Consider the following 56,288-nt stretch of genomic DNA (forward strand, 5'->3'; position numbering starts at 1 on the left):
TTGTAGGCCAGCTTGTGGTCGGGGAAGTCGGCGTGGATGGCGTCGGCGATCTGCGGGGGGTCGTCGGCGGCGGCGGTGGACCCGGGGGCGGCGGGGGTTGCGTCGGCAACCTGTGCGGCGGCTACTGACCGTCCCCTCGCGGCGCAGACTTGCTCCGATAGCCGGTGGGGCCATGAACATCTGGCCCCACCGGCTGAGCACTCTCGAGGGTCCGCCCTTTCGACCTGACCCGGGGCGCGGTTGAGTTATGGTTCTCCGCAACTCGACTGCAAGGGGAGTCCCATGGCCAACCTCAGGTTCGGATATTTCATCGCCCCGTTCCACCGGGCCGGCACCAACCCCACCCTGGCCCTGCAGCGTGACCTCGAGTTCGTCGAACACCTCGACGCCCTCGGCTTCGACGAAGCCTGGATCGGGGAGCATCACTCCGCGGGCAGCGAGATCATCAGCTCCCCGGAGGTGTTCATCGCCGCGGCCGCCGAGCGCGCCAAGCGGATTCGCTTCGGCACCGGGGTCATTTCGCTCGCCTACCACAACCCGCTTTGGGTCGCCGACCGGTTGATGCTGCTCGATCACCTGACCCACGGGCGCGTGATCGGTGGGATGGGACCGGGTTCGCTGCCGACCGATTCGGCGATGATCGGGCTGAACCCGACCGACACCCGCGAGCTGCTGGAAACCAACCTCGACATCGTCGTCCGGTTGCTGGCGGGGGAGACGGTGAGCGCGAAGACCGCCACGCACCAGCTGTTCGACGCCAAGCTGCAACTCGCGCCGTACAGCGAGGGCGGGATACCGCTGGCGGTCGCGGCGGTCGCCTCGCCGACGGGTGCCCGGCTGGCCGGCAAGCACGGCATCGGCCTGCTGTCCATCGGCGCGACGCTGGTCGTCGAAGGCTTCGACGCGTTGTCCTACCACTGGGGCATCGTCGAGGAGCGCGCCGCGGCGTTCGGCACGCGGGTCGACCGCAAGAACTGGAGCCTGGTCGGCCCCATGCATATCGCCGAGACCGACGAACAGGCCCGCGCCGACGTGAAATTCGGCATCGAGTCGTGGTTCAACTACTTCCAGAAGGTCGCGGCCTTCCCCCAGATGACCATGCCGGGCGAGCGGCTCGACGAGATGATCGACATCATCAACGACAACGGCGCCGGGGTGATCGGCACGCCGGAGCGGGCGCGGGCCCAGGTGCAGCGGCTCTGGGATCAGTCCGGCGGCTTCGGCTGCTTCCTGCAGATGGGCCACGAGTGGGCGAATCCCGCAGCCACCCGGCGGTCGGCCGAGCTGTTCGCCGCCGAGGTGATGCCGCACTTCCAGGGCCAGGCGCAGCCGACGCTGGACGCCGCAGCGCGGGCCGGGCAGGTGCGTGACGATCTGGCACAGTCTCAGCTGCAGGCCGTCGAGCACATGGCCAAGAAGTACCAGGACGAGGTCGGCTCGAAGTAGCGGCCGTGTTTTGCCCTTCGACCCGTCCAGACACCGGTCGCATGGTGGCCTAACCAGCAAACCCGCAAGTCCGGGCCCTCGAGTCGAACTGTTTGCACACCCGGCCGAAATTTTATCCGAAGCGCTCGATCGAACAATGCCATTCGTGAGCCCGGACGGGGTCACATTGCCTCAACCACCAGGCCCTGACCTTCGTCATCAATACCTGCGGAAACTGCCCGGTAATCCGTTTCGGCAAACCCCTGACCGGCCTAGAATCTTTAACTGTTCTGACGACGGAGGATCGCCGGGCTAGTGACAACCAGGGGCTAGCGAGAAGGTGGACCGACATGTCGTATGTCCTCGCTGCGCCGGAGCTGATCGCCTCTGCGGCAACGGATCTGTCCAACATCGGCTCGGCGCTGGGCGCCGCCACAGCGGCGGCGGCCCCGACAACGCGGATTCTGCCGGCGGCGCAGGATGCGGTGTCGGCGGCTATTGCGGCGGTGTTCTCCGCCCGCGGTCGGGGTTTTCAGGCGCTCGGTGCGCAGGCGGCGGCGTTTCATGACGAGTTCGCGCGGGCGCTGACCGCGGGTGCGGGGTCCTATGCCAGTGCGGAGGCCTCGACGCAGCAGCTGCTCGAAGGCGCCCAAGCGATCTCGTTGTACCCGTTGATCGGCAACGGCGCCGACGGGGGCACGGTTAACGGGGTGGGCCAGCCCGGCCAGCCCGGTGGGATCTTGTGGGGCAACGGCGGTCGCGGTGGCAATAGCACCGCCAGCTTGGTGCCCGGCGGTCCCGGCGGGTCCGCCGGCCTGATAGGGAACGGCGGACCCGGCGGCACCGGCGGACCCGGCGCGGCCGGCGGTGCCGGCGGCAGGGGCGGCCTACTGTGGGGGACAAACGGGGCCACCGGCGCCGCCGGCGCCACTATTCCCGGCCCCTTCCCTCAGCCCACAGGGGTGCCGGGGAATTGGACCATGACGTTCGACGACGAGTTCAACGGCACCACCTTGGACACGACCAAGTGGAACACCTCATGGTTGTACAACGGCGGCACCATGAACGGCGTCAACACCGTTCCCAGCGACGTGACAGTAGGTAACGGCTATCTGACACTGACACTGTCGGACGCCACGCACGGCGGACTGATCAGCACGGACGTGACCCAAGGCGCCCACCCGGGCTTCCAGTTCACCACCGGGGTCGTGGAAGCGCGCATCTTTTTCCCGGGTAACGGCAGCCAGGTCTACAACTGGGGCGCGTGGTGGACTGTCGGCCACAATTGGCCGACGAATGGCGAGAACGACATCGCGGAAACGTTGCACGGTCTGGTGCAAGCCCACCACATCGACGCGACCGGCAATCCGTCCGGTGGCAACGCGGGGTATATGGGTGGTTCTTGGCATGTCTTTACCATGCAACGGTTTACGGATCACGTCGTCTACTATTACGACGGCGTGCAAGTCGGTTCGGTGATCACCCATGAGAACGTGGCCAGTTCACCACAGTTCCTTGTCTTGAATGTCGGCCAGGGACAAGGGAGTCCGACGATGACCGGAGCGCCGGGGGCGATGCTCGTCGACTACGTCCGCGCGTGGTCGTCCCCATAGCCACACACCTGCGCGGGTGGCCGGTTCAAACCGGCGCCCACACGCCGAACCAGCGCGCGAGAGTCATTCGCAACTCAGCCAATTCGTCGGCATCGGGTGCGACCGCCGACGACGCCCACGCCACGTAGCCGTCCGGGCGCACCAGCACGGCGGTGGCGGGCACCGCGCCGACGGGGCGCCCTGTGGCCACGGTGATCTGGCCGCCTGTTTCGACAGCGGCGGCCGCGACCACGCCGCATTCGGTCAGGTCGACCAGAAGCGGCCGCCCGTCGCGGGCAAGCTCAGCGATACGTCTTGTGCCGTCACGGTTTTCGACAGCGAAGTCGGGCACCCAGCGGCCGGTCAGCGGATGCGTGTCATCACCCATGACATAACGGTTCTCCGCTCCCGAGATCAGATCGGTGAGGCGACGCACGATCGCCGGATCGGTGACCAATTCGGAGAACAGCCGGCGCAACGCGGTGACCTCGGGCCCGGGCCGGACGAGGGCCAGCTGGGCCCGGCTGTGCATGATGACCCGCTCGGCGGCCGGCCGGCGCTCGGCCTCGTAGGTGTCGAGCAGGGCCGGCCCGGCGCGTCCGTTGAGCACGGTGGCCAGCTTCCAGCCGAGGTTCACCGCGTCCTGTAGGCCCAGGTTGAGGCCCGGTCCGCCCATCGGCGAGTGCACGTGCGCGGCGTCGCCGACCAGGATCACCCGTCCCACTTGGTATTTGGCGGCGATCCGGGAGTTGATGCCGGAGAACCGACGTAGATCCAGCGGCGCGCCGGGCGATGCGGGCCGCAGCGGGATGTCTGCGCCGAGCACACGCTTCGCACTGGCCTCCAGCTCGGCCAGACTCATCGGCGGGCCGTCGGCGGCGTCGCCGTCGTCGCGGGGTTCCTCGCGAGCCGTCCTGTCGAGTTCGAAGACGATCACCGCGGCCCGGCCGCCGAGCGCGCCGAATGCGAAGACGCCCTGGTCGGCCCGATGGAACTGCAGCGGCGGAACGCGACCGGAACCCGGTATGTCGAGGCCGCCGTCGGCGTCGACCCATTCGTCCGGCGGTAGCACGTCGAAACCCATCCGGGCGACCAGGTCGTAGGACGACATGCCGGGAAAATCGATGCCGGCCAGTTTGCGGGTCATGCTGGTGCCCCCGTCGGCGCCGACCAGGTAGCGGGACCTGAGCCGGTACGGCCCGTCGGGACCGGAGACGTGGACGGTGACGCTGTCGTCGTGCTGATCGAAGCCGGTCATTCGGTGGCCCCAGCGAATATCCGCGCCGAGCCCGGCGGCGCGCTCCGCGAAGACCCGGACCAGCCTGGGCTGCTGGACCGGCAGCAGGAACAACTGCGCGTCCGGCGCCAGCCCGAGGTCCAGCGGGAACGCCGCGAACATCGCGCGCGGGTTGAGCCGGGGCGGCTCGTCGGTCCCGGCCAGCGTGCCGTGCAGGCCGCGATGGTCCAGAATCCGAACCCCTTGGCCGATAATGCCGTTGGCGCGCGGTTGCGGATTGGGCCCGGGCATCGGGTCGAGCACGACGGGCCGGATCCCGGCCAATCCCAGTTCGCCGGCCAGCATCAGCCCGTTCGGGCCGGCGCCGGCGATGACGGCATCAATCACTTAGCCCAGCTTAGGAGTCGGCCGTGGGTCCGACAACCGCTCGGCCCGGTGACATCGTGCCACCTCATATGGCGCCGACAGCCGCGTCCCAGCGTGCGGCTAATGACGGGTGCGAACCTGAGCCATGACCATTCGCGCTGACCGCCGCCGGCCGATGCGGCCGATCGTTGCCGGCATCGCGGCCCTCGCGCTTTGCGGTGCCGCGGGACCGGCGCACCCGACCGATGCGACGCTGTCCGCCCCGTTCGGCGGCTTCGCCGCCGACGACGGCGATGACCAGGCGCAACAGCAGGCGCAGTTGCAGCAACAGCTGGCCCAGCAGCAGCTGCAGCAGTCGATGCAACAGGCCGAGGAGCAAAACGAACAGGCCCAGCAGCAATTCCAGCAAGACATGCAGCAGGCCCAGATCGCCGAGCAACAGGCCAACGATCCGTAGCCGGTGCGGGCCGTCGAAATCCGTTGGGCCGCAGGGCGATCCGCTACCGCGCGCCGGCCGCCTCACGCTCGGCCGCCTGAACCAGCCGGCCCGAGAAGAACCGGACCGCCCCACCCAGCGCGGCCCGCATCACCGGACCGGTCCCGCGGGCCCCTTCGACGAACTCGCCGGTCCAGCGGATGTCCGTCCCGCCCGCCGGATTCGGGGTGAAGATCACCTCGCCGAAGTAGTCCTTGGCGGGACTGGGCGGACCGACCAGCTTGTAGGCGTGCCGGCGATCCTGCTCGTAGGCGACGGTTTCCTCCTGCACCAGCAGCGGCCACACGCCGACCTTGCGGATGGCCCCGACGCCGCCCGGCGCCGGATCCCCCTGACGCGCCCAGCTCGACTGCAGGACGATGGGCTTGGCCCACGTGGACCAGTTGGCGCCGTCGGCCACCAGCCGGAACAACGTCGCCGCAGGCGCGCTGCTGGTCCGGTTGATTTCGAACGAGAACTTGCGACCCGACATGCCGCGTACCCTACCGCCAAAGGCGGCTGTCGCGGACCGGCGGTTCGAAGTAGCTAGGACTTGCGTTCGGCGAGCGCGGTCACCGTGCGGCCGTCCTCGAGTTCGACTGTGGTCAGCGCCACGGGCGCGGGAAGGTCGGCCAGCAGGCGGCCCAGGCCGGCTTCCGAGATCCGGAACAGCTCCCCACCCGCGCCGACCTGGCCGGCGTGGCGGGCGCCGAGCCGCTCGAGCCGCCGGCGCGCGGCAGCCAAGCCGAATAACGCGATCTCGCAGTCGGTTTCGACAAGGGTCGGGGATGCCACCCCGCTGAGGCGTGCGGCGATGTCGACGGCGATCTGGTCATGAAACGCCGGTACGACGACCATCACGCCGAATGAACCGCCGGCCGCCGTCGGCTCCCCGGGAACCGCGACGGCGGCCATGTCGAGTGGATTGCAGAAATTGGTGTACGTGCCCATGCGGCGGTTGATCGAATAGGGATCGGCCTGGACCTGGGCCAGGGTGGGGTGTTCGGTGGTGGTCGGCAGCAGGATCGCGTCGAACCCGGTCAGCAGGTCCGCGGCGTCGGCCCGCGCCCGTGCCAACGCGTCCAGGTCGGCGGCGAAGGCGGGGCCGGTAACCGCGCGCGCCGCCGTGATGATCGATGCCACGACGGGGTCCGCGCCGGCCGGTGCGCCGTCGAGGAATTCGCCGACGGCGGCGTAGCGTTCGGCGACCAGGGCGCCGTCGTAGAGCAGCCGGGCCGCGTCCAGCAGCACCGAGACGTCGACCGGTTCGACGGCCAATCCCGCCTCGGTGGCGCGGGAGACGGTCCGCTCGAAGGCCCCCCGGAAGGCATCGCTGAGAGAGGATAGGTTCGCGGCCTCCGGGATCGCCAGCCGCGGCTCGCGCGGTGCGGCGAGGCGAACGTCGGCGGGCCAGCGGCGGCTGCGGGGATCGCGGGAGTCGGGGCCGGCCATGACCGCCGCCGCGGCGGTGGCGAGGCCGAGGTCGGCCGCGAGCACGGAGACGGCGTCGAAGCTGGCGCTCGCCGGGACCACCCCGTGGGTGGGGATGATCCCGAGCGTGGGTTTGATCCCGACGATGCCGTTGAGGGCGGCGGGCACCCGGACGGATCCCGCCGTGTCGGTGCCGATGCCGATGTCGGCGATGCCCAGCGCCACGGCCACGGCGGAGCCGGAGCTGGAGCCGCCGGCCACCAGCTCCGGGTCGCGCGAATTGCGAACGGCGCCATAGGGACTGCGGGTGCCGACCAGGCCGGTGCCGAATTGGTCGAGGTTGGTCTTGCCGAGGACGATCGCCCCGGCGGCGCGAAGCCGTTCCACCGCGGCGGCGGTGGTCGCCGGCACGCGGGCGAATTCGGGGCAGCCCGCGGTGGTGGGCAGGCCCGCGACGTCCACGTTGTCCTTGACCGCCAGCACCAGGCCCGCCAGCGGCAGGCCCTCGCCCGAGGCGAGCCGCCGCTCGACGGCAGCGGCCTCGGCCAGCACGTCGGCCCGATCGCGCAGCGTGATCCAGACCTCGGGCCGGTCGACTTCGGTGATCCGCCGGTACGCGGCGGTCACCCGCTCGACGGGGGAGCGGCGCACCTCAGATGACATAGGGCGCGACGAGGACCATGGCGCTGGCCACCGCGAAACCGATCAGGAACGCGATGACCGTAAAGCCCATCACCTGGCGGACATTGAGCTTCGCGATGGCGAGCACCGGCAGCAGCCAGAACGGCTGAATCATGTTGGCAACCCCCTCGCCGACCGCGACCGACATCGACGTCAGCCCGAGGTAGGCCGGCGAGTGCTGGCCGATGGCGAGCGCCGAGTCGACCGCGATCGGCCCCTGCACCGCCCAGTGCCCACCGCCGGACGGCACGAACAACGAGATGAGCACCGAGCCGACGAACGTCAGGAAGGGCAGCGTGTACTGGTCGGCGCCCCGGACCAGCGCCTCGGCGAGCACCGTCTGCAGGGCCTTGCCCGACCCCGTCGGCAGATATCCCAACAGGCCGACGATCCCGCCGTACAGCGGATACTGCAGCAGCAGCGGGCCGGACACCTTGGCCGCGCCCGAGAAGGCGCGGATGAACCGGATCGGCGTACCGTGCAGCAGCGCGCTGGTGATGGTGAACAGCATGATCATCGACGAGATGTTCAGCGCGAAGCCGCTCAGCGCGAAGTACGCGATGCCCGCGGCGAAGACGATGACGTTGAGGATCCACAGGTTCTCCAACCACTCGGCGAACGTCCGCTTGCCGGTGGGCGCGACCGGTTCGGGCTCCTCGTCGAAGACGGCCGGATCCGGCTCGAGACCCTGCCGGGGCGCCATCCGCCAGATCGCGATCGCGAGCAGGGCGACCACGGCGATCACCGCGATCCAGTTGTAGGGCTGAAAAATCGTCAGGCTCAACGGCACCGTCATGCCGGTGATCTTGTGAATCACGTTGATGGGGCTGGTGGGGTCGGTGTTGGCCAGCGCGATCGACGACGACAGGCCCTGGGTCCAGACGAGGTAGCCCATGAACCCGGTGGCGATCAGGTAGCCGAAGTGCGCGCCGGACACGCGTTTCGCCACCTGCCGCGCGACCAGCGCACCGGCCACCAGGCCGAGACCCCAGTTCAGCAGCGAAAAGACCGTGCTGACGCCGAAGCACAGCAGCGCCCCCTGCACCTGGTTGGCCGGCTTACCGGCCAGCCGCACGATGGCGCGCTTGAGGATCGGCGCCTCGGCCAGCGTGTAGCCCGTCACGAGCACGAGCACCATCTGGAACGCGAAGGTGAAGATGTTCTGCGCCCCCCACACCCCGCCATACCACGCCTTGAGGACGCCCGTCGGCGTGGCGCCACGGACCAGCAGCGCAACGAGCGCGACCACGAGGAGGGTGAGGATGACCGCGAACAGATAGGGATCGGGCATGAGGCGTTCGACGTAACGGACGCACAGCTCGGTGAACCGCTGAATCAGGCCGCGTCGTGCGACCGGTCGAGCCTGTGTTGTGGTCATTGACTTTCCTCTACTCGTCCGTTGTCGAAACCCGGGGCCAAGGCAACCCCAATTTTGTTGCGAGCAGGTGAATTGTGGGGGACCCGGAGACGATGACAACCGAGGTTGCCAGTGGGTGCGGGAAATCGAGGCCCGGCACCGCGATGAGTTTCGGTGCCGACGATTGTCTATATCCGTAGTTCGATCGGACTCGGTCGACACATCATCGAAGCCCCCGCACACCGGTGCGGGGGCTTTTTGAGTTCAGAGAGGCTTGTCATGGACCCAATCGCGGGCAAATCAGTTCTGGTCACCGGGGCCAATCGCGGCATCGGCCGGGCGTTCGTGGAGGAGGCGCTGCGCAGGGGGGCGGGGCGGGTATACGCCGGCACTCGCGACCGTTCGCCGTCTTCCGACGAGCGGGTGGTCCCGGTGCCGCTCGATGTCACCGATCCGGCACAGGTCGGGGCGGCCGCCGCGACGGCCGGATCGCTGGACGTGCTGATCAACAACGCGGGCATCGCGCTCTACGACGATCTCAGCGATCCCGGGGTGCTCCAACGGCACCTCGCTGTCAACCTCTTCGGCACCTTCGCGGTGACGCGGGCCTTCCTGCCCGCGCTGATCCGTGCCCGGGGCGCCGTGATCAACAACCTGTCGGTCAACGCGGTGGCGCCCCTGCCGCTCATTCCGGCGTACTCCGTCTCCAAGGCGGCCGCGTTCAGCCTCACCCAGTCGCTGCGGGCGTTTCTGGCTCCGCAGGGCGTGCGGGTGCACGCGATGTTCACCGGACCGGTCGACACCGACATGACCCGGGCGCTCGACATCCCCAAGGCGACCCCGCGGTCCGTGGCCGCCGGGGTCTTCGACGCGCTGCAACGCGGCGAAGAGGACATCTTCCCCGACCCCGTGTCGCAATCCATCGCCCAAGCCTGGCAGGGCGGCCCGGCCAAGGAACTGGAACGCCAGTACGCCCAACTGCTCGCGACGGCGCCGCCCGTCACGGCGCACGCGTGAAACCCTAAGGAGCACAAGATGAACGACCTATCCGGCACGACCGCCCTCGTCGTCGGCGCAAGCCGCGGCCTGGGCCGGGGCATCGCGCTGGCCACCGCCGATGCCGGCGCCTCCGTGATCGCCGTGTCCCGCAGCGCAACGACGTTTCCCCGGCCGAGCGGCGCCGGCAGCATCGAGGCGGTCGTCGCCGATGCGGCCGACCCCTCGGTGCCCGGCGGCCTCCTGGACCGACACGACCCGCACCTTCTGGTGCTGGTCGCCGGGGCGACGCCGCTGATACGCCCGCTCCAGCACCACACCTGGGAGACGTTCTCGGCCAACTGGAACACCGACGTGCGGATGGCCTTTCATTGGCTGCGCGAGGCCCTGCTCAAACCGCTGCGACCCGGCAGCACGGTGGTGGTGGTCAGCAGCGGTGCGGCGCTGGCCGGCTCGCCGCTCAGCGGCGGGTACGCCGGCGCCAAAGCCACCCAACGCTTCATCGCCGGGTACGCGCAAGAGGAGGCGGACCGCGCCGGCCTGGGCATCCGGTTCACCGCGCTGCTGCCCCGGATAACCCCGCTGACCGAACTCGGCCGCCCCGCCGTGCGGGCGTACGCGGCCCGCGGGGGCCAATCCGAGGAGGAATATGTCAGGCAGCTCGGCGAACTGCTCAGCCCGGAGTCGGCCGGGGCGGCCGTCGTGGAGCTGGCACAGGCGGACACCGCCGGCGTTGCGCCCAGCTACCTGCTGACCGGCGCCGGGCTGCAGAAGCTCGCGTGAAAAGTACTGCACCACAGCAGAAAGGGCTAGAGATGACCATGCAAACACCGCCCATCGTGTCGGCCCCGGAGTGGGAGGCCGCGCGCGGGCGCCTGCTCGTCAAGGAGAAAGAGCTCTTCCGCGCGCGGGACGCGCTGGCGGCTCAGCGCCGGCGCATGCCGTGGCTGCCGGTGGACAAGCCCTACCAGTTCGACGGCCCCGACGGGCGGGTCAGCCTGCTGGACCTCTTCGGTGGACGGCGCCAGCTGATCGTCTACCGGGCATTCCTGGAACCCGGGGTGGACGGCTGGCCCGACCACGCCTGCCGCGGCTGCTCGATGATCGCCGATCACGTCGGCAACCTGGCGCATCTGAATGCCCGCAACACCACGCTGGTGTTCGCTTCCCGCGCCGGCCAGCCCGACATCGCGCGCGTGAAGGCCCGGATGGGGTGGCACATGCCGTGGTACACGATCACCGACGACTTCGACCGCGACTTCGGCGTCGACGAGTGGCACGGCACCAACGCGTTCATCCGCGACGGCGAGCGGGTGTTCCGCACGTACTTCATCAACAACCGCGGCGACGAGGCGCTCGGCACCACGTGGAGTTACCTGGACATGACCGCCCTTGGGCGACAAGAGGATTGGGAGGACTCACCGGACGGCTACCCGCAGGGCCCCGCGTACGCGTGGTGGAACTGGCACGACGCCTACGGCGACCAGCAGCCGCAGTGGTGGGACGAGCCCGACCCGGGCGAGCGCAACCCCAACGATCCCCGGCCGGCGCGCCGCGACTCGTGAAAGGCTGAGTGCATGCGGGACGCCAGCGTCGACGACTTCGCGCAAGTCGCCGAGCGGTACCGGCCCGAGTTGCGGGCCTACTGCTACCGCATGCTCGGATCCGTCGACGAATGCGAAGATCTGGTGCAGGACACCTACCTGCGGGCGTGGCAGGCCTACGACAGGTTCGAGGGCCGATCCTCGGTCCGGTTGTGGCTCTACAAGATTGCGACGAACACGTACCTGAACGTGCTGCAGACGCGCAAACGGCGCCCGCTTCCCTCCGGTCTCGGCGCCCCGGCCGACAGCCCGGCCGTCGCGCTGGCCCCGGCCCAATCCGACATTCCCTGGCTGCAGCCCGCGCCGGACAGCCTGTTGTACGGCGCCACCGACGATCCCGCCGTGGTGGTGTCCCTGCGCAGCAGCGTCCGCTTGGCGTTCGTCGCCGCCCTGCAGCATTTGTCACCACTGCAGCGGGCGGTGCTGGTGCTGCGCGACGTATTGGGTTGGCCGGCAGGCGAAGTCGCGGAGATGCTGGAAACGTCCACCCCGGCCGTCAACAGCGCCCTGCAACGCGCCCGCGCGCGATTGGCCGAGGCCGGTCCGGCGCTCGACGAGCTCGGCGAACCCACCGAGCCCGAGCTGCGCGACGTGCTCGACCGCTACATGTCGGCCTTCGAGCACGCCGACGTCGACGCATTGGCTCAACTGCTGCGTGCCGACGTCGAGCTCGAAATGCCGCCCATTCCCACGTGGTTCACCGGTCGCGATGCGGTGTGCGCATTCCTGGCGCGGGTCGTGCTGCACACACCGGGGCAATGGCGGCTGGCGCCCACCCGGGCCAACGGCGCCCCGGCTTTCGCCATGTACCGGCGAGCTCCGGACGGGTCTTTCCGAGCCCACGGCCTGGACGTGCTGTCGCTGACCGCCGGTCGCATTTCACGCATCGTCGCCTTCAACGAGGCAACACTGGTCGCCAGGTTCGGGCTGCCCGAGGCGTTCACCGCACCGCCGGGGTGAGGGGGCGGACCGTGTCCGATCCCGACGAACTGCCCGTGCTGGCCGAGGCGACGCGGTACCTCTTCGGCAGCCTCCTCCTGGTTCGCGGGGCCGACCTGTCGGCGCCGACGCCCTGTCCCGACTGGGACTTGCGCCGCCTGCTGTTCCATGTCCGGACGTCGTTGGCGGATGCCGCCGCGGTGCTGGCGGCGCGCGCCCCCGACCCGGCCCCCGTCCCCTCCGATCCCGTCGCCGCGGCGCGGTCCGGGATCGTCGACTTTCTGATCGCGTCGACCGCGCTACCGACGACGGGCCGGTGGTGCGAGATTCGGGGCCGAACCCTGCCCGCCAAAACCGTTGTCCTCGTGGGGGCCATCGAGATGACCCTGCACGCGTGGGATATCGGCCAGGCGTGCCGAAACGATCGGCCCATCCCCCCGGAGATCGCCTCGACCCTGTTGTGGCTTTCGCCACCGCTGGCCCGGGCCGGCCTGGCCGGGCAGGTGTTCGCCGAGCCGCTGCCGGTACCTGCGACGGCCACACCGAGCGACCGGCTGCTCGCCCTCTTCGGCCGGCGACGCCCTCCGGGATAGCCGCGGACGCGCGGTCCCGAGCGCCGTACGGCGGCACCGACCGGCGGCGCCGGGCACCTAGACTGCGCTCATGAATTGCGGTTCCCGAGACAGCACCGCGGCTCCAAAGGGCCTGCTACTGATAGAGGACTGCCTGGACGCCGACGGCGAGGTGGCGTTGCCGCCGGGCACCACCCTGATCTCCCTCATCGAGCGCAACGTCGCCAATGTCGGTGACGCCGTGGCCTATCGCTACCTGGACTACGCCCGCTCGGAAGGGCACACCCTCGAAGTGACCTGGGCCCGGTTCGGGATCCGACTGCGGGCCATTGGCGCGCGGGTGCAGCAGTTCGCCGACGACGGCGACCGGGTGGCGATCCTGGCACCGCAGGGCATCGACTACGTCGCCGGCTTCTATGCCGCGATCAAGGCGGGCACCATCGCCGTGCCGTTGTTCGCGCCCGAACTGCCCGGTCACGCCGAGCGTCTGCAGACGGCGCTGCGCGACTCCCGACCCGCGGCGGTCCTCACGACGGCGGCCGCCGCGAACGCGGTGGAAAACTTCCTGGACAGCCTCCCGGACCTGAGGAAGCCGCGCCTGATCGTCATCGACGAGGTACCCGACTCGGCGGGGGAGTTGTTCGTCCCCGTCGAACTGGACATCGACCGCGTCTCGCACCTGCAGTACACCTCGGGCGCGACGCGGCCACCGGTCGGCGTGGAGATCACCCACCGTGCCGTGGGCACCAACCTCGTGCAGATGATCCTCTCGATCGACTTGCTGGACCGGAACACCCACGGCGTCAGCTGGTTACCGCTCTACCACGACATGGGTCTGTCGATGATCGGCTTTCCCGCGGTGTACGGCGGACACTCCACCCTGATGTCGCCCACCGCTTTCGTCCGCAGGCCGCTGCGCTGGATTCAGGCCTTGTCCGCCGGGTCGAGGCAGGGCCGGGTGGTGACCGCGGCGCCGAACTTCGCCTACGAGTGGACCGCGCAGCGCGGCCTGCCCGCCCCGGGCGACGACATCGACCTGAGCAACGTGGTGCTGATCATCGGCTCCGAACCGGTCAGCATCGACGCGATCCGGACCTTCAACAAGGCCTTCGCGCCATACGGGTTGCCGCGCACCGCGTTCAAGCCGTCGTACGGCATCGCGGAGGCGACCCTGATGATCGCGACCATCGAGCCGTCGGCCGAGGCATCGGTCACCTGTCTCGACCGCGAGCAATTGAGCGCCGGTCACGCGGTGCGCATCGAGGCGGACGCCCCGAATGCCGTGCCCCAGGTGTCGTGTGGCCGGGTTGCACGCAGCCTGCGGGCGATCATCGTGGACCCCGAAACCGGATCCGAACTGCCCGACGGGGATATCGGCGAGGTCTGGCTGCAGGGCGACAACGTGGGCCGCGGGTACTGGGGGCTGCCCGACGAGACACGGCGGGCGTTCGGCGCCACGCTGCGGTCGCGGCTGGCGGAGGGCGGCCACGCCGACGGCGCGAATGTCGGCGGTGCCTGGCTGCGGACCGGCGACCTGGGCGTGTACCTCGACGGCGAGCTGTACATCACGGGCCGAATCGCGGACCTGGTCACCATCGCGGGCCGCAACCACTACCCGCAAGACATCGAGGCCACCGTCGCCGAGGCGTCGCCGATGGTGCGCCGTGGCTACGTGACCGCGTTCGCCGTGCCGGCCGACGATGACGGCCGGCGGCTGGTGATCATCGCCGAGCGCGCCGCCGGCACCAGTCGCGCGGATCCCCGACCGGCGATCGAGGCGATCGGCAACGCGGTGGCGCGCCGGCACGGTGTGCCGGTGTCCGACGTGCGTTTCCTGCCGGCCGGCGCCATCCCGCGCACCACCAGCGGCAAGCTGGCCCGACGGGCCTGCCGCGCCCAATACCTCAGCGGCACACTGGGAGTGCACTAGGGAGCGGGAGTCGCCCTTGCCGGAGGGCGCCGGGGTGGCATCCTGGCGGTGTGGGTCTGCTCATCCGATTGGCGGAGCTCCTGATCGTGATCCTGCCGCTGACAGGCATGGTGATCGCCGCGGTGCGCGCGTTCACCGCCAACAAGCGGCGCGCCGAAGAGCCGAACGATGTGGGTCGAACGCGTCCCACCGAAGCGGTGAGCGCCTCGGCCGGCAATTCCAATAGCCAAGCGGCGCAATGGCGTTCGCTCCGTCGCGTCATCGACGAGCACGGCCGCACCGACGCGCGGTGGCTCTCCTACGAGCTCGACGTCGCCAAGCTTCTCGACTTCCCGCTGATGACCGACATGCGCGATCCGCTCACGATCGGTTTCCACAAAGCCAAGCTGCGAGCGGACTTCCTGCGCCCGGTGAAGGCCGAAGACCTCCTGGACGATCGGGAGACCGCGGCTCGCTATCAGGCCGCGGTCGAGGACTACGTCACCGCCTTCAACGTCGCCGAGGCCGAGGCGATGCGCAGGCGCCGCAGCGACTTCTCACCGGACGGCCGGCAGCGGATCGCGCGGGCCCAGAGCCTGTTGCGGGTCGCTGCGGACCCCGCCGCCGCGCCACAGGAGCGCCAGCAGGCCTTCGACCTGGCCCGCAAGGAACTCGACGGCCTCGTCGTGTTGCCGTCCACGACGCGGGCCAGCATCGAGCGCGGAATCTCCGGTCAGCTGGAGGGATGACTTTCGCCTCTTATCGGCGCCCGCGCCTCAGAAGAATCATGAGGGCATCAACCGATCGCCTAGGAGCACGCCGTGATCGACTACGACCTGGACAGCGCGCACAACATCCTGCTGGTGCGCCCGGAGTCCGCACTCGACAAGAACGACTTCACCGAACTCGCCAAGGCCGTCGACCCGCAAATCGAGGCCAACGGCGACCTCGCCGGCCTCATCATCAGCGCGCCGACGTTTCCCGGCTGGGACAGTTTCGGCGCGCTGGTCACCCACCTCCGCTTCGTTCGGGACCACCACAAGCACATCAAAAAGGTCGCGGTCGTCACCGACTCGCACCTCGGGGATGTGGCCGAGCATCTCGGCTCGCACTTTGTGTCGGCCACGATCCAGCACTTTCCCGCCGGGCAGGTCGAGCAAGCGCGCGAGTGGATTGTCGACGGCTCGTAGGCCGAGGGTAGCGTTCTACGGCCCCCACAACGGGGTGATCAGGGGCAGCAGTATCCGCCGTCGATGACGATGTCGGAGCCGGTCATGTAGCTGGACGCCGCACCGGCCAGGTACACGTACAGGGCGCTGAGTTCTTCGGGCCGGCCCAGGCGGCCCATCGGTATCTTCGGCTCCCACAGGGCGTGGTTCTCCGCCAACGGCTCGACGAGCTCGGTGAGGATGTAGCCGGGGCTGACGCTGTTGACCCGGATGTGGTGCGGCGCAAACTCGACGGCCATGGCCTTGGTCAGGTGGATCACCGCCGCCTTGGAGGCGCAGTAGTGGCCGACCTGCTGCGGGACGTTGATGATGTGGCCCGACATCGAGGCGGTGGTGATGATGGACCCGCCGCGCCCTTGCCGGACCATCGCCCGCGCCGCGGCCTGAGCGGTGAGAAAGACGCCCGTCACGTTGGTGTCCTGGATGCGCTGAAATTCTTCCGGCGGCATGTCCAGCATCGGTGTGACGGTGATGATCCCGGCGTTGCACACCGCGACGTCGATGCCGCCCAGCTCCGCGATCACCCGGTCGACCATTGCGTCGACCTGGTCGGGCCGCGTCACGTCGCAGGCGACCGGCACGGCCCGGCCACCCGCCGCGGTGAGCTCGCCGGCAACCCGCTCCAAGCGCTCGGAATGTCGCGCCGCGATTGCCACCTCCGCGCCGGCTTGGACGTAGGCCAGCGCGACCTCCTTGCCGATGCCGCTGGACGCCCCGGTCACCAGAGCCCGCTTGCCGTGCAAGTCGAACAAGTTCAGCACGCTCATCGAAATATCCCCATTCAGACCAGTCACCTATCACCGAAACACGTTCTAGTGTGTCCGCCATGGGCAAATTCAGCAGGGCCGAAATCGAGCAAGCCGTCGCGAACTACACGGCCGTCGTCGAGGAGTGCAGCTCCTCGGGCGACTGGCGACCCTTTGCCGATCTCTTCACCGAGGACGTCGTCTACACCGAGCACCACTACGGCGTCTTCCACGGCCGGGAGGCGGTGCGGGACTGGATCGTCGCGGTGATGGCGCCGTTCCCGCACATGCGTTTCCCCAGCGACTGGATCGCCTACGACGACGAGAACGACGCCGTCGTCGTCATGATCAGGAATCTGCTCGACCACCCGACCGACCCGAACGGCGAGCCGTTCTGGTTCCCCAACTGGACCCGGCTGGTCTACGCCGGCGACGGCCTGTTCTCCAGCGAGGAGGACATCTACAACCCCAACCGCGACGCGCCGCGTGTCGTCACCGCCTGGCTGCAGGCAGGCGGCCAGTTCGCCTCCGACAAGTTCTTGCAACCCCAGGCGTAGCAGGCTCCCTGGGCGGCCGCCGGGCGTGCAACCTGCGACGATTCAGCGGCGTGTCGCGTCGTGAAATTCACTGTCGGCGCTGACGCGCCTCCGCGACCGGACGGCCCTGAGCGCCTGGTCCCAGGCCAGCAGCGCGGTGGCCTTCAGGTGGGCCGGCTTGACGCTGTCCCTGGACAGCAGCGCCGTGGCGGCGGCTTTGGTGGTCGCCGACGCTTTCGACATGTGGCCGGAGTCGAACGGCGGCTGCGGGTCGTATTCGATCGCCAGCTGGATCGCCTTGGCGCGGCCCTCGCCGCCGATCTGCCCGGCCAGCCACAGCGCCAGGTCGAGCCCGGCGGACACGCCCGCACAGGTGACGATGTCGCCCTCGCGCACGATCCGCTCGTCGGCGACCGGGGTGGTGCCGAACGCCTTCAGCGCGGCAAGCGCGAGCCAGTGCGACGTGGCGCGGCGGTCCTTGAGCAGACCGGCGGCCGCCAGGATCACCGAACCCGTGCACACCGACGTCGTCCAGCTCGCGGTTCGGTGCGCGCGACGCAGCCACTCGAGCAGCGCGTCGTCCCGCGCGTGCACCGGGGTCGACGGGCCTCCGGGCACCAGAATCACGTCGGGGGAAGGGGTTTCGGCCAGCGAGTGGGTGGCGCCGATGACCAGCACGCCGGAGTCGGCGGTGATCGGCCCGGGTTCGTGCCACACGAATCGCACGTCGGCGCCGGGCAGGTTGCGCAGCACCTCGTACGGGCCGATCATGTCCAGCGCGGTGAAGTCCGGGTAGGTCACGATTGCGATCTGCGTCATGGTTGGTGTCCTTTCTCGATCAGGCGAAGGCCTTGCGGTATTGATCCGGCGAAATGCCGACGCGACGAATGAAGTTGCGCCGCATCGTTTCCGCGGTGCCGAAGCCGCACCGGGCGGCGATGGCGACGACGGTGTCGTCGGTCTCCTCCAACTGCCGGCGCGCGGCTTCGGTCCGGATGCGTTCGACGTAGTGGCCCGGCGCCTCACCCACCTCGTCTGTGAAGACACGCGTGAAATGGCGCGGGCTCATCGCCGCGCGGCGGGCCAGGTCCCCGATGCTGTGCTGCCCGCCCGGTTCGGCCTCGATGGCCTCCTGCACCTCGCGGATGGAGCTGCGTTTGGCGCGCGGCATCCACACCGGCGCCGCGAACTGGGTCTGCCCACCGGGGCGGCGCAGGTACAGCACCAGCCAGCGGGCCACCGTCTGCGCGACCTCGGTGCCGTGGTCGTCCTCGACCAGGGACAGCGCCAGATCGATTCCGGCGGTGACGCCCGCGGCCGTCCACACGGTGTCCGAGCTGCGGACGAAGATCGGGTCCGGATCGACCTCGACCGCCGGAAACTCGCGGGCCAACCGGCCGGCGAACGCCCAGTGCGTGGTGACCCGCCGGCCGTCCAGCAGCCCCGCCTCGGCGGCCAGGAACGCGCCCGTGCAGACGCTGACGACGCGGCGGGCGTTCCCGGTGACCCGTTTGATCCAGCCCAGCAGCTCGGGATCGGACCGCGCCGCGTCGACGCCGCCGCCGCCGGGCAGCACGACGGTGTCGAGGGCGTCGCTCGGGTCGGGCAGCGGCTCGGTCAAAAAGGCCAGGCCGGTGGCGGTGGTCACCGGCCGGCCGTCGACCGACGCCAGGACGACCTCGTACCCGCCGCCGGTCAGCAGCGACGCACCGGAGAACACCTCGTGGGGTCCGACCACGTCGAGCGCCTGAACGCCGGGGAAGCCGGCGATCACAACCCTGCGAGCCATGCACTCAGTCTCGGCCAGACACCGTTATGGCGTCTACGCCCGGTACCCCACGAATTAGGACATGGCGACCTGGCCCCGGGCCGCCCCACCGGGCTTGGCAGACTGTGCCCCATGGCACAGATAACCTTGCGTGGAAACCCGATCAACACCGTCGGCGAGCTTCCTGCCGTCGGATCCCCGGCCCCGGCCTTCACCTTGGTCGGCACGGACCTGGGCGCGGTCAGCAACGACCAGTTCAGCGGTAAGCCCGTGGTGCTGAACATCTTTCCGTCCATCGACACACCGGTGTGCGCGACGAGCGTGCGGACCTTCAACCAGCGTGCGGCCGCCAGCGGCGCGACGGTTTTGTGCGTGTCGAACGACCTGCCGTTCGCGCAGGCGCGGTTCTGCGGCGCCGAGGGCATCGAGAACGTCAAGACCGGCTCGGCGTTCCGGGACAGCTTCGGCCAGGACTACGGGGTCAGCATCGTCGACGGCCCGATGGCCGGGCTGCTGGCGCGCGCGGTGGTCGTAGTCGGCGCCGACGGCAACGTGGCGTACACCGAGCTGGTGCCCGAGATCGCCCAGGAGCCCGACTACGACGCGGCGCTGGCGGCGGTCGGCTGACGCCAGCCATTCGCACCGTCGGCGGTCATCGGCCGCGCGGGTCGATCAGGTCGCGGAAGCCCGCCGCGGGATAGACGGAGGCGCCCAGCGTCGCGACCCGATCGGTCAGGCCTTTGTCCGATGTCACCACCCGGATGTCGTGCGGGCGCGCGTCGGCCCGCACCAGCCGGACGATCTGGTCGTCGGCCGAGTCCGCGGCCGGCCTGGGCGCGTAGGCGACCTCGATCACCGACGATTCGATGGCGGTCGCCGGCGGGCGCTCGAACACCACGGTCACGCGCTCTCCTTGCCTCGCCGCCCACTGGTCGAGTTTGTCGACCAGCGCCACCATGGCGCGGCCGCGGTCCTTCCACCACCCGTCGGGGCGGCTGCCGATCACGTTCATGCCGTCGACGATCCAGCGCACAGACACACGGTAGGCCACACCGCTTGCGGGGCAATCATTTCCACACCAACTGCGCGAGGCTGAACAGGACGAGAACCGTGAGCGTCAGCAACTGGGGCCACGGTCGCCACGGCGCATCCTGGATGGCGTAGGACATCTCCTTCAGCGGTGACGTCGGCGGCGGGGCGGCGCGCTCGGGGCCCACCGGCCGGTGGAACCGGTGGAAGTACAGCTGGATCAGCGTCGCGCCGACCCACAGCCCACCCAGAAAGCTCACGGACTCGACACCGCGCCACAGCAACAGGGCGGCGATCCCCAGGGTGAAGGCCATCAGCACCACGTCGGACGTGTCGGTGGCCGAGGCCTTGCCACCGTACTGTTTGTCCAGCAAGGCGCGCCGTCTGCGGTAGGGCAGCGCGAAGAAAGCGAACTTAGTGATGATGTGCAGGCCAAGCACTATGGCGACGACGGTCGCGATGGTATTAAGAACGGTCACGGGTATCAGTTTTCTCCACGATAGGAACCGACAATGACGTCGATTGCGGACACGGACGATCGGGTGGTCGCACTGGCCCGCGGCATGCGCGACCTGGTGCGGGCCGAAGCCGTCGAGTCCGAGCGGGCGCGCACGCTCACCCCGGCGATCGTCGACGAGATGTGGGCCAGCGGGCTGATGTCCTCCTTCAATCCCGTCGCGGCCGGCGGCGTGGAGCCGTCGTTCACCGAGATGATCGAGACCTGGATCGAAATGGCTTGGCAGGACGGATCGTTCGGGTGGATCGGCATCGCCAATCTGCCGTCCTCGTTCGCCGCCGCGGCATACCTGCCCGACGAGGGGTTCGCGGAGGTGTTCACCGCGCACGACAACCGCGTCACGCTGGGCGGGCAGTTCTTTCCCAACGGCCAGGGCAACGCGGTCGACGGCGGCTACCGGGTGACCGGGGCGTGGAACTTCGGCTCCGGCATCGGCCACTCCGAATACGTCGCGGCCGGGTTCCTACCGATGGACGACGGCGAAATGCGGTGGATCAGCGAGGGCTTTCCCGAGATGCGCGTCGCGGTGATCCCGCGGGAGCAGATCAGCTTCGACGACGGCTGGCACGTGCAGGGCCTCAAGGGAACCGGCTCCTACGACTACAGCGCCCAGGACGTGTTCGTGCCGTCCAGCCGCACCTTCGAGCTGTTCGTCCGCAAGCCCTACCGCGGCGCGTCGCCGGCCACCCGGATGGGGCTGATGCCGGTGACCGCCGCCGGTCATGCGTCATGGGCGCTCGGTGTCGCCAAGAGCATGCTCGACGACGTCCAGGAACTTGCCGCGACGAAGTTCCGGATGAGCGACATGGCCTCGCTGGCCAGCCGCCCCACCTTCCAGAAAGGGCTGGCGCACCACCGCGCGGCCTGGCGCGCCGCACGCCTGCTGGTGCTCGACGCGTTCACCACCGCCGAGGCCGCCGTGGCGGCCGGCGACGACCTGACCCCGGCCCTGCGCGCCGACATGCGGGTGGCCGCCGTCTATGCGACCGACACGGCCCGGGCCTGCGCCGAGTGGGCGCACCTGGTGGCGGGCACCAGCTCGATCCGCGAGGGCAGCCGCCTGGAGCGCGCCTTCCGAGACATGTACACGGGAACCCAGCACGCCTTCATCAGCGAGAAGGTGGCCATCGACGCGGCCCAGATCTGGCTGGGCATCATCGACGATCAGCCGGGGCTATAGCAGGCGCTCGCCGGATTCCGGCTCGCCCGGATTCTCGCCCTCGGTGCCGTCGCGCTCCTCGTCGACTTTCGACGCGAGCCCCGGCGCGATCTGAGCACAATGCGCAAAACCGGGTAATCGTCGCTTAATTCGACTATCGCCCACAAGCGAGACACCCATGGTGCCGCGCCGTAACTTCGGTTCCAGCAGATAACCGAATTGACCGCACGATCGCCGCGCGAAGCCCGAAATGCAGTTCCTGCGAACAACTTTCGTCCAGTTGCTGGCGCGCCACGGCACGACATTGCGGCATGACACAGAACGGGGTCGGGGAAGATGGTCGCACTGGGAAGCATCAACGGGTGGCAGCCGGGCGAGGGGCCGGTCGTCACGTGGCGGGCCTCGGCCGCGGCGCGCGCGGCGGCACTCAACGCGCCGCGCAGCGACCTGGCGCCGAGTTACCAGCGGGCCCGCCACCTTCGGGCCGCCCACGACGCCGCGGGGCGGGGCGCGCAGCTGCCCCGGCTGATGGTCGTGGCGTGGGACATTCCGGGCGAATGTGACATCCCGGCGATGACGGCGACGATCAACGCGCACGTGCGCCGTCACGACGCCTACCACGACTGGTTCCAGCTCGAGGACGGCGTCATCGTCCGCCGCACGATCGCGGACCCCATGGCCATCGACCTGGTGCCCACCGAGTACGGCTACCTGGACGCCGAACAGATTCGCACGCACGCCCTGACGACAACGCCGGGGACGCTCGAGTGGGGCTGCTTCACGTTCGGCATCGTTCAGCACGCCGAGTACTTCACCTTCTACGCCAGCGTCGACCATCTGCACATCGACGGGATGTCGGCCGGCCTCATCTTCTTCGACGTCCACATGACCTACCAGCACCTGTCACAGACCGGGGCCGAGGCCGTCGCGCTCCCGCAGGTCGCGAGCTACCGCAGCTACGCCACGCGCCAGCGCGACGGACTCGCGGACCTGACGCTGTCCTCGCCGGAGGTCAAGGCCTGGATCGACTTCGCGCGCGACACCGGAGGCGAGTGGCCGACCTTCCCGCTCCCGGTCGGTGACGGGGCCGGCAACAAGGGCACCTTCGTGACGGTCGACCTGCTGGACGCCGCGGACACCGAGTCGTTCGAGATCGCCTGCCACGCGGCCGGCGCCCGGTTCAGCGGGGGAGTGCTGGCCTGCGCTGCCTTCGCGGAGCACGAGTTCACCGGCGCCGCAACGTATCACGGGTTCACGCCGTACGACACGCGCACGCCGGGCGTCGACTCGATGACCGTGGGGTGGTTCGCCAACCTCGTCCCGGTCAGCGTGCCGATCTGCACCGCCACCTTCGCCGAGGCCGCCCGGGCGGCGCAGGACTCGTTCAACGCCGCCAAGGCCCTCGCCGACGTGCCCGTCGAGCGCGCGCTCGAGCTGGCAGCTCCGCTCGAATTGGGCATCGAACCACCCGACCACCGCGCAATGATGGTGTCCTTCATGGACTTTCGGAAGATCCCCGCCTTCAGCCTCTTCGAGGAGACCAACTGGGGCACCTACGCCGACAACCTGTCCCACGGCGGAATCAACCTGTGGATCAACCGTCAGACCGACAAAACCACCGCCACGATCTCGTTCCCGGACAACGCGGAGGCCCGCAAGTCGGTGCACCGCTACCTGGCGGCGCTGACCCAGGCGTTCTCCTACGCCGTCAACTCCACCTCGGAGTGGACGGATGTCGTTGCGCACCACGCCAACACGGGCCAAGGCGTGCCCGTCATCAGCCTCTGACAAACCCCTGAAAGGACCAAGAAAATGACCAACGTACTCGACCTGTTCGACCAGACCCTCTTCCGCTTCGAGGAGGCGACCGGTGTCACCAGCGTGGGCCAGTGCGTCTGGGTGTACAACCGCGCCGTCGACCTCGACGGCCTGCGCCGGTTCCACCGGCACCTGCAGCGGGGCCGGCTGGCGCGCCGCATCGAACGCTCGCCCCTGCCGTTCGGCCGCCACCGCTGGGTCGCACCCGCCGACGAGCCCGAGCTCGAGATCGTCGCGACGCCGCGGCCGCGCGAAGAATTCGACGCCTGGCTGCGCGAGCAGGCGGCGACCCCGCTGGATGCCGAGCGCGGACCGGGGTTCCACCTCGCGGTGCTCCCGTTCACCGACGGCGGCGCGGGCGTGAGCCTGGTCGCCCTGCACAGCCTGGCCGACGGCATGGCCGGCTGCCTGGCGGTGGTGGAAGCGGCCTGCGGCTACGACAGCGCCATCGACTGGCCCGCGGCCGGCTCGCGCCGGCGGTGGCAGGCCCTGCGCGAGGACGCCCGCCAAACCGCGCGTGACCTGCCGGGCATCCGGCGCGCGGTGAAAGCCGCGGCGAGCGCGGCCCGACGCGCCCGGCGCGAGGGCGGCGCCGAACAGGCCGGCCCCACCGCCGCGCCGCCCACCGGCGTGGACGAGCCCATCACCATCCCCACGGCGACGGTCTTCCTCGACGCCGACGAGTGGGACGCCCGCGCCGAGGCGCTCGGGGGGACCAGCAACGCGCTGCTCGCGGGGCTGGCGGCCCGGCTCGCCCAGCGAGTGGGACGGGTTGGCGCCGACGGCTCGGTCACCCTGGCGATCCCAGTCAGCGAGCGCACCGCCGACGACACCCGCGCAAACGCCGTCGCGAACGTGGACGTCACGGTCGACCCCGCGGCCGCGGCGACCGACCTGCGGGAGATCCGCGCCGCGATCAAGCGGGCGCTGATGCACCGCCGGGAGGCGTCGGACGAGCGGGAGGCGCTGCTGCCCCTCGTTCCGCTGCTGCCCAAGCGGATCGCCAAGCGGTGCGTGGGCGTCGCCACCGGAACTGCGACCGGCGTCGTCTCCTCCAACCTCGGCGCGGCGCCCGCGGAGGTCAACCGGCCGGACGGAACCGACGCGGACTACGTCTCGGTGACCTCGCTGTACCCGGGCATGACCAAGGCGACGATGGAGCGCATCGGCGGAGTGCTGGCCCTGCTGTCGGCGCGCGTGCACGGGCAGGTCTTCATCTCCGTCCAGGCCTACCAGCCGGGACGGCAGAACTCCAAGAACGCTCTGCGGCAAGCCCTTTCGAGCGCACTGGACGACTTCTCACTCAACGCAACCAGCGGCTGGCCGGCCCCCGTAGCCGCGGCCCGATAGACAAAGGAACTCAAGCGCATGAACACCACACTCGACCTCTTCGACCAGACCTTCGCCACCCTGGAGCGAGCGACGAAAGTCCTCGGCCAGCTGCAGTGCGTCTGGGTCTACGACCGCGCGATCGACCTCGACGGCCTGCGCCGGTTCCACCGCAACCTGCGGCGGGGACGGCTGTCCCGGCGGATCGAGCGCTCGGCCCTGCCGTTCGGCCGGCATCGCTGGGTCTCCGCCGGCGGCCAGTGCGACCTCGAGATCGTCGCGACCCCGCGGCCGCGCGAGGAATTCGACGAGTGGTTGCGCGAGCAGGCCGCGACGCCCCTGGACGTCGAGCGCGGACCCGGCTGGCACCTGGCGGTGCTGCCGTTCACCGACGGCGGCGCCGGGGTGAGCCTGGTCGTCCCGCACGCCCTCACCGACGGCATCGGGCTGTGCGACGCCCTGGCCGACGCCGCCCTGGGCCGCCACGACCCGATCAACTGGCCCGCCGCGGGCTCCCGCCGGCGGTGGCGGGCGCTGCGCGAGGACGCCCGCCAGGCCGCGCGCGACCTCCCGGACATCGGCCGCGCCTTGAAAGCCGCCGCACGACTCGCGCGGCCCGAGGACGACGGCCCGGTCCAGGCCGCCCCGCAACCGGCGTTGTCCGCCGGCCCCGACGAATCCATCACGCTGCCGACGGAAACCATCTTCGTCGGCGCCGACGAGTGGGACGCCCGCGCCGAGGCGCTCGGGGGAACAAGCAACAGCCTGCTCGCGGGCCTCGCGGCCCGGCTCGCGCGGCGCGTGGGTCGGGTGACCCCCGACGGCTCGGTCACCCTGGCGATCCCCGTCAACGAGCGCACCGCGGACGACACCCGCGCCAACGCCGTCGCCAATGTCGACATCACCGTCGACCCCGCCCGCGCCGCGACCGACCTGCGCGAGATCCGCGCCGCGACGAAGCGGGCCCTGACCCGGCGCGCAGAGGTCACCGACAACCGGCGCGAATTGCTGTCCCTCGTTCCGCTGATGCCGCAGCGGCTGGTCAGGCGGATCGTCGGGGTGGCCGCCGGCAGCCCCACCGCGGTCGTCTCCTCCAACATCGGCGTGGTCGACCCGGACGCCTATCGGCCCGACGGCACGCGGGCCGACCAGTTCGCCATCAAGGCTCCGCACCCGGACGTCAGCACGGCGATCATGGACCGGTTCGGTGGAATGTTGTCGCTGGCCTCGGGGCGGGTGAACGGCGAGGTTTTCGTCTCCGTCGTCGCGTATCAGCCGGGCCGTTCGCACTCGAATGCGGCGCTGCGGCAGGCGCTTTCGGGGGCGCTGAGCGACCTCGCGCTGACCGCCACGATCGGCTGGCCGTGCCGCGAGCCAGCGGGCGCGGCGGGGTGGTCGCGCGGGTGAGCACAATGCGCAAAACCGGGCAATCGTCGCTAATTCCGACTATCGCTGACAAGCGCGACACCACGCGGGCGGCGCCATAGGTTCGCGGTAACCGATAGTCATACGCAGCCAGATGCGAAGGGTCACAACATGTTGAAGTCCGCCGTGCGAAACACCTCAGCCGCCCCCGCGACGCGCATGGGCGCGTTCCCCATGCTGGGCCGGCTCGTCGTGCGCGCGCCCTGGCTGGTCATCGCCGCCTGGGCCGCGCTGGTCGCCGTGCTGGCCGTGGCGGTCCCCCCGCTGACAAAGGTGGTCGAGGGACGGCCCCTGCAACCGCTGCCACCCGAGGCGACGGCCGCCGCCGAGCAGATGGCGAAGGATTTCGGTGAATCCGCACAGAACGTCCTGGTTGTCGTCCTGACCGACAATCGCGGCCTGCAACCCGGCGACAACGAGGTCTACAGCAAGCTGGCCGCCACCCTGCGCGGCGACACCGAGGATGTCACCGCCGTGCAGGACGTCGTCGCCACGCCGGCGTTGCGTCCCCTGCTCGTCAGCGCGGACAACAAGGCGTTCTACCTGGCGGTGAACCTCCGCGCGCCCGCCGGGTCGCCCGAGTCGTTGCGGGCCTACCAGCGGATCACCGAGATCGCCAAGCGCTCCACCGCGGGCTCGCCGCTCACCGCCGAGATCACGGGGGAGGGCGCCCTGGCCGGCGACCTGACGATCGTGAGCACCCGCGACGCGCACGTGATCGAGATGGTCACCATCGTGCTGGTGCTGCTCATCCTGCTGGTGATCTACCGGCGGCCGGTGACGGTGTTGGTCCCGTTGATCACGCTCGGGATTTCGGTGCTGTCGGCGCAGGGTGTGGTGTCCGGGCTGGTTGAGGTCGGTCTCGGGGTGTCGTCGCTGACGATCGTGTTGATGACGGCCATGATCATGGGCGCCGGCACCGACTATGCCGTCTTCCTGATCAGCCGCTACCACGAGTACCTCCGCGCCGGCATCGACTCGGACCTGGCCGTGCAAGAAGCGCTGAGCTCCATCGGCGAGGTCATCGCGGCCTCGGCCGCCACGGTCGCCGTCACCTTCCTCGGCATGGTCTTCACCCGCCTGCCCGCGTTCACGAGTATCGGTCCCGCGCTGGCGATTTCGATCGGGATCGCGTTCCTCGCCGCCGTCACGCTGTTGCCGGCCACCCTCGTGCTCGCCGGCCGGCGCGGATGGGTGGCGCCGCGAGCGGCGCTGACCGGCCGCATGTGGCAGCGGTCCGCCGTTCAGCTGGTCCGCCGACCCAAAACGCACCTGTTGGTCAGCCTTTCGCTGCTGGTCGCGCTGGCGGGCTGCGCGTTCTTCCTGCAGCCGAGCTTCGACGACCGCCTGCAGCTGCCGCAGTCGGCGCCGAGCAACGTCGGCTTTTCGACGATGGCCGCTCACTTCTCGACGAGCGCGCTACTGCCGCAATACATCTACGTCCACTCGCCGCAAGACCTGCGGAGCTCGCGGGCCCTCGCCGACCTCGACCAGATGGCGCAACGGGTCTCGCAGCTGCCCAACATCGCTGCGGTGCGCGGCATCACGCGGCCCACCGGCCAGCCGCTCGACCAGGCCAAGCTCAGCTTCCAGGCGGGGGAGGTCGGCTCCAAGCTGCAGGACGCTTCGACGCAGATCAGCGACAAGAGCGGCGACCTCGACGCGCTGACCAACGGCGCCGACCGACTCGCGGCCAGCCTCGCCCAGGTGCGCGACCAGATCCGCGGCGCCGGCGGACCCGTCACCCAACTCGCCGCAACCATCAACCAGGTGCAGCAGCCGCTGGCCGCGGCGGCCAACACGCTGGACAACCTGCGCGGGCTCGCGGACGGGTCGGTGTCGACACTGGTCGACGGCGTCGCCGCGGCCGCCGGCCCGATGTTCGGCGGTGTGGCCACACGCCCCTCGGTGGACGGCATTCAGGCACAGGTGCAGAACCTGACCGCACTGTTGGCGACGGCGAGCAACGGTCTGCGGACCGCCGGCAACAGCACCGCCGGCGTGCAGCAGAAGGTCGCGCAAATGCAGGCGGCCGCCGATCAGTTGGCCGACGGCAGCCGGCGGCTGGCCGACGGCGTGCGGACGCTCGTCGACCAGACCAAGAAGATGGGGCTCGGAATGAACCAGGCCGCCGGGTATCTGCTGTCGATGAAGCGCGACGCCACGGGACCCGCCATGGCGGGCATGTACATCCCGCCCCAGGTGCTCACCTCGGCCGACTTCAAGAACGTCGCGAAGATGTTCATCTCGCCCGACGGCCATTCGGCGCGCTACCTGGTCGAGACGAAATTCGACCCGTTCAGCGCCGCCGCGATGGATCAGGTGGCGTCGATCCTCGCCACGGCACACGGCGCGCAGCCCAACACCTCGCTTGCCGACGCCTCGATCTCGATGGTGGGCATGACGCCGATGTACAGCACGCTTCGCAGCTACTACGACGACGACTTCCGGCTGATCGTCATCATGACGCTGCTCGTTGTCTTCGCCATCCTGGTCATCCTGCTCCGGGCTCTCGTCGCGCCGCTGTATCTGATTGCCTCCGTGGCCATCTCGTATCTGTCCGCGCTCGGGCTGGGGGTCGTCTTCTTCCAGTTCGTGCTCCACCAGGCGATCTGCTGGAACGTGCAGGCGACCGCCTTCATCGTGCTGGTCGCCGTGGGCGCCGACTACAACCTGCTGTTGATCACCCGAATTCGTGAGGAGTCGCGGTTGGGCATCCGCTCCGGCATCATCCGCGCGGTCCGTTCGACGGGTGGTGTCATCACCTCGGCCGGCATCATCTTCGCCGCCTCGATGTTCGGCCTGCTGTTCGGCAGCCTCTCGACCATGGTGCAGACCGGGTTCATCATCGGCATGGGCCTGTTGATCGACACCTTCGTGGTCCGCACGATCACGGTGCCCGCCCTGGCGGCACTGGTCGGGAAGGCGAACTGGTGGCCCGCCAAGGGGATTCGCGCCACTCGCACCCGCACCCATGCCGTGGCGCAGGCAGTGCCGGCGACCGGCGAATGCGTCCACGGTGAGCTGCCGCATGGCTTGGTCACCAGCAACATTCGCCGCTCCGCGGCGAGCCGGCGGCGGAAACTGGCCCCACCCAACGCGCCGGGCGGCCGCCGCCGCGCCTGCGCCGGGGGCATCGAGCCGGCTTACCGGTCGCGACTGGCCGGCAAGGGCGCGCGCTGACCGCGGTCCCGGCGCGCCCGCGCCCACCCGTCAGCGGGGTGGGCGCGGCCGTCGCTTGTCGGCCGCGGCGAACTCCTGTTCGGGCCGGCCGGTGGTGCCGTAACGCAAGCCGACGCTGACGTCGCCCGTGGTGGCCAGGCCCGCCAAATACCGTTGGGCGGTTGCCCGCGAGATCCCGATCGCGGCGGACACCTCCGCCGCCGACATCGGCGTGTCCGAGGCGCGCAACGCCTGCAGCACAAGCTGTTTGGTGGAGGAGGCGGCAATGGTGGCGGGCGCCGGGGGAGCGACCCTGGGACGCAGCGCGTCCAGCGCCGCGTCCACGTCGCCGGAGCTCAGCTCCGGACCGGCCAGGATCTTGCGGTAGCGGGCGTAGCCGGCGAGCCGCGCGGCCAGCTCGGTGGTCGCGAACGGCTTGACGAGGTAGCTCAGCGCCCCTGCCGACATGGCCGCGCGAATGGTGGCCGCCTCGGTCGCGGCCGTCAATACCATGCTGTCGCCGGGCAATTCGCGGACCAGGTCGACCCCGGAGCCGTCGGGCAGATACACGTCGACCAGGGCGAGGTCGATGTCGGGCGCCTCGGCGAGCGCCTTGCGAGCGCCCTCGAGCGTGTTGACCGTGGCGGTCACGGTGAAGCCGGGAAGCGTGTTGACGACCTCGGCGTGCAAATTGGCGACCCGGAAGTCGTCGTCGACCACCAGCACCGTCAGGTCTGCGTCGCCCATTGCGCCTCCTCAACCATCACGCCCGGCAGCCGGGCGATGAACTCCGCGCCCCGCAGGCGCAACTCCGCGTTGCCGGCGCTGGCCAGCGAGAGGTCGCCGCCGAGCGCGCGGGTGATCTGCCGCGACAGCGCGAGCCCGATGCCCCGCCCGCCCGGTATGCCCGAGTCGGGCTTGGTCGTGGTTCCCTCGGTGAAGAGTTGGTCGACGAAGCCGGGCGCGACGCCGTCGCCGCTGTCGGCCACCGTGATGTGCAGCGTCGTACCCTCTTGCAGCAGTTCGACTTCGACTTCTCTGACGGCGTTGCCGCTCATCCGGACCGCGTCGATGGCGTTGTCGAGCAAGTTACCGAGGACCGTGGTCACGTCGACCGGCAGGATGAGCCGGCCGGGCACCCAGGTGTTCTCACCGATGGACAGCGTCACGCCGGCCTCGCGGGCGGCCGCGCCCTTGGCCGCCAGGAACGCCTGCAGGTACGCGTCGCGGATGGCATCGATACCGGGCAGCGCGGATCCCAGCGGCCCCGACCCCAGCAGCTCCTCCAGATATTGCAGACCCTCGTCGACGTGACCGCCGTGCAACAGGCCGGTCAGCAGGTGCAGGCGGTTGGCGAATTCGTGGCGCTGGGCGCGCAACACCGTGCTCATCACCTGCACCGCGTCGAGCTGGCGGGTCAGCGACTCCACATCGGTGCGGTCCCGGACCACCAAAACCGTTCCCAGCTGGCGTCCTTCGCGTGCTACCGACCGCGCCGAGACCACGACGATGCGCTCGCCCACCGTCGCCAGACTCGGCGTCGCGTCCGCGGCCCGGAACACGTCGAGCACCCGCGGTGTCAGGCCGATCTCGTCGATGGGCCGGCCCGGTTCGGCGCCGATCTCGAGCAGCCGGCACGCCTCGTCGTTGACGAAGGTGGTCTTCCCGGCCGTGTCGGTCGCCAGCACACCCTCCCCGATGCCCTCCAGCACCGCCGCCTGACTGCGCACGAGTTCGGTGATCTCGGCGGGCCGCAACCCGAGCGTCAGGCCTCGCCAGCGGCGGGCCAGCGCGGCCGAGCCGGCGCCGCCGATCAGGAGCGCCACGCCTCCCAGGGCGGCCAGCACTCGCAGGTTCTTCGAGAACTGATCATCGAAAGACTTCGTGGAGATTCCGACGATGACCACGCCCAGAACGCGGTTCGAAACGGGTTCCAGCACCGGGACTTTGGCGACGATCGCGCGCCCGAAAACCGTCGAGTCGTGCGACACCATCTCGTGCCCGGCGACCGGCTGGGCGATGTCCGCTTGAATATGGGCTCCCAACCTCTTGCGGTCGGGATCCGCGAGCCTGACGCCGTGCGTGCTACCGATCACCACGAACTGCACATGCGTGCGCTGCTCGACACGCGACGCGACGCTCTGGATCGGACCGGTCGCCAGCTCGGCGGTCAGTGCGGGGCTTGCCGTCAGGGCGGGATCGTCGTAGCGGGCGATGTTGTTGATGACGGTCGGCGACGAGGCCACCACACGAGCGATATCCAGCGCGTGGACGTGGTATTGGCTGTCCAGGCGCTGCCGGTTGAACCATGCGAACATCCCGAAGGCGACGATCAGCGTGAGCGTCACGATGACGAGCTGCAGCAGCATCACCTGGGTGGCGAGCCGCAAGTCGATGCGACCCCGGGCGGCCATGCGAAAGACAGTACCGCGCGAGTGAGCACAATGCGCGAAAGTCGGGGATCGCGCCAGCCGCACGGGGATCCGGCGGTGCGGGCGGGTGGCAGCGCCTACTATCAGCGCATGCGCGGCTCAAAGATCCTGATCACCGGTCCGACCGGTCAACTTGCCACCCCCATCGCCCTGGCGCTGGCGGCCGACAACGAGGTGTGGGGCATCGCGCGTTTCAGCGATCCCGCCGCACGAGAAGGCCTCGAGCAGGCCGGGATCCGGTGCCAGGCGGTCGACCTGGCGGCCGGCGACTTCACCGGTGTGCCGGATGACTTCGACTACGTCCTCAACCTGGCGGTGGCCAAGAGTGGGAATTGGGACAAAGACCTCGCCGCCAACGCGGAGTCGGTCGGCCTGCTGATGGCCCACTGCCGCGCCGCGAAGGCCTTCCTGCACTGCTCCTCGGCGGCGGTGTACGACCCGCCCGGCGACGAGGCCCGGGCCGAGGGGGCCGCCCTGGGCGACAACCACAAGTTCCTGTTCCCCACGTATTCGATCTCCAAGATCGCCGGGGAGGTCGTCGCCCGGGCGATGGCGCGCATCCTCGACGTCCCGACCACCATCGCCCGCCTCAACGTGCCCTATGGCAACAACGGCGGCTGGCCCTACTACCACATGGAGATGATGCTGGCCGGCATCCCGATCCCGGTCCCGCCCGGCGGACCCGCGCTGTACAACCCGATCCACGAGGACGACATCATCGCCACCGTGCCCAAGCTGCTCGAGGCCGCGGCGGTTCCGGCGACGACGGTCAACTGGTGCGGCGACCAGGCGGTCAGCCTCCAGGACTGGTGCGGCTACCTCGGCTCGCTGGTCGGCAAGGAGCCGATCTTCGAGGAGAACGCCCACGCGCTGCGGGGCAACCCCACCGACGGGGCGCGGATGCACGAGCTCATCGGCGGCACGACGGTCGACTGGCAGGACGGGTTGCGCCGCATGGCGGCGAAGTTCCACCCGGAGCTGGTCGGCTAACTCCTTACCGCGCAACGGGTTTGACGATGCGCGCCGCCGCTTCGACGGCGGCGGCGCGGCGGGCGGCGACAACCTTGGCGTCCGTGGTCAAGGCGGCGGGGTCGGGCCAATGCGCCCAACCCAGGCCGATCGCGAACAGCAGCACCAGCAGCTGCTCCGGTTCCCATACGGGATCGACGTGGCCGTCGGCCTGCGCCTGCCGCAGCGCGGCGATGGCCGCCTCGGGTGGGTGTTCGCCGTCGAACTCGGGCTTGTCGAGCGGAAACCCTTCCAACTGCGCCCACGTGATCATCCGGATGTGTTCGGGTCGGCTCTGCGCCAAATCGAAGATGCCGCCGACGAACTCGGGCACCTCATCGGGGCGCAGCTCGACGGCGCGGAAGAACTCCGCGCCATCGGCGGCGACCACGTCGCGGAAGAGGGTCTCCTTGTCGCCGAAATGCGCGTACAACCTTTCCTTGCTCGCGTTGGCGCTGCGCGCGATGCGGTCGATGCGCGCCCCGGCCAGGCCGTATTGAGCGAACTCCGCGCGGGCGGAGGCGAGTATCTCGCCGCGGAGCTCGGTCTTCGTTCTCATGAGGAACATCATAGTCAGACGAACTAGTTCGTTTGTTATAGTGGTCTCACGCGGCAGGCGCCGTGGCGGATGAAAAGGAGACGACCTGATGGCTATAACCGGCGCTCTCGACCGGGCCATTGCGACGATGCCCAGGGGCGGTCCCGACGCGTCGTGGTTGGACCGTCGATTCGAGACGGATGCGCTGGAGTACCTCGACCGCGACGACGTTGCGGACGAGGTCAAACAGAAGGTCATCGGCATGCTGGATCGGCTCGGCACCCTGACCGGTCAGCATGAGAGGTACGCCCGGACGGCGCTCGACGTCGTCGCCGACATCCCCAATCCGCGCATCCTGGAGCTCGGCGCCGGGCACGGAAAGCTCTCGGCGCAAATCCTCGGGCTTCATCCGACCGCGACGGTCACCGTCAGCGACGTGAACCCGAACTCGGTCGCCAACATCGCGGCGGGGGAGTTAGGCAACCACCCGCGGGCTCGCACCCAGGTGGTCGACGCCACGGCGATCGACGCCGCCGACGACAGCTACGACCTCGTCGTGTTCGCACTCGCGTTCCATCACCTCCCGCCGGTGGTGGCCTGTCGCGCCATCGCCGAGGCCACCCGCGTCGGCAAGCGGTTTCTGGTGATCGACCTCAAACGGCGGCACCCGTTGGCGACGATGCTGTTTCCGGTCTTCGCCCTGCCGGTGCACCTGGCGCTGGTGCCGTGGTCGTGGATTCAGCCGGGCCTGCACGACGGGTTCATCAGCGCGCTGCGCGCCTACAGCCCGTCGGCACTGAAAGCCCTTGGGCGCGCCGCCGATCCGGACATGATGGTCGAGACGCTGTCCAGCCCGACCCGGCTCGGCCCGCCCGTGCTCACCGTGGTGTTCTCCCGCCCGCAAGGGCGCGACCGTGGCTGATCTCGCGGCGATCACCGAACCGAGCCCGCGGGTGCAGGCCTTGAGTCGCGTTCTGGACACCGTGACCGACCGGCTGCGACCCGTGCTGAACCTCGGCCGACCCTATGTCGACGGCATCGAAAACCTCCCCGACGACGGGCGATTCCTGTTGGTGGGCAACCACACTCAGTTCGGCTCTGAGGTCTTCCTGATCTCCGACACCGTGCGGCGCGCGATCGGAACCCGGGTGCGCCCGCTGGCCGAACGGGGCTTCGGACGGATGCGAGGGCTACCCGCCGACCTGATCGCCGCGTACGGCGCGGTGGTCGGCGCACCGGAGACCGCGCGGGAGCTCATGCGTAACGACGAAACCATCCTGGTTTTCCCCGGGGGCGGGCGCGAGATCGCGAAGTTCAAGGGCGAGGAGTACCGGTTGCGTTGGCAGGGACGCAGGGGCTTCGCGCGCCTGTCGGTGGAAAACGGCTACCCGATCGTGCCGGCCGGCCTCGTCGGCGGCGACGACGTCTACCGCAGCTGGACCACCCGCGACGGCGCGTACGGAAGGCTCAGCGAGGCCTTGGGCCGCAGGCTGAACCTGCGCCCGGACATGGGGATGCCGTTGCTGCGGGGGATCGGGCCGACGCTGATTCCGCGACCGCAGCGCATGTATCTGCGCTTCGGTTCGCCGATCGACACGAGCAGGCCGCCGGGATTGGGCGTGCAGCACTGGGTGGACGTCGTCAAGGAAAAAACCAAACGGGCGCTCGAGCAAATCCTGACGGACCTGCGCGCGCTGCGCGCCACCGACCCTTATCGCAACCTCAACCCGCTGGCCTGGCGCGACGCGAGGATCCCGTAGGCGCTTTCGCGACACATAACCAGTTGCGAAGAAACGCCGACGCGCTTCGCAATGGCTTACGTTTCGGCGCCGCCGGTCCTGGTGGCAGCATGGCAAACGTGACCGCAAGCTCCGCCGAGCAGCGCCTGCGCGACCTGGCGCTGCTGCGCCGGGTCCGCGACCACATCGACCGGGATTACGCGCAGCCGCTGGACGTCGAGGCGCTCGCCCGCGGGGTGCACATGTCCGCCGGGCACCTCAGCCGTGAATTCCGCCGCGCGTACGGCGAATCGCCGTACTCCTACCTGATGACGAGGCGCATCGAGCGCGCGATGGCGCTGCTGCGTCGCGGCGACATGAGCGTCACCGAGGTCTGCTTCGCGGTCGGCTGCTCATCCCTTGGCACCTTCAGCACGCGGTTCACCGAGCTGGTCGGCATGCCGCCCAGCCTGTTTCGCAGGCATGCGGCCGACGCGACGGCGGGCATACCGCCGTGCGTCGCCAAGCAGGTGACCCGACCGATCAGGAATCGAGAAGCGTCCGCCACCGGGCCGCACCTAGCCTGAGGCCATGGACATCACGATTCACTCGAGCTTCCTCCCGCACGACGACCCGGACGCGTCGCTCGCTTTCTACCGCGACACGCTCGGCTTCGAGGTCCGCCTCGACGTCGGACAGGGCAAGATGCGCTGGATCACCGTCGGCCCGCCAAGCCAGCCCGGTACGTCCATCGTGCTGAACCCGCCGGCGGCCAATCCCGGCATCACCGACGACGAGCGCCGCACCATCGCCGAGATGATGGCCAAGGGCACCTACGCGATGCTGCTGCTGGCCACCAAGGACCTCGACGGCGCCTTCGAGCGCCTGCAAGCGGCCGACGCCGACATCGTCCAGGAACCGACCGAGCAGCCGTACGGCCTTCGCGACTGCGCCGTGCGCGACCCGGCGGGCAATCTCATCCGCATCCAGCAGCTGCGCTGACCCGCCGAACGGGAAAAGTCCCGAACCCCAAGGGGATTCGGGACTTTCCAGTGCAGCGTTCACGACCCCTTGAAGTAGCGGGTCAGGAACCCGAAGGCCACGACCCCCGTGATGACGCCGATCACGCCCCACAGCAGCACCTGGGGAATCATGGCGCCGGTGACCCAGCTGAACGTCATTGCGAGGTAAAACCCCCAGATCACGCGGTAGAGGCTCCAGACGGCGACCAACGCGTTGGCGATCCCGATGTACAGGGCGCGCTGACGGTCGACGCGGTTGATCTGCTCTTCGAGGCTGGCGGGTACGAGCTTCATCTGTCTGACTTCCTTTCGGGTGGCGCCGCCTGGTTGGCGTCGTCGTTGCGGTAAGTACAGAACGCCGGATCGGCTACCGATCCCAACAACGCCGGGCCGCGAGCGGGTCAGGCGGCCTGGTTGAGCTCGTCCCGGAATTGGCGATACCGCTCGGCGCGGCCGGGCCGGCGCCGCACGACGAGCCAACCGGCTGCCAGGACCACGAACCACAACGGAAACCACGCCAGGGCGATTGCGGTCTCGGGTTCGGTGCACAGCGTCCAGACGACGAACGCGAAGAATCCGAGGATGGCCCAGCACATCACCGGGCCGGCGGGCATCTTGTAGGACGAGTCGGCGTGGCGTTGCGCGTGGCGGCGCCGGTAGACGAGGTAGCTGACGACGATCATCGCCCACACGAACATGAACAGCAGGGAGGCAACGGTCGTCACCAGCGTGAAGGCATCCATGACGGAACCGCCGACGTAGAGCAGGGGAATGGATGTCAGCAGCAGCGTCGCAGTGACAAAGAGCGCGACCGCCGGCACGCCGCCGCGGTTGAGCCGACGAAACGGGGCCGGGGCGCTTCCCTTGTCGGCAAGACCGAAAAGCATGCGGCCGGTGGAGAAGACGCCGGAGTTGGCCGAGGAGGCGGCCGCGGTGGTCACCACGAAGTTGACGATCGACGCCGCGGCGGCAAGGCCCGCCAGGGAGAACATCGTGACGAACGGCGACTCGCCGCCGGCGATGTGCCGCCAGGGGACGACGGTCAGGATCGCCAGCAGCGCACCGATATAGAAGATCGCGACCCGTAGCGGGACGGCGTTGATCGCCCGGGGCAGGGTGTGGCGCGGGTTCGTCGTCTCGGCCGCCGCGGTGCCGACGAGTTCCACGCCCACGAACGCGAAGAACGCGATCTGGAACCCGCCGACCAGGCCCATGAACCCCGTCGCGAAGAAGCCGCCGTCGTTCCAGAGGTTCTCCACCCCCGCCCGATGCCCTTGCGGCGAAACGAAATCCGTCGCCACCAGCACGGCGCCCACCACGATGAGGCACCCGATCGCGGTGACCTTGATCAGGGCGAACCAGAATTCCATCTCCCCGAAGTTGCGGACGTTGAAGAGGTTGAACGCAAGGATCAGGCAGCCCGTCACCAGCGCCGGCAGCCACAGCGGCACGTCGGGCCACCAGAACCTGGAATAGCCGGCGATCGCGACGATTTCCGCGATCCCCGTGACGATCCAGGCGAACCAGTACGACCAGCCGACGAAAAAGCCCGCGGCGGGGCCCAGCAGGTCGGCCGCGAAGTCGACGAACGACTTGTACTTGAGGTTCGACAACAGCAACTCGCCCATCGCGCGCAGCACGAAGAACACGAAGAAGCCGATGATGCCGTACACCAGCAACACCGCCGGACCGGCGTGGGAGATGGTCCGCCCGGATCCCATGAACAGACCGGTGCCGATCGCGCCGCCGATCGCGATCAGCTGGAGGTGCCGATTCGCCAGGCCCCGCCGCAGTTGTCCGACGTCGTCGGCGGCCTGGGGACCGCTGACTTCATTCAACACGTGCGGCGCCCCCGTCAGCGGGGATCCGTTTTGACCACGAGTTTGCCGACGTTCTTGCCGTCGAACAGCATGTTGATGGCCGTGGGCAACTGCTCGAAGCCCTCGACGACCGTCTCGAGCGGCGTGAGCTTGCCCGCGGCGATCAGGCCGGCGATCTCGTTGGCCGCCTCCGGCGCGCGACCGAGGTGGTCCAGCACGATGAAGCCCTGCACCGTCGCGCGCTGGATGAGCAGGTTGCCGAACGCGCGCGGCCCCGGCGGCGGATCGGCCGCGTTGTAGCCGGAGATCAGACCGCAAAGCGCAACGCGCGCACCAATATTCAGCCGCGCGAACACCGCGTCCATGATGTCACCGCCGACGTTCTCGAAGTCGACGTCGATGCCGTTGGGGGTGGCTGCGGCGAGCTGGGCCGCCCAGTCGCCGGCGCGGTGGTCGACGGCGGCGTCGAGGCCGAGCTGGTCGGTGAGCAGGGCGCACTTCTCGGGTCCGCCGGCGATCCCGACGACACGCGCGCCGGCGGCCTTGGCGAGCTGCCCGGCGACCGACCCGACGGCGCCCGCCGCGGCCGAGACCACGACCGCCTCGCCCGGCTTCGGCTTCCCGATGTCGCGGATGCCGACCCACGCGGTCAGCCCGGTCGATCCCAGCGCACCCAGGTAGGCGCTCGGCGAAATGCCCTCGGCGACGTCGACGGGCATCACGAACGCGGTGGGGGAGACGACTGCGTACTCCTGCCAGCCGAGCAGGCCCTGCACGGTCTGACCGACCGCATAGTTCGGACTCTTCGACGCGACGACTTCGCCCAGGCCGGCCGCGCGCATGACCTCGCCGATGCCAACCGGCGGCAGATACGTCGGGGTGTCGTTGATCCACATCCGGTTCGTCGGGTCGAGCGAGATCCAGTCGACGCGAACGAGCGCCTCCCCGTCGCCGAGCTCGGGTATGGCCTCCTCGCTCAACTCGAAGGTCTGCGGGCCGATGCGCCCGGTGGGGCGTTCGCGGAGCAGGAAGCGGCGGTTTCGATCGGGCATAAGCGCACCGTACTGGACCCGCGTCGAATTGACGCTCTGCCCTTCAAAAACGCGTTCGCCGGACGCAAAATTGGCTCGATGAACGTGGTGTCGCGAATCTTGGTCCCCGTCGCCGTGCCGGCAGTGCTGACAGCGGCGGCGTTGGCGCCGGCCGGGTCGGCCGCCGCGGACCCGCCACCCACCCGGCAGATCACCGTCGTGGCGGTCGGACCCGGTGGCGAACCGATCAACGGTTACAAAGTGGCGTCCGGACCCGGCAACGTCGGCCAGGCCAGCGACTGCACGACTCCGTCCCCGTCGGCGGTGGCCGACAACGTGTACTACTGCTCGCCGACGGCGGCCGGCGCCGGCACCTGTTGGCCGTCGACGCCCGGATCGCTTCTGTGCGTGGACAATCCTTGGGACAAGAGCATGCATCGCGTCACATACAGCGGTCCGCTCCCGCCCGTGACGGCGACCGCCACCCCGGACCCGTTCGCGCTGGCGCTCGACGACGGCACGCACTGCCTGTTCCGCAACGGCGGCGCCTGGGGTGGCCGCGCCGACGGGTATGTCGCGGTTTACGGGTGCGGTCCCGGGGGCGGCGGCAATACCGCGGTGCTGTGGCTGCCCAGCCAGGGCGCCGGCAGTTGCATCGACCGCTCGTCTCCTGCCTGGACGGTCAAGGTCGGCCAGATCGGCGCGCCCGACGCCGTCCTGCCGCCGCCGCAGACCCGGACCGTGACGGAGGCGTGGTTCGCCGGACCCAAGGCCGGTCAATAGGCCGGGGTTGAGTTCGAAGTGCCTCGGCGCGCCAACTTCCTGTAGGTGTTCGTCGGCCCCGAGCGACTCGCGCAGCACCTCGCGGGCAGCGGGGCAGCTTCCCCTGTGTCGCCAATTCGCAACTACTAATGTCAGGCCCATGACCTCGATCACTCACGTCTCGGACACGGCCCGGTGGACGGCGCTGCACCGGGCGACCGAATCTGCCCGCCCCGACGCGCTTTTCGCCGACCCACTCGCCGAGCGTCTCGCGGGTGAACACGGCCGGGAGATCGTCGCCAAGGCGCCGCGATCGACGCGCAGCGGTTGGTGGCTCGTCGCACGCACAAAGATCATCGACGACACCATCGCCGCAGCGATCGCGGACGGGTGTGACCGCGTCCTGAACCTGGCCGCCGGTTTGGACACCCGGCCCTACCGTTTGGCCCTACCGGCCGAACTGACGTGGGTGGAGGCGGATCTGCCGACGTTGCTCGAGGAGAAGACGCAGCTGCTGGCCGACCAAGCGCCGCGATGCCGGTTGACGCGGACGGCCGTCGACCTCGCCGACGGCGCGGCCCGGGCCGCTTTCCTCGACGAGGCGCTGGCCGGCGCACGCAAAGCGCTGGTGCTGACCGAAGGCCTGCTGATGTACCTGGACGACAGCGACGTCGTCGGGCTGTCGGCGGCATTCACCCGACCCGAGATCGCTTGGTGGATGCTCGACTTCGCCGGTCCCGGCCTGAAGGACAAGATGAACAAGACAATGGCCGGCATGCTGCAGAACGCGCCGTTCAAGTTCGCGCCCCGGAACGGAGTGGCCTTCTTCGAAGCCCTCGGCTGGCGCGCGGTGGACGTGCAAGCGCTCTATCTCGCCGCCCACCGGTTCCGCCGCCTGCCGCTGTGGATGCGCCCGATGCTCTGGCTGCCCGAGCCGGACCCGCGTCACCCGGGCGGCAGGGTCTGGAGCGCGACGGCGCTGCTTACCCACTGACCCGCCCGCCGGCCACCCGGACCGGACAGTTCAGGAGGTGCGATGGAACGACCTGTTTTCGGCGATGACGCCGGAATGAGTCGAGCCGACGACAAGCTCGACGCCAGGATGCTGACGGGCGTCTCGGAAACCGCGCTGTTGACGCTCCACGGCAGGGCCCACCAGGCGGCCCGCCCGGACCCGATCATCGACGACCCGATGGCGATCGAGCTCGTCGAGGCGATCGACTTCGATTTCGAGAAATTCGGACGCAAAGGCCAGGAGATGGCGTTGCGCTCGTTGGCCGTCGACGGGTGCGCAATCCGCTATCTCCGCAAGCGCCCCCAGGCAACGGTCGTCGCACTCGCCGAAGGTCTCCAAACCAGCTTCTGGCGCCTGGACAACGCGCTGCCGCACGCCCAGTTCCGTTGGGTGTCAATAGATTTGCCGCCCGTTATCCAACTTCGACAGCGCTTGCTGCCGCGTTCCCCGCGGATCACCGAACTGGCGCAGTCGGCGCTCGACTACAGCTGGATACCCAGGATCGACAGCAGCGAGGGCGTGTTCATCACCGCGGAGGGTCTGCTGATGTACCTGCAACCGCACGAGGCCATGGGACTGATCGCCCAATGCGCCGAACGGTTTCCCGGTGGCCAGATGTTCTTCGACCTGCCGCCGACCTTCGTCAAGAGGCTTGCACCGCGAGGTTTGCTGTCGTCCCGGCGCTACCGGGTGCCGCCGATGCCCTTCAGCCTCTCGGTGCGTCAACTGGCCGACCTGGCGAACACCATGCCGGGAGTGCGGGCAGTGCACGACATCCCGATGCCGAAAGGCCGGGGAGTGTTCTTCGGGACCTTGTTCCCCGCGTTCTGGCGGTTCGGCCCTACGAAGCCATTCCGCGGGGCCTACACCCTGCTCGACTTCGGCTGAGTGCCGACCGGCTACCAGACCCGGATCCAGTCGACGAGCATGTCGGCGGGGTACGTGCCCGGCCCCGGATCCGCTCCGCCCGACCCGGCGACCGCGAGATTGAAGACCGGGAAAACGGTGTAGCCGGGGCCGTTGAAGGGCCAATCCGGAAGCGAGCTCGCCGGCACGTCGAAGTACGGCTGGGCCCCGTCGGTGTAGTCCTTCCAGAACCGGATGCCTGCGGCGTCCCACTGGGTGCGCCAGGTGTGCCAGGCGCTGTCCACCGCGATGTTGTGGGTCTTCCACTCGCCGCCGTTGGCTTTGGCGTGCACGGTGGTGGCCGAGGGCCAGTTGCCGTTGCCGTACCACTCCATGACGTCGATCTCGCCCTGGTCGTCGTTGCCGAGCCAATACGCGGGCCAGGCGCCGGCGGTCAGGCAATTGAGCTTGATCCGGGCCTCCCAGGTGTGGCCCACACCGCCACGCCACAGGCTTTGCACCTTGCCGCTGTAGTAGGTGGGACCATCTTTCGCCGCACGCAGCACCAGGTTGGAGTTGCCGTCGAGAAAGACATTGCGGCGATCGTCGCGGTACTGCCCGATGTGGTCGGGCTGCTCCCAATATGTCGGGTCCTTGATCGTCTCCCGGGCCTTGGCCACCGCCCACTTCGACGCATCGGGGGCCGAGCCGGCCGGGCCGTCGAATTCGTCGGAGAAGATGTAGCTTGCGGGCTGGCCGCTGGGCGCGGCGGGCGGCGGAACCTCGGGCTCTCGTCGGCGTGGGTAGGCGCGGGCCTCGGCGACCGGCAGCGTGGCTGCCAGCACCCCGATCCCGACAGTCAGCATCATGCGGCGGCGGTCGATCTCCGGCATAAGCAAGGCACGATAGCAGCCGGCGCCCTCCGGGCGCGAAACGGGAAACCTGTCGGTGGCCGTCGTCAGGGTGTGGATCGCGGCCGGCGGAAAGTGGACGGCGGCGGGTAGTGGTTTTGGATTGCGCCAAAATTCATGGCCAATTCTCACGTTGGCGCGTGGTTTGGTCTCAGGATCCCCAGGGCATTCTGGAATCACGAACCGATAACCACTGTTGGTAGGTTTTGCAGGTCGCTCGGGAGGAGATGGAAATCGTGACGGATGCACCGGGGGCGACGGTTATTTTCCTTCAATCCCATCCGGCGTGGATCGCGGCTCGGCGGCAAGAACGAGAGCGCCGGGCGGCAATGCGTCGCCATCCGTCGTCCCTGGCCCGACGCGCCGCCGCCGGCGGCAGGGCCGTGCCGGGCGTCCGCGACTTCAAGCTCTACTCGAACGGCGATACCCCGGCCTGAAGCCGCCGACGCCACATCGCGATAAACAACGCCGCCGCACCTTTTGCGGTATCCGGCATTTCGCCGCCGAGCGTCCCCGATCACCAATAACGGAATCGCGTCCCAGACGGGCAATTAACGAACGCTGCGAGAACGCCGATGCCGGGGGATAATCCTGCGCGTGGCAGAAACACGCAGGACGAAGGCGCTCGCCAACCCGGCCCAACCGCACAGTGCACTTCTGCGCGAACTGGAGCGCTACATCGAGGCGCACAATCCCGGCGTGACGGATGTCAACGTGGTGAGCGCGACGGACACCGGTCAGGCCGACGCCGGCCACAAGCCGGTGCGCCACTGGTATCAGGTCACGTACGAATCCTGAGATCGCCGCAGGCCCGACGGCCGGGAACCGGAAAAACCACCAACGACACGGTGACCATGGTGTATGGTCCAGCCAGTTCTGGGTTGATCAAGCAGTCGGTCCCCCGGGTGTTCATTGACACGCTCCGTGCGGGGCGAGGGGGACCCGATGGCTCTCACAACCGGCGACGCACCCAAGACAGCCATCCTGCCGCTGGGGGCCAGGCTGTCGCGCACGACTATCCGTCTCGCCATCGCGGCACTTCAGCACCGCTATGGGCTGGATGAGCAGGCGGCCTTCGAGGTATTGCGGGACGTCTCGCAGCGTCGCAACGCGAAGCTGCGCGCCGTCGCCTCCGAGTTGCTGTCGCCCGGAGGCGACGGGCGAACGCGGCCCACGGGCCCGCCCCCGCCGTTGCCATTCACGATCGGGGGCCGCGCGTGCTCGAACCGCAGCGAGGTGCTCGCGGAGTTGATGCACGCCGCGCTCACCCGCTGCGGCGCCGAGCGGGCGACCGTTCAGCTGCGCGATCCCCTGCACGGTGGGCTGCAGATCGAAGGCAAGCGGGGTTTCGGTCAGGAGTTCGTCGACGCCTTCAGCTACCTCGACGAACATGGAACGCCGTGTGGGCGCGCGTTCGTCGATGCCCGGCAAGTGGTGGTCGCCGACGTGGACAGCTCGCCGTTGTTCAGCGAATCCGCCCGGGAGATATTGCAGGCGAACGACGTCCGCTCATGCGTGTCCACCCCTATCGTCGACGGCGACGGGAAGGTCCTGGGCATCGTGTCGACCCATCAACGGCGCCGCGATGCCGTCCCGGACGAGGCCGACCTGCGGCATGTCCGGATGCTGGCCGGCCAGTGCGGTCGCTGGCTGCGGTGGTACGACGAGGCGGTGCTGCCTTTGATAGCGGACGAGGTCCATCGGGCCGCGGCCGCCAAAGCCAAGCGCGCCAGCGCCCGGCGGACCCCGGACCGGGTCGACCCGTCGGCCACCGTCGCCGCCGCGGCCCGACTGCTTTCGGACCGCTATGGCGTCGAACCGAGTCACGCCGGCGACGTGCTCGCCTCGCTCGCGGCCCAGCGCGGCATCGCGCTCGAGGAGCTGGCCGCCCAATTGGTCGGTTAGAGCTTGCCGGCGACGAAGTCGGCGGCCTGGTTGGCCATGCCAGCATCGATGTAGGCGCCGGCGAGGTGCTGCGGCCAGTTCTCTTTCCAGGTGTTCGGGTCGGCCGGGTTGCAGATGGGATCCGCACCGTGGCACAACTCGATCGTCCGGTCGTTGTAGATCGGGTTGAAGTTGGTGATCGGACCCACCCACTGGCTTCCGTTGCCGAACAGCGCGACGGCGGCGATGTGCTGATCGATCCCCGGCGGCAGGGGGCTGTCGAATCCGAACGCGCTGATGGGCGCCGCGAGCACCACGTCGGTGACCGCCGCGCCGAGCGAGTACCCGCCCAGCACCAGGCGGGTGTTGGGACAGTCGTTGGCCATGCTCTGGATGTGGCGGCTCATGTCGTTGGCGCCGATGTCGATCTGCGTGTCGGCGGGGTAATTGACGGCGTAGACGCCGATGTTCTTCGACACCTTGGAGCGCAGCGAGCTGATGAACGCGTTGCCGAGCGCCCCTACACCCGGCGATTCGTATCGGCCGCGGGCGAAGACGACCTGCACCGGGGGACAGCTCGCCGCGGCGGCGCGCGGCATCGTGGACGGCAGCGTTGTCAGCCCGGCTGCGATCACTACCACCGCCAAGCCGGCATCAACCCATTTGCGGGCGGACACGCGCACAGCACGATGGTAAAGCGATCGCGACCGGGCCGCTCGCCATTGACCACCCCGAATGGCCGCTGAGGCCGACCGATAGGTTCGGCTGATGAGCCGCGCCGACGTCAGTTCCACCGAGCGCCTGTTCGCGATGGCCGAGCGGGTGCAAGGTTTCATGCCGCCCGACGAGGGGCGCACGCTCTACGACGCCGCGCTGCGGTACCTCAACGGCGGCGTCGGCGTCGAGATCGGCACCTACTGCGGCAAATCCACGCTGTTGCTCGGCGCTGCCGCGCAACACACCGGCGGTGTGCTCTACACGATCGACCATCACCACGGCTCGGAGGAACACCAGCCCGGCTGGGAGTACCACGACGCCTCGTTGGTCGACGACGTCACCGGGCTGTTCGACACGCTGCCCACGTTTCGTCGCACGCTCGACGCCGCGGGCCTCGACGACCACGTCGTGGCCGTCGTGGGCAAGTCACCGGTGGTGGCGCGCGGCTGGCGGACACCGCTGCGGTTCTTGTTCATCGACGGCGGCCACTCGGAGAAGGCCGCGACGGAGGACTTCGACGGCTGGGCGCGGTGGGTGGAGGCCGGCGGGGCGCTGCTCATCCACGACGTGTTCCCGGACCCGCGCGACGGCGGGCGCCCGCCGTACCACATCTATCGCCGCGCGCTGGATTCCGTTCAGTTCCGCGAGGTTTCGGCCACCGGGTCACTGCGGGTGCTCGAACGCACCGGCGGGTGGGCGGGTGATCCCATCACCACCCCGGACCGCTGACCACGCATTCGCAGTCGAAGTCGGTCTGCAGCCCCATCGGCAGCCCGTTCCCCCGGAAAACCCCACTTCCGGCGGTGGTGTCCGACAGCGCGTCGGCGGCCAGGATCATCGCCGCCCCGGTCCAGGTGGTGCGTTCCTCGGGCCAGCGCTTACCGTCGGCGAAAACCAGGCCCGTCCAATAGGACCCGTCCTCCTCGCGCAGGTGCTGCATCGCGGCGAACTGCCGATGCGCGGCCGAACGGTGGCCGATGGCGTCGAGTGCCAGCACCAGTTCGCAGGTTTCGGCGCCGGTGACCCACGGCCGGTCGCCGACGCAGCGAATGCCGAGGCCGCCCACCACGAAGTCGTCCCAGCGCTCCTTGATGCGCGCGGCGGCCGCCGGCCCGCGCAGGGCACCGCCGAGGATGGGGTAGTACCAGTCCATCGAGTAGCGGTCCTTTTCGGTGAACGCCTCCGGATGCGCGGCGATCGCGTGGCCGAGGCGCCCCAGCGCCAGTTCCCACTCCGGCTGCGGTTCGGAGACCAGAGCCGCCAGCGCCAGCGCGCAGCGGATGCTGTGGAACACGCTGGCGCAGCCGGTCAGCAGGGCTTCCGGCAGCGGCCCGTCATCGCTTTGCGCCCAGGCGATTTCGCCGTAGCCGAACTGTAAGTCGATGACGAAATCGATCGCCTTGTGCACCACCGGCCACATCCGGGCCGCGAACGACTTGTCGCCGGTGATCAGGACGTGATGCCACACGCCGGTGGCGATGTATGCGCAGAAGTTGCTGTCGCTGTTGGGATCTTCGACGACCCCGGCGCGCGTTTGCATCGGCCAGGAACCGTCGGGCCGCTGGGTGCGGCGGCTCCATTCGAACGCGGCCCGCGCGGGCTCCAGCAGCCCCGCGGCCGTGAGCGCCATCGCGCATTCCACGTGATCCCATGGGTCGGTATGCCCGCCGGCGAACCAGGGAATGGCACCCGACGGCTCCTGGGCGTCTGCTATCGAGTGCGCGGTTTGCCGGCATTGCTCGGGCGTGAGAACACCCGGAACGGCCGGCGCGCTACCCCGATGCAACTGAATACCCCAGGGCCGCTTCACTTTCCGTCGCAGGCTTTTTGGTGAAATACATGACGACGCTCTTTCCGACGAGCGGATTGAGCAGCGCCTCCGCCAGCTGGGTTACCTTGGGTCGCCGCATCAGATCCCACACCAGCAGCTTGTGGTACGCGGCCACCGCGGGATGCTCGGGATTCGACACGCCCACAGCACATTTCAGCCACCAGAACGGGGAGTGCAGCGCGTGCGCGTGATGGGCGTGCATCAGTTCCATTCCGCCGCCGGCGATCCTGTCGCGCAGCTCGCTCGCCCGGTAGATCCGCACGTGGCCGCCCTCGTTGGCATGGTATTCGTCGGACAGCAGCCAGCACACCCGCTCGGGAAGCCAGCGCGGGACGCTGACCGCGAGCGTGCCACCGACTTTGAGCACCCTGACCAGTTCGGCGACGGCGACGCGGTCCTGCGGGATGTGTTCGAGGATTTCGGAGGCGATGACGCAGTCGAACGTCTCGTCGGGGTAGGGCAGGCTCAGCGCATCGCCGAGGACGACCTTCGCCGACGCCGTCGCGGGCGCCTCTCCGGCCTCGGCCATCGCGCGCAGAATGGTGTCGACGGAACGCAATTCGGACGCGTCGCGGTCGAAGGCGACCACGTCGGCGCCGCGCCGGTAGGCCTCGAAGGCGTGCCGGCCCGCCCCGCAGCCGACGTCGATCATCGTGGTGCCCGGCCCGATGCCGAGCCGGTCGAAGTTGACCGTCAGCATCGCCCGATCGCCCGCTCGTAGACCCGCACGGTCTGGGCGGCCACCGCCTCCCAGCTGAACACGCTGACCGCGCGGTCGCGGCCCGCCCTGCCCATGGTGCGGCGCTTTTCCGGCGAGTCGAGCAGCTCGCCCAGCGCGCTGGTCAGCGCGTCGACGTCGGCCGGCGGCACCAGCTCGGCGCAGGCGCCGTCGGTGCCCAGCACCTCGGGCAGGGCGCCGACCCGGCTGGCCACGATCGGTGTCCCGCTCGCCATGGCTTCCACCGCCGGCAGCGAAAACCCTTCGTAGAGAGAGGGAATGCAGGCGACCTCGGCCGAGGCGAACAGGGCGGCGAGCGCCTCGTCGGAGAGTCCGCTGGTGATGTGGACGATATCCGAGATGCCGAGTTCGGCGATGAGTTTGTGGGTGGGGCCGTTGGGTTCGACCTTGGCCACCAGCCGAAGCTCGAGGTCTCGGCGCGTGCGAAGCTTGGCCACCGCGTGCAGCAGCGTGCGGACGCCCTTGAGCGGGGTGTCGGCGCTGGCGATCGCGATGACCCGGCCGGGTTGGCGGGGCTGCGAACCCGGTTGGAAAAGTTCGGTGTTCACCCCCAACGGCACCACGTGGAGTTGCTCGGGGGAGACGCCGAAGTCCGCGACGATGTCGGCGGCCGACGACGACGAGACCGTCAACAGGTCCGGGATCCGGCGCGCCACCTGCTCCTGCATCTTGGAAAACCCATACCAGCGGTGCACCAAGGGTTTACGCCACCACCGCGCGGCCGCCACGTCGAGCACCCGGTCCCGGGTGATGGGATGGTGCACGGTGGCCACCACCGGAAGGCCCGCGTCGGCGATCGCCAGCAGACCGGTTCCCAGGCTCTGGTTGTCGTGCACCAGGTCGAAATCGCTTGCCCGTTCGGCCAGCAGCCGGGCGACGCGCATGGTGAAGGTGCGCGGTTCGGGGAAGCCCGCTGTCCACACCGTCAGGAGTTCCAGCAGGTCGATCGAGTCGCGGATCTCGCTGGGGCGCGGCACCCGGAACGGGTCGGGCTCGCGGTAGAGATCCAGGCTGGGCACCTTGGTCAACCGCACCCGCGGATCGAGCAGCTCCGGATAGGGCTGGCCGGAGAAGACCTCGACGTCGTGGCCGAGCTCGACCAGGCCACGGCTGAGATGGCGCACGTAGACGCCCTGTCCGCCGCAATGGTCCTTACTGCGATAGGACAGCAGGGCAATTCGCATACTCAACTCTTATCCGCCGACGAAAGAACGCGGGCGACCGCCCCCCAATCCATCGCTCTCAACGGACTCCCGAACCCCGCGACAGCAAACTGGACATGTGTCCAGACTATAGTTCGCCGACCTAAATGACGCAACGAGCCCGGACGGCCCCACAACTAGCCCTGATGTGGGGCGACGGCGGACGCATCGCTGTCCCGATGGGCAGCTCTTCGACGGCCCCGCTCCACGGACCGCAGCAGGTTGTCGATGTCGGCGGCGAGGTCGTCGCCGGTGATCGCGACAGCGTGTCGAGTCGCCAGGCCCTTGATCGGTTCGGGCAACAGCGCCGCGGCCGGGACGTCGGCGCCGTCGAGGAGCACCGGGATCACCACGGCTTCCCGGCGTTGCAGGCCCGCCTCGACCTCCCGGCGCACCCAGTCGTTCGGATCGTCGACGCGCCGGGCGCCGGCGCCGGGCTCGAGCCAGTGCGGTCCGATCAGCACGAGCATGACGCTGCAGCCCCTGATCGCACTGGCGATCTGGTCGGGGAAGGTTTCGCCGTATTCGATCGACGACGTGTCCATGAACACGCTGGTGTCTCCATAGCGTCGCGCGAGCTCTCGCCGGATGTCCCGCGCCTGCCAGGTGTTCTGGCCGCGCCGGTAGCTGATGAAGAAGGCGGGGGGGTTCTGCGGCGGCAGGAGGTCCCCGAGCGCCAGTTCGAGTGCCTTCCGCTGCCGCCGCTCCATATATGCGTCGGCGGCGACCATGCCCGCCGTGGCGGCCAGCAGACCGACGATGGGGTAGACGACCGTGACGATCCAGCCCGCGTTGAACGCGAGCTGCGCCCCGAACACGAAGGCGACCAGCAGGACAACCGATCCCGCCAGCGTGTACAGGCTCGGTTTGCGAGCGCCGAGCGCCGCGGGGATCAGGATGAGGGCGAGGACGAGCGCGACGTCCGCCGGCGTCCCCGCCGACTTGAGCGGGAAGCCGGCGAGGACGGTCCACAGCGCGTTGGCGTGGACCTCGACCCCCGGCATCGGAATCGGAGAGACCGAAGTGACGAACACATCCTCGCCGACCGGAAGGGTGACACCGATCAGCACCGCCTTGCCGGTGAACGCGGTCCGCGGGATCGTGCCTGCCAAGACGTCGGAGAACGAGTAGTGCGGGAACGTGCCCGGGGGCCCGCGAAAGTCGATCCAGGCCTCGCCGCCGGGGAAGTCGCCCGGGTTCACCGCCTGTCGGCGATACATCTCGGCGGTGCGCACGGCGAACGTTTGCAGCCGCTCCTGCGCGTACCCCATCCGGCGCAGCACACCGCCGGGGTCCTTGTCGATCGCCACGCTCGCGGCCACCGCTCCCGGCGCGTCGGCCACATCTGCCGGCACCTTGATCGGCCCCTGGGACCCCACGAGGGTGCCCAGGACGACGGGTCCGTCGCGGGAGATGGCGTCCAGCAGGGTCTTATCGTCCGAGGGATCGGACCGCCCGAAGAACTGCGTGTCGATGCCGATGACGCGTGGCGACGCCGCGCGCACACGATCGAGCACCTCGGCATAAGCCGAACGTGGCAGCGGTGGCCGGGTGCCCATCGCCTGCAGCGTGGTCTGATCGATGCCCACGATCACGATGTCGTTACCGGGCGATCTTGTTCCCCGCCATGCGAATCGCTCGTCGACGCTCTGCCGCTCGACATTGTCCAAAACCCCCGCCGCATAGAGAACCAGCACCAGGACCGCGTCGACGGTCGCGACCGCTCCGACGAGCATGCCGCGGCGGGTGGGGCGGAACCTGGACTGCTTCACGTCGTCACGCGGCGACCACCGTCAGACCCCTGACGTCGACCGGCGTGATTCCGCCGACCCACGGCCCACCCGCAGCGGAGGGATCCCAGTGGGCGGTCCCCGGCGATTGGCCGCTGTCGGCGGTCACTTCGAGTGTGGTCGGGCCATGGGAGCGGAGATAGGCGACCGACGGTGCCGGCAGCAATACACCGAGCGTCGACGTCGCGCCCGCGTTCACCAGAAGGTCCGATCGGCCGCGACTGCCGTCGTTGATCGAGTTCAGGTCAACGATAAGCGCACCCCTGCACTGCACCGGCAGATTGCATGTCAAGGTCACGGGTACGTGGCCATCCGCGTCGAGGGTGACGGTTCCGCGGGCCACAATCGTGACTGCCGGCCGACTGGTGCCCCCGGTGCCACCGATTCCGCCGGCGCTCTGGCAATACGTTCCGCACGCGAGGCGAACCTCCGCGCCGGCACTCGCCGGCTGAGCCGGGCTCGAGGAAGCGGGCCCCTGGCCCGCACTGTTAACACCACACGACGCCAGACATCCGGCGGTCACCAGACCAACCGACGCCGCCGTGATCCATCCAATGGCCGGCCGGCGCGAACTCAGGGCCATGAATCACCCTCCACTGGGGGAGCTACCCAACGCGATCGTACCGAGTAAACCCACAGGTGAGTGTGTCCGATTCTCGGTCAGCTCCGGCCTAGGCGAGCCGGCTGGTTGCACCCTTCGCCTCGCCCTCGCGTGCCGCCAGATCTTGGTGTGGGGGCGCGGGCACCGCGGCGACCGGGACCACTTCGACGCCGAAAGCCGCGCAATTCATCCAGGCCGAGCACCGAATCTGACTTTGTTACCATCGCGCCGTGCGATCGGTCTCACGGCGCGACGTCCTCAAATTCGCCGCACCGGTTCTCCTGGGCCTGGGCGCGGCGGCCGCGCCGGACGACGTGGCGCGGGCCGCCGACGTGCGGCTGATCGATTTCGCCGAGAAAAGGATCGCGCCGGACGAGATCAAGGCGGCGGGCTACGGCGGCGTGGTCAACTACGTGTCCGAGTCGCGGCCCGGCGCGAACTTCGAGGCCAAGCCCATCACCCGCCAGTACGCGGACGCGCTGCGGGCGGCGGGCCTTCAGATCGTCAGCAACTTCCAGTACGGCAAACCGGGCTGGCCCGACCCGTCGGATTTCACCCGCGGGTACGACGGCGGCGTGGCCGATGCGCACACCGCCCTGCAATTGCACAACGCGGCAGGGGGGACGGCCTCGGCCCCGATCTTCTTCAGCGTCGACGACAACATCGACGAGAACACGTGGAACGGCCCTGCGGTGCAGTGGTTTCGGGGCATCAACTCGGTGCTGGGCGTGGGCCGCACCGGCGTCTATGGGCATGCCCGCGCCTGCGGGTGGGCGATCCGCGACGGTGTGATAGGGAACTCCAGCACGCCGGGGCACCGGTGGGCGTGGCAAACCAGGTCGTGGTCGAACGGGGAGCGCGAACCGGCGGCGGTGCTCTATCAGGCCGTGGTCAACAGCCCGTCCAACCCGAGTCCGCTGCTGGGCGGGATCAACGTGGACATCGACGACGTGCTCGCGCCCGACTACGGCCAGTGGGACTTCCCGCGCTGAACCCAGACATAAGCGTCTGCGACCGCCGGCGGCGCGTCGTGTGCGTCGTTTACGTGTCGCGGGAACGACCTCTTGACGCACGACGCCCCGCGAACCAGCGGCCCGCGGGGCGTCGCGTCTATCCGGGCGTTACTTGAGGTCGAACCGGTCGGCGTTCATGACCTTGACCCAGGCGGCGACGAAGTCCTCGACGAACTTGCCCTCGTTGTCGTCCTGGGCATAGACCTCGGCCAGCGCACGCAGCACCGAGTTCGACCCGAAGACCAGGTCGTTGGCGGTGGCCGTCCACTTCAGCCGGCCCGACTTGCGGTCGACCACCTCGTAGACGTTCTCCGCCGACTCGGACGTCTTCCACGCGTTGTCCATGTCGACCAGGTTGACGAAGAAGTCGTTCGTCAGGACACCGGGCCGGTCGGTGAACACGCCGTGCTTGCTGCCGCCGTGGTTGGCATTGAGCGCGCGCAGACCCCCGACGAGCACCGTCATCTCCGGACCGGTCACGCCCAGCAAATAGGCCCGCTCGTGCAGCAACTGCTCCAGCGGGGCCTTCTCGCCGGCGCGGATGTAGTTGCGGAACCCGTCGGCCCGCGGTTCGAGAACCGCGAACGACTCGACGTCGGTGTTCTCCTGAGAGGCGTCGGTGCGCCCCGGCGCGAAGTGCACCGAGATCTCGTAGCCGGCGTCCTTGGCCGCCTTCTCGACCGCGGCGGATCCGGCCAGCACGATCAGGTCGGCCAGCGAGATCTTCTTTCCGCCAGACGCCGACGCGTTGAAGTCCTGCTGGATCTTTTCCAGCGCGGGCAACACCTTGTCCAGCTCGGAGGGCTCGTTGACCTCCCAGCTGCGCTGCGGCTCGAGGCGCAGCCGCGCCCCGTTGGCGCCGCCGCGCTTGTCGGTGCGCCGGAAGCTGGACGCCGCGGACCAGGCGGTCTTGACCAGCTGCGGAACCGACAGGCCGGAGTCGAGCACCTTCTTCTTCAGCGCGGCGACGTCGTTGTCGTCGACCAGTTCGTGGTCGACGGCCGGAACCGGGTCCTGCCACAGCTGCGGCTCGGGAACCCACGGCCCCAGATAGCGACTGATCGGCCCCATGTCGCGGTGCAGCAGCTTGTACCAGGCCTTGGCGAACGCCTCGGTCAACTCGTCGGGGTGGTCCAACCAGCGCCGCGTGATGTCCCGATAGATCGGGGACTCGCGCATCGAGATGTCGGTGACCAGCATCGTCGGGGCGCGGCCCGGGCCGCCGAACGGGTCGGGGATGGTGCCCGCACCGGCGCCGTCCTTCGCGACGAACTGCCAGGCATCGCCGGGGCTCTTGGTCAGCTCCCACTCGTAGCCGTACAGGGTCTCCAGGAAGGTGTTGTCCCACTTGGTCGGCGTGGGCGTCCACACCACCTCCAGACCGCTGGTGATGGCGTCCTTGCCCACGCCGGTGCCGTGCGAGCTTTTCCAGCCCAGCCCCTGCTGCTCGATCGGGGCGGCCTCCGGCTCGGGCCCGACCAGGTCGCCGCTGCCGGCGCCGTGCGTCTTGCCGAAGCTGTGCCCGCCGACGATCAGCGCGGCGGTCTCCTCGTCGTTCATCGCCATCCGGCCGAACGTCTCGCGGATGTCGATCGCGGCGGCGATGGGATCGGGCTTGCCCTCAGGGCCTTCGGGGTTCACATAGATCAGGCCCATGGTGGTCGCGCCGTAGGGCTGTGCGAGGTCACGCTTGCCGGAGTAGCGCTTGTCGGTGCCCAACCAGGTGTCCTCTTCGCCCCACAGGATCTCCTCGGGCTCCCAGACGTCCTCGCGGCCGAACGCGAAGCCGAAGGTCTTGAATCCCATCGACTCCAGCGCACAGTTGCCCGCGAAGATGATCAGGTCCGCCCAGGAGATCTTGTTGCCGTACTTCTTCTTGACCGGCCACAGCAGCCGGCGGGCCTTGTCCAGGCTCACGTTGTCCGGCCAGCTGTTGAGCGGCGCGAAGCGCTGCATGCCCTGGCCGCCGCCGCCGCGCCCGTCGAAGATGCGGTAGGTGCCCGCGGCGTGCCAGCTCATCCGGATGAAGAGGCCGCCGTAGTGGCCGTAGTCGGCCGGCCACCAGTCCTGCGAGTTCGTCATCACCGCGATGACGTCCCTCTTGAGCTCCTCGGGATCGAGCTTGGCGAACTCCGCGGCGTAGTCGAAGTCGTCGCCGAGCGGGTTGGCCTGCGGCGAGTGCGGGTGCAGCGTCGACACGTCGATCTGGTCGGGCCACCAGTCCCGGATCGTCAGGGGCGCATGGGCTTTGGGCTCGGGCGCGGGGATTACCGGGTTTTCGCTCTCGGACACAACATTCCTTTCGGGGTTAGGTGAATCGGGCTGTGATCACCGGAGTGATCAAGAATCTGCTGTCGAGCAAGCGGGGCACATGCCCCAGTAGATGACTTCGGCCTCGTCGAGGACGAAACCCTCCAAAGCGTGGTTGTCGTCCGAGGGTGTCAGGCACGGCGCCTCACCGACCGCACAGTCCACGTCGGCGATGACCCCGCAGGAGCGGCACACGACGTGGTGGTGGTTGTCGCCGACTCGCGCCTCGTAGCGGGCGACCATCCCCAGCGGCTGGATCCGGCGAACCAGGCCCGCGGCCGTCAGGGCGCTGAGCACGTCGTAGACCGCCTGGCGCGACACGTCGGGCAGATCGTCGCGCACCGCGGTGAAGATCGTGTCGGTGTCGGCATGCGGGTTGGCGTGCACGACCTCGAGCACGGCGAGCCTCGGCCGGGTCACCCGCAGGTCGGCCATCCGCAGCCGGTCCGCGTTACTCGCCGATGAGGACACGTGGTCCATATCACTCTCTAATTTTGAATCAGTCAAGACTTTACAAAAGGAGTGTCGCCGAATAGCCGGTGAACGTTGGCCGCCAACACGCCCAGCGGTGGGCGACGGGCGTTGTGCCCGAGCGCAATTCGACAGCCGGGTCTAGGAGGCCGGCTGCAGGGCGCTGCCCTTGCGCCACTGGTCCCAGTTCAGCGTCCAGTCGCCATTTTGCGCAAGCGTCAACGGCGGTCCGCCGCTGTTGCGGACCTCGACCACGTCACCCGGCACCGAGAAGTCGTAGAACCACTTCGCGTTGTCGGCGTTGAGGTTCAGGCACCCGTGGGAGGTGTCCCGATGGCCCTGCGCCCACACCGTCGCATCGAGCTCGTGCAGGTAGATGCCGTCGGTGCTGATCTTGGTGGCCCAGTTGATGGTCTCGCGATACCCGAGGCGCGAATTCTTGGGCAACCCGAACGTCGAGGAGTCCATCACCACCGGGTTGCCCTTGTCGAGCACGGTGTAGACGCCCGGCGGGGTCCACAACGAGATGGTGTGGCCGGCGACGTCTTCGGTGCCGCCCATCCCCATCGAGGTCGGCATGGTGCGCACCAGCGCCCCGTTGTTGAAGACGCTGACCTGGTGGGTGGCGTCGTCGGCGATCGATACGTGCGCGTCGCCGATCCGGAACGACACCCGCGTGTCGTCCTGCCCGAACAGGCCGTCGCCCAACGCGATTCCGTAGATCTTGGCCTCGGCGGTGACGGTGGTTCCCGGGGCGTAGTAGTGCTCGGGGCGCCAGTGCGCGTTCTGGCCGTCGACCCAGAACCACGAGCCGGACACCGGCGGGTTGGTCGTCACCTTCAGCTGACGCTCCGCGGCGGCCCGGTCGGCGATCTGCTCGTCGAAGTGCGCGACGACCACGGTTCCGACGCCGTAGGTGCCGCCGTCGTGCAGCGAAGCCTCGGACGTGGTGGTGAACGAGACCTTCGTCTGGTTGGACGGCTTCAGCGTGGAGAACGTCGAAACCTGCGTGGCCGCAGCGCCGTTGGGTCCGCGGCCGTTGACCGTCAGCGTGTAGGTGCGCCCGTACCCGAGCGGAACGGTCGGCTTCCAGACGGTGTTGTCGGGCGTCATCACGCCCTGGACCGATTTGCCGCTCTCGTTGACCATGCTGACGTCGGTCAGCGTCCCGCCGTCGACTTTCACCATGACCGGTGCGAGCGGGTCGACGTCGTGTGCGCCGGTGCCCGGCGTGATCGTTATCTGGGCGGCGGCAGGCGCTTTCGATGCGGCACCGTGGCGCGAGCACGATGCCACCAGGGTCGGGCCGACCACGCCGAGGACCA

General features: G+C 69.2%; 56 protein-coding genes (1 of these 56 running past the window's edge). 30 read left to right on the plus strand and 26 right to left on the minus strand.

The genetic code is table 11. From position 1 onward, the window contains the following. Window positions 1–282: 282 nt before the first annotated feature. Both A5705_RS05060 and A5705_RS05065 read left to right on the plus strand, forming a co-directional pair. Window positions 283–1,446, plus strand: coding sequence for an LLM class flavin-dependent oxidoreductase (locus A5705_RS05060; protein WP_068275883.1), 1,164 nt, complete (start codon window positions 283–285; stop codon window positions 1,444–1,446). Between the two features lie 329 nt (window positions 1,447–1,775). Continuing rightward, complete coding sequence (locus A5705_RS05065; RefSeq protein ID WP_068275885.1) at window positions 1,776–3,038, plus strand: PE domain-containing protein; 1,263 nt, start codon at window positions 1,776–1,778, stop codon at window positions 3,036–3,038. A gap of 25 nt (window positions 3,039–3,063) precedes the next feature. On the opposite strand, the gene A5705_RS05070 is transcribed toward A5705_RS05065, so the two are convergent. Then, window positions 3,064–4,641 (minus strand): FAD-dependent monooxygenase, encoded by a 1,578-nt coding sequence (locus tag A5705_RS05070; RefSeq protein WP_068275888.1) that lies wholly within the window; start codon window positions 4,639–4,641, stop codon window positions 3,064–3,066. 124 nt (window positions 4,642–4,765) lie between these two features. Between A5705_RS05070 and A5705_RS05075 the strand changes: the two genes are divergently transcribed. Next, window positions 4,766–5,077 carry a hypothetical protein gene (locus tag A5705_RS05075; RefSeq protein ID WP_067883350.1) on the plus strand — a complete coding sequence of 104 codons (312 nt, stop codon included), beginning with the start codon at window positions 4,766–4,768 and terminating at the stop codon, window positions 5,075–5,077. A 43-nt stretch (window positions 5,078–5,120) separates the two neighbouring features. Here A5705_RS05075 and A5705_RS05080 read toward each other — a convergent pair whose 3' ends face one another. From A5705_RS05080 to A5705_RS05090, 3 genes are read right to left on the minus strand one after another with little or no spacing between them, the layout of a single operon-like run. Then, window positions 5,121–5,588, minus strand: coding sequence for an SRPBCC family protein (locus A5705_RS05080; protein WP_067883349.1), 468 nt, complete (start codon window positions 5,586–5,588; stop codon window positions 5,121–5,123). Window positions 5,589–5,641: 53 nt separating this feature from the next. Then, window positions 5,642–7,189, minus strand: coding sequence for an allophanate hydrolase (locus A5705_RS05085; RefSeq protein WP_082956303.1), 1,548 nt, complete (start codon window positions 7,187–7,189; stop codon window positions 5,642–5,644). Continuing rightward, window positions 7,179–8,585, minus strand: coding sequence for a TIGR00366 family protein (locus A5705_RS05090; RefSeq protein WP_067883347.1), 1,407 nt, complete (start codon window positions 8,583–8,585; stop codon window positions 7,179–7,181). Before A5705_RS05090 ends, A5705_RS05085 begins: the two co-directional genes overlap by 11 nt. Window positions 8,586–8,843: 258 nt before the next feature. Between A5705_RS05090 and A5705_RS05095 the strand changes: the two genes are divergently transcribed. From A5705_RS05095 to A5705_RS05130, 8 genes are all read left to right on the plus strand, one after another. Further along, the gene (locus A5705_RS05095; protein WP_068275895.1) at window positions 8,844–9,581 is read left to right on the plus strand and encodes an SDR family NAD(P)-dependent oxidoreductase; all 738 of its coding nucleotides are present in this window, start codon (window positions 8,844–8,846) and stop codon (window positions 9,579–9,581) included. 18 nt (window positions 9,582–9,599) lie between these two features. After that, the gene (locus A5705_RS05100; protein WP_067883345.1) at window positions 9,600–10,343 is read left to right on the plus strand and encodes an SDR family NAD(P)-dependent oxidoreductase; all 744 of its coding nucleotides are present in this window, start codon (window positions 9,600–9,602) and stop codon (window positions 10,341–10,343) included. Window positions 10,344–10,381: 38 nt separating this feature from the next. Next, on the plus strand, window positions 10,382–11,125 hold the full coding sequence (locus A5705_RS05105; protein ID WP_067883363.1) for a DUF899 domain-containing protein: 744 nt from the start codon (window positions 10,382–10,384) through the stop codon (window positions 11,123–11,125). Window positions 11,126–11,137: 12 nt separating this feature from the next. Further along, on the plus strand, window positions 11,138–12,124 hold the full coding sequence (locus A5705_RS05110; protein WP_067883344.1) for a sigma-70 family RNA polymerase sigma factor: 987 nt from the start codon (window positions 11,138–11,140) through the stop codon (window positions 12,122–12,124). A gap of 11 nt (window positions 12,125–12,135) precedes the next feature. Further along, the gene (locus A5705_RS05115; protein WP_197521239.1) at window positions 12,136–12,696 is read left to right on the plus strand and encodes a maleylpyruvate isomerase N-terminal domain-containing protein; all 561 of its coding nucleotides are present in this window, start codon (window positions 12,136–12,138) and stop codon (window positions 12,694–12,696) included. A 70-nt stretch (window positions 12,697–12,766) separates the two neighbouring features. Next, window positions 12,767–14,605: a fatty acyl-AMP ligase gene (locus A5705_RS05120; RefSeq protein WP_067883342.1), complete on the plus strand. Its 1,839-nt coding sequence runs from the start codon at window positions 12,767–12,769 to the stop codon at window positions 14,603–14,605. Window positions 14,606–14,655: 50 nt separating this feature from the next. Further along, complete coding sequence (locus A5705_RS05125) at window positions 14,656–15,333, plus strand: hypothetical protein (RefSeq protein ID WP_067883341.1); 678 nt, start codon at window positions 14,656–14,658, stop codon at window positions 15,331–15,333. A 72-nt stretch (window positions 15,334–15,405) separates the two neighbouring features. After that, window positions 15,406–15,774: an STAS/SEC14 domain-containing protein gene (locus A5705_RS05130; protein WP_067883340.1), complete on the plus strand. Its 369-nt coding sequence runs from the start codon at window positions 15,406–15,408 to the stop codon at window positions 15,772–15,774. 38 nt (window positions 15,775–15,812) lie between these two features. Here the strand turns inward: A5705_RS05130 and A5705_RS05135 are convergent, their stop codons facing one another. Then, a complete protein-coding gene (locus tag A5705_RS05135) occupies window positions 15,813–16,580 on the minus strand; it encodes an SDR family oxidoreductase (protein WP_067883339.1) in 768 nt (255 codons plus the stop codon). A 59-nt stretch (window positions 16,581–16,639) separates the two neighbouring features. Here A5705_RS05135 and A5705_RS05140 point away from each other — a divergent pair, with 59 nt between their 5' ends. Continuing rightward, window positions 16,640–17,116 carry a nuclear transport factor 2 family protein gene (locus A5705_RS05140; RefSeq protein WP_067883338.1) on the plus strand — a complete coding sequence of 159 codons (477 nt, stop codon included), beginning with the start codon at window positions 16,640–16,642 and terminating at the stop codon, window positions 17,114–17,116. A 42-nt stretch (window positions 17,117–17,158) separates the two neighbouring features. Here A5705_RS05140 and A5705_RS05145 read toward each other — a convergent pair whose 3' ends face one another. Together A5705_RS05145 and A5705_RS05150 are read right to left on the minus strand one after the other, a co-directional pair. Beyond that, window positions 17,159–17,914, minus strand: a complete 756-nt coding sequence (locus A5705_RS05145) for a DJ-1/PfpI family protein (RefSeq protein WP_067883337.1) — start codon at window positions 17,912–17,914, stop codon at window positions 17,159–17,161. Window positions 17,915–17,933: 19 nt separating this feature from the next. Beyond that, window positions 17,934–18,884 carry a GlxA family transcriptional regulator gene (locus A5705_RS05150; protein ID WP_067883336.1) on the minus strand — a complete coding sequence of 317 codons (951 nt, stop codon included), beginning with the start codon at window positions 18,882–18,884 and terminating at the stop codon, window positions 17,934–17,936. A 111-nt stretch (window positions 18,885–18,995) separates the two neighbouring features. Here A5705_RS05150 and tpx point away from each other — a divergent pair, with 111 nt between their 5' ends. After that, complete coding sequence (gene tpx, locus A5705_RS05155; protein ID WP_067883335.1) at window positions 18,996–19,490, plus strand: thiol peroxidase; 495 nt, start codon at window positions 18,996–18,998, stop codon at window positions 19,488–19,490. 25 nt (window positions 19,491–19,515) lie between these two features. On the opposite strand, the gene A5705_RS05160 is transcribed toward tpx, so the two are convergent. Next, window positions 19,516–19,896 carry an NYN domain-containing protein gene (locus tag A5705_RS05160; protein ID WP_068275904.1) on the minus strand — a complete coding sequence of 127 codons (381 nt, stop codon included), beginning with the start codon at window positions 19,894–19,896 and terminating at the stop codon, window positions 19,516–19,518. Window positions 19,897–19,930: 34 nt separating this feature from the next. Further along, entirely contained in the window at window positions 19,931–20,371 is a 441-nt protein-coding gene (locus tag A5705_RS05165) for a hypothetical protein (protein WP_067883334.1), read from the minus strand. A gap of 33 nt (window positions 20,372–20,404) precedes the next feature. Here A5705_RS05165 and A5705_RS05170 point away from each other — a divergent pair, with 33 nt between their 5' ends. Next, window positions 20,405–21,589, plus strand: coding sequence for an acyl-CoA dehydrogenase family protein (locus A5705_RS05170; protein ID WP_068275907.1), 1,185 nt, complete (start codon window positions 20,405–20,407; stop codon window positions 21,587–21,589). Here the strand turns inward: A5705_RS05170 and A5705_RS27680 are convergent. Next, on the minus strand, window positions 21,584–21,868 hold the full coding sequence (locus A5705_RS27680) for a hypothetical protein (RefSeq protein WP_156763039.1): 285 nt from the start codon (window positions 21,866–21,868) through the stop codon (window positions 21,584–21,586). The two genes, A5705_RS05170 and A5705_RS27680, sit on opposite strands and share 6 nt — an antisense overlap. Before the next feature lie 36 nt (window positions 21,869–21,904). Here A5705_RS27680 and A5705_RS05175 point away from each other — a divergent pair, with 36 nt between their 5' ends. The 4 genes from A5705_RS05175 (at window position 21,905) to A5705_RS05190 (ending at window position 29,323) form a co-directional block, all read left to right on the plus strand. Beyond that, window positions 21,905–23,356, plus strand: a complete 1,452-nt coding sequence (locus A5705_RS05175) for a condensation domain-containing protein (protein ID WP_068275910.1) — start codon at window positions 21,905–21,907, stop codon at window positions 23,354–23,356. Between the two features lie 24 nt (window positions 23,357–23,380). Then, on the plus strand, window positions 23,381–24,736 hold the full coding sequence (locus A5705_RS05180; RefSeq protein WP_068275912.1) for a hypothetical protein: 1,356 nt from the start codon (window positions 23,381–23,383) through the stop codon (window positions 24,734–24,736). Window positions 24,737–24,754: 18 nt separating this feature from the next. Further along, window positions 24,755–26,122: a hypothetical protein gene (locus tag A5705_RS05185; protein ID WP_068275915.1), complete on the plus strand. Its 1,368-nt coding sequence runs from the start codon at window positions 24,755–24,757 to the stop codon at window positions 26,120–26,122. Between the two features lie 129 nt (window positions 26,123–26,251). Continuing rightward, complete coding sequence (locus A5705_RS05190; protein ID WP_082956304.1) at window positions 26,252–29,323, plus strand: RND family transporter; 3,072 nt, start codon at window positions 26,252–26,254, stop codon at window positions 29,321–29,323. A gap of 30 nt (window positions 29,324–29,353) precedes the next feature. Here A5705_RS05190 and A5705_RS05195 read toward each other — a convergent pair whose 3' ends face one another. Next, window positions 29,354–30,049 carry a response regulator gene (locus tag A5705_RS05195; RefSeq protein WP_068275918.1) on the minus strand — a complete coding sequence of 232 codons (696 nt, stop codon included), beginning with the start codon at window positions 30,047–30,049 and terminating at the stop codon, window positions 29,354–29,356. Beyond that, complete coding sequence (locus A5705_RS05200) at window positions 30,031–31,716, minus strand: ATP-binding protein (protein ID WP_231982366.1); 1,686 nt, start codon at window positions 31,714–31,716, stop codon at window positions 30,031–30,033. The genes A5705_RS05195 and A5705_RS05200 overlap by 19 nt, the downstream gene beginning before the upstream one ends. A gap of 108 nt (window positions 31,717–31,824) precedes the next feature. Here A5705_RS05200 and A5705_RS05205 point away from each other — a divergent pair, with 108 nt between their 5' ends. Beyond that, window positions 31,825–32,724, plus strand: a complete 900-nt coding sequence (locus A5705_RS05205; protein ID WP_067883359.1) for an NAD(P)-dependent oxidoreductase — start codon at window positions 31,825–31,827, stop codon at window positions 32,722–32,724. 4 nt (window positions 32,725–32,728) lie between these two features. Here the strand turns inward: A5705_RS05205 and A5705_RS05210 are convergent, their stop codons facing one another. After that, the gene (locus A5705_RS05210; RefSeq protein WP_067883360.1) at window positions 32,729–33,301 is read right to left on the minus strand and encodes a TetR family transcriptional regulator; all 573 of its coding nucleotides are present in this window, start codon (window positions 33,299–33,301) and stop codon (window positions 32,729–32,731) included. Window positions 33,302–33,389: 88 nt separating this feature from the next. Here A5705_RS05210 and A5705_RS05215 point away from each other — a divergent pair, with 88 nt between their 5' ends. From A5705_RS05215 to A5705_RS05230, 4 genes are all read left to right on the plus strand, one after another. Next, complete coding sequence (locus A5705_RS05215; RefSeq protein ID WP_067883328.1) at window positions 33,390–34,202, plus strand: trans-aconitate 2-methyltransferase; 813 nt, start codon at window positions 33,390–33,392, stop codon at window positions 34,200–34,202. Beyond that, window positions 34,195–35,040, plus strand: a complete 846-nt coding sequence (locus tag A5705_RS05220; RefSeq protein ID WP_067883327.1) for a lysophospholipid acyltransferase family protein — start codon at window positions 34,195–34,197, stop codon at window positions 35,038–35,040. Before A5705_RS05215 ends, A5705_RS05220 begins: the two co-directional genes overlap by 8 nt. A 98-nt stretch (window positions 35,041–35,138) precedes the next feature. Continuing rightward, on the plus strand, window positions 35,139–35,585 hold the full coding sequence (locus A5705_RS05225) for a helix-turn-helix transcriptional regulator (protein ID WP_231964568.1): 447 nt from the start codon (window positions 35,139–35,141) through the stop codon (window positions 35,583–35,585). A gap of 4 nt (window positions 35,586–35,589) precedes the next feature. After that, window positions 35,590–36,000 (plus strand): VOC family protein, encoded by a 411-nt coding sequence (locus tag A5705_RS05230; protein ID WP_067883325.1) that lies wholly within the window; start codon window positions 35,590–35,592, stop codon window positions 35,998–36,000. A gap of 59 nt (window positions 36,001–36,059) precedes the next feature. Here the strand turns inward: A5705_RS05230 and A5705_RS05235 are convergent, their stop codons facing one another. From A5705_RS05235 to A5705_RS05245, 3 genes are all read right to left on the minus strand, one after another. After that, the gene (locus tag A5705_RS05235; RefSeq protein WP_067883324.1) at window positions 36,060–36,314 is read right to left on the minus strand and encodes a hypothetical protein; all 255 of its coding nucleotides are present in this window, start codon (window positions 36,312–36,314) and stop codon (window positions 36,060–36,062) included. 107 nt (window positions 36,315–36,421) lie between these two features. Beyond that, window positions 36,422–37,861 carry an amino acid permease gene (locus A5705_RS05240; RefSeq protein WP_067883323.1) on the minus strand — a complete coding sequence of 480 codons (1,440 nt, stop codon included), beginning with the start codon at window positions 37,859–37,861 and terminating at the stop codon, window positions 36,422–36,424. Between the two features lie 14 nt (window positions 37,862–37,875). Beyond that, on the minus strand, window positions 37,876–38,892 hold the full coding sequence (locus A5705_RS05245; RefSeq protein WP_068275921.1) for an NADP-dependent oxidoreductase: 1,017 nt from the start codon (window positions 38,890–38,892) through the stop codon (window positions 37,876–37,878). A 78-nt stretch (window positions 38,893–38,970) separates the two neighbouring features. Here A5705_RS05245 and A5705_RS05250 point away from each other — a divergent pair, with 78 nt between their 5' ends. The 3 genes from A5705_RS05250 to A5705_RS05260 all read left to right on the plus strand — a co-directional run bounded on the left by A5705_RS05250 (window position 38,971) and on the right by A5705_RS05260 (window position 41,536). Beyond that, window positions 38,971–39,654: a hypothetical protein gene (locus tag A5705_RS05250; RefSeq protein ID WP_068275924.1), complete on the plus strand. Its 684-nt coding sequence runs from the start codon at window positions 38,971–38,973 to the stop codon at window positions 39,652–39,654. A 139-nt stretch (window positions 39,655–39,793) separates the two neighbouring features. Then, entirely contained in the window at window positions 39,794–40,627 is an 834-nt protein-coding gene (locus A5705_RS05255; protein WP_068275927.1) for an SAM-dependent methyltransferase, read from the plus strand. A 42-nt stretch (window positions 40,628–40,669) separates the two neighbouring features. Next, the gene (locus tag A5705_RS05260; RefSeq protein ID WP_369803383.1) at window positions 40,670–41,536 is read left to right on the plus strand and encodes a class I SAM-dependent methyltransferase; all 867 of its coding nucleotides are present in this window, start codon (window positions 40,670–40,672) and stop codon (window positions 41,534–41,536) included. 11 nt (window positions 41,537–41,547) lie between these two features. On the opposite strand, the gene A5705_RS05265 is transcribed toward A5705_RS05260, so the two are convergent. Then, a complete protein-coding gene (locus A5705_RS05265) occupies window positions 41,548–42,387 on the minus strand; it encodes a family 16 glycosylhydrolase (RefSeq protein ID WP_067883318.1) in 840 nt (279 codons plus the stop codon). A gap of 615 nt (window positions 42,388–43,002) precedes the next feature. Between A5705_RS05265 and A5705_RS05270 the strand changes: the two genes are divergently transcribed. Together A5705_RS05270 and A5705_RS05275 are read left to right on the plus strand one after the other, a co-directional pair. After that, window positions 43,003–43,203 carry a hypothetical protein gene (locus A5705_RS05270; RefSeq protein ID WP_067883317.1) on the plus strand — a complete coding sequence of 67 codons (201 nt, stop codon included), beginning with the start codon at window positions 43,003–43,005 and terminating at the stop codon, window positions 43,201–43,203. Window positions 43,204–43,350: 147 nt separating this feature from the next. Then, entirely contained in the window at window positions 43,351–44,310 is a 960-nt protein-coding gene (locus A5705_RS05275) for a GAF domain-containing protein (RefSeq protein WP_068275930.1), read from the plus strand. Here A5705_RS05275 and A5705_RS05280 read toward each other — a convergent pair. Next, complete coding sequence (locus tag A5705_RS05280) at window positions 44,307–44,888, minus strand: cutinase family protein (RefSeq protein ID WP_156738556.1); 582 nt, start codon at window positions 44,886–44,888, stop codon at window positions 44,307–44,309. The two genes, A5705_RS05275 and A5705_RS05280, sit on opposite strands and share 4 nt — an antisense overlap. Window positions 44,889–45,057: 169 nt before the next feature. Between A5705_RS05280 and A5705_RS05285 the strand changes: the two genes are divergently transcribed. After that, window positions 45,058–45,735 carry a class I SAM-dependent methyltransferase gene (locus tag A5705_RS05285; protein WP_068275933.1) on the plus strand — a complete coding sequence of 226 codons (678 nt, stop codon included), beginning with the start codon at window positions 45,058–45,060 and terminating at the stop codon, window positions 45,733–45,735. On the opposite strand, the gene A5705_RS05290 is transcribed toward A5705_RS05285, so the two are convergent. The 5 genes from A5705_RS05290 to A5705_RS28400 form a co-directional block, all read right to left on the minus strand. Then, complete coding sequence (locus A5705_RS05290; RefSeq protein ID WP_068275936.1) at window positions 45,716–46,792, minus strand: prenyltransferase; 1,077 nt, start codon at window positions 46,790–46,792, stop codon at window positions 45,716–45,718. The two genes, A5705_RS05285 and A5705_RS05290, sit on opposite strands and share 20 nt — an antisense overlap. After that, window positions 46,779–47,537 (minus strand): class I SAM-dependent methyltransferase, encoded by a 759-nt coding sequence (locus A5705_RS05295; RefSeq protein WP_068275939.1) that lies wholly within the window; start codon window positions 47,535–47,537, stop codon window positions 46,779–46,781. The genes A5705_RS05290 and A5705_RS05295 overlap by 14 nt, the downstream gene beginning before the upstream one ends. Further along, complete coding sequence (locus A5705_RS05300) at window positions 47,531–48,760, minus strand: glycosyltransferase family 4 protein (protein WP_068275942.1); 1,230 nt, start codon at window positions 48,758–48,760, stop codon at window positions 47,531–47,533. The genes A5705_RS05295 and A5705_RS05300 overlap by 7 nt, the downstream gene beginning before the upstream one ends. 155 nt (window positions 48,761–48,915) lie before the next feature. Further along, on the minus strand, window positions 48,916–50,550 hold the full coding sequence (locus tag A5705_RS05305) for a CHASE2 domain-containing protein (RefSeq protein ID WP_067883310.1): 1,635 nt from the start codon (window positions 50,548–50,550) through the stop codon (window positions 48,916–48,918). 4 nt (window positions 50,551–50,554) lie between these two features. Continuing rightward, window positions 50,555–50,767 carry a hypothetical protein gene (locus tag A5705_RS28400; protein WP_231982367.1) on the minus strand — a complete coding sequence of 71 codons (213 nt, stop codon included), beginning with the start codon at window positions 50,765–50,767 and terminating at the stop codon, window positions 50,555–50,557. A 632-nt stretch (window positions 50,768–51,399) separates the two neighbouring features. Between A5705_RS28400 and A5705_RS05315 the strand changes: the two genes are divergently transcribed. Beyond that, the gene (locus A5705_RS05315) at window positions 51,400–52,161 is read left to right on the plus strand and encodes a DUF1906 domain-containing protein (RefSeq protein ID WP_067883308.1); all 762 of its coding nucleotides are present in this window, start codon (window positions 51,400–51,402) and stop codon (window positions 52,159–52,161) included. 129 nt (window positions 52,162–52,290) lie between these two features. On the opposite strand, the gene katG is transcribed toward A5705_RS05315, so the two are convergent. The 3 genes from katG to A5705_RS05330 form a co-directional block, all read right to left on the minus strand. Further along, window positions 52,291–54,474 (minus strand): catalase/peroxidase HPI, encoded by a 2,184-nt coding sequence (katG, locus tag A5705_RS05320; RefSeq protein WP_067883307.1) that lies wholly within the window; start codon window positions 54,472–54,474, stop codon window positions 52,291–52,293. Between the two features lie 48 nt (window positions 54,475–54,522). Next, window positions 54,523–54,972, minus strand: coding sequence for a Fur family transcriptional regulator (locus A5705_RS05325; RefSeq protein ID WP_197521240.1), 450 nt, complete (start codon window positions 54,970–54,972; stop codon window positions 54,523–54,525). 132 nt (window positions 54,973–55,104) lie between these two features. Then, window positions 55,105–56,288, minus strand: the 3' portion of a protein-coding gene (locus tag A5705_RS05330; RefSeq protein ID WP_068275998.1) for an Ig-like domain-containing protein. The gene runs 67 nt beyond the window's last position; 1,184 of the gene's 1,251 nt are visible here — the last part of the coding sequence; the start codon falls outside the window, past its right edge; its stop codon occupies window positions 55,105–55,107.

The organism is Mycobacterium sp. E787, assembly GCF_001668725.1.
In the GTDB taxonomy this organism is placed as follows: domain Bacteria; phylum Actinomycetota; class Actinomycetes; order Mycobacteriales; family Mycobacteriaceae; genus Mycobacterium.

Excerpts from the sequence above, each read along its gene's own strand:
- A5705_RS05060 (WP_068275883.1), top strand. The coding sequence starts at position 283 with ATGGCCAACCTCAGGTTCGGATATTTCATCGCCCCGTTCCACCGGGCC.
- A5705_RS05065 (WP_068275885.1), top strand. The coding sequence starts at position 1,776 with ATGTCGTATGTCCTCGCTGCGCCGGAGCTGATCGCCTCTGCGGCAACG.
- A5705_RS05075 (WP_067883350.1), top strand. The coding sequence starts at position 4,766 with ATGACCATTCGCGCTGACCGCCGCCGGCCGATGCGGCCGATCGTTGCC.
- A5705_RS05080 (WP_067883349.1), bottom strand. The coding sequence starts at position 5,588 with ATGTCGGGTCGCAAGTTCTCGTTCGAAATCAACCGGACCAGCAGCGCG.
- A5705_RS05085 (WP_082956303.1), bottom strand. The coding sequence starts at position 7,189 with ATGTCATCTGAGGTGCGCCGCTCCCCCGTCGAGCGGGTGACCGCCGCG.
- A5705_RS05090 (WP_067883347.1), bottom strand. The coding sequence starts at position 8,585 with ATGACCACAACACAGGCTCGACCGGTCGCACGACGCGGCCTGATTCAG.
- A5705_RS05095 (WP_068275895.1), top strand. The coding sequence starts at position 8,844 with ATGGACCCAATCGCGGGCAAATCAGTTCTGGTCACCGGGGCCAATCGC.
- A5705_RS05100 (WP_067883345.1), top strand. The coding sequence starts at position 9,600 with ATGAACGACCTATCCGGCACGACCGCCCTCGTCGTCGGCGCAAGCCGC.
- A5705_RS05105 (WP_067883363.1), top strand. The coding sequence starts at position 10,382 with ATGCAAACACCGCCCATCGTGTCGGCCCCGGAGTGGGAGGCCGCGCGC.
- A5705_RS05110 (WP_067883344.1), top strand. The coding sequence starts at position 11,138 with ATGCGGGACGCCAGCGTCGACGACTTCGCGCAAGTCGCCGAGCGGTAC.
- A5705_RS05120 (WP_067883342.1), top strand. The coding sequence starts at position 12,767 with ATGAATTGCGGTTCCCGAGACAGCACCGCGGCTCCAAAGGGCCTGCTA.
- A5705_RS05135 (WP_067883339.1), bottom strand. The coding sequence starts at position 16,580 with ATGAGCGTGCTGAACTTGTTCGACTTGCACGGCAAGCGGGCTCTGGTG.
- A5705_RS05140 (WP_067883338.1), top strand. The coding sequence starts at position 16,640 with ATGGGCAAATTCAGCAGGGCCGAAATCGAGCAAGCCGTCGCGAACTAC.
- A5705_RS05145 (WP_067883337.1), bottom strand. The coding sequence starts at position 17,914 with ATGACGCAGATCGCAATCGTGACCTACCCGGACTTCACCGCGCTGGAC.
- A5705_RS05150 (WP_067883336.1), bottom strand. The coding sequence starts at position 18,884 with ATGGCTCGCAGGGTTGTGATCGCCGGCTTCCCCGGCGTTCAGGCGCTC.
- tpx (WP_067883335.1), top strand. The coding sequence starts at position 18,996 with ATGGCACAGATAACCTTGCGTGGAAACCCGATCAACACCGTCGGCGAG.
- A5705_RS05170 (WP_068275907.1), top strand. The coding sequence starts at position 20,405 with ATGACGTCGATTGCGGACACGGACGATCGGGTGGTCGCACTGGCCCGC.
- A5705_RS05175 (WP_068275910.1), top strand. The coding sequence starts at position 21,905 with ATGGTCGCACTGGGAAGCATCAACGGGTGGCAGCCGGGCGAGGGGCCG.
- A5705_RS05180 (WP_068275912.1), top strand. The coding sequence starts at position 23,381 with ATGACCAACGTACTCGACCTGTTCGACCAGACCCTCTTCCGCTTCGAG.
- A5705_RS05185 (WP_068275915.1), top strand. The coding sequence starts at position 24,755 with ATGAACACCACACTCGACCTCTTCGACCAGACCTTCGCCACCCTGGAG.
- A5705_RS05190 (WP_082956304.1), top strand. The coding sequence starts at position 26,252 with ATGTTGAAGTCCGCCGTGCGAAACACCTCAGCCGCCCCCGCGACGCGC.
- A5705_RS05195 (WP_068275918.1), bottom strand. The coding sequence starts at position 30,049 with ATGGGCGACGCAGACCTGACGGTGCTGGTGGTCGACGACGACTTCCGG.
- A5705_RS05200 (WP_231982366.1), bottom strand. The coding sequence starts at position 31,716 with ATGGCCGCCCGGGGTCGCATCGACTTGCGGCTCGCCACCCAGGTGATG.
- A5705_RS05205 (WP_067883359.1), top strand. The coding sequence starts at position 31,825 with ATGCGCGGCTCAAAGATCCTGATCACCGGTCCGACCGGTCAACTTGCC.
- A5705_RS05210 (WP_067883360.1), bottom strand. The coding sequence starts at position 33,301 with ATGAGAACGAAGACCGAGCTCCGCGGCGAGATACTCGCCTCCGCCCGC.
- A5705_RS05215 (WP_067883328.1), top strand. The coding sequence starts at position 33,390 with ATGGCTATAACCGGCGCTCTCGACCGGGCCATTGCGACGATGCCCAGG.
- A5705_RS05230 (WP_067883325.1), top strand. The coding sequence starts at position 35,590 with ATGGACATCACGATTCACTCGAGCTTCCTCCCGCACGACGACCCGGAC.
- A5705_RS05235 (WP_067883324.1), bottom strand. The coding sequence starts at position 36,314 with ATGAAGCTCGTACCCGCCAGCCTCGAAGAGCAGATCAACCGCGTCGAC.
- A5705_RS05245 (WP_068275921.1), bottom strand. The coding sequence starts at position 38,892 with ATGCCCGATCGAAACCGCCGCTTCCTGCTCCGCGAACGCCCCACCGGG.
- A5705_RS05250 (WP_068275924.1), top strand. The coding sequence starts at position 38,971 with ATGAACGTGGTGTCGCGAATCTTGGTCCCCGTCGCCGTGCCGGCAGTG.
- A5705_RS05255 (WP_068275927.1), top strand. The coding sequence starts at position 39,794 with ATGACCTCGATCACTCACGTCTCGGACACGGCCCGGTGGACGGCGCTG.
- A5705_RS05260 (WP_369803383.1), top strand. The coding sequence starts at position 40,670 with ATGGAACGACCTGTTTTCGGCGATGACGCCGGAATGAGTCGAGCCGAC.
- A5705_RS05265 (WP_067883318.1), bottom strand. The coding sequence starts at position 42,387 with ATGCCGGAGATCGACCGCCGCCGCATGATGCTGACTGTCGGGATCGGG.
- A5705_RS05275 (WP_068275930.1), top strand. The coding sequence starts at position 43,351 with ATGGCTCTCACAACCGGCGACGCACCCAAGACAGCCATCCTGCCGCTG.
- A5705_RS05280 (WP_156738556.1), bottom strand. The coding sequence starts at position 44,888 with ATGCCGCGCGCCGCCGCGGCGAGCTGTCCCCCGGTGCAGGTCGTCTTC.
- A5705_RS05285 (WP_068275933.1), top strand. The coding sequence starts at position 45,058 with ATGAGCCGCGCCGACGTCAGTTCCACCGAGCGCCTGTTCGCGATGGCC.
- A5705_RS05295 (WP_068275939.1), bottom strand. The coding sequence starts at position 47,537 with ATGCTGACGGTCAACTTCGACCGGCTCGGCATCGGGCCGGGCACCACG.
- A5705_RS05300 (WP_068275942.1), bottom strand. The coding sequence starts at position 48,760 with ATGCGAATTGCCCTGCTGTCCTATCGCAGTAAGGACCATTGCGGCGGA.
- A5705_RS05325 (WP_197521240.1), bottom strand. The coding sequence starts at position 54,972 with ATGGACCACGTGTCCTCATCGGCGAGTAACGCGGACCGGCTGCGGATG.